Annotated in this window: 47 protein-coding genes (1 of these 47 running past the window's edge); 8 read left to right on the top strand and 39 right to left on the bottom strand. The window is 34.3% G+C overall.

Annotation, left to right across the window (positions count from 1 at the left end; all coding sequences use genetic code 11):
• The 18 genes from FQU23_RS15050 to FQU23_RS14970 form a co-directional block, all read right to left on the bottom strand.
• Positions 1–177: the start of a hypothetical protein gene (locus tag FQU23_RS15050; RefSeq protein ID WP_147674560.1), read on the bottom strand. Its footprint begins 267 nt before the window's first position; 177 of the gene's 444 nt are visible here — the first part of the coding sequence; the start codon lies at positions 175–177; its stop codon lies beyond the left edge, outside the window.
• A 50-nt stretch (positions 178–227) separates the two neighbouring features.
• On the bottom strand, positions 228–440 hold the full coding sequence (locus FQU23_RS15045) for a hypothetical protein (protein ID WP_147674559.1): 213 nt from the start codon (positions 438–440) through the stop codon (positions 228–230).
• Positions 441–661: 221 nt separating this feature from the next.
• On the bottom strand, positions 662–856 hold the full coding sequence (locus tag FQU23_RS15040; RefSeq protein WP_147674558.1) for a hypothetical protein: 195 nt from the start codon (positions 854–856) through the stop codon (positions 662–664).
• Between the two features lie 52 nt (positions 857–908).
• Positions 909–1,079 (bottom strand): Thivi_2564 family membrane protein, encoded by a 171-nt coding sequence (locus FQU23_RS16375; protein ID WP_317165211.1) that lies wholly within the window; start codon positions 1,077–1,079, stop codon positions 909–911.
• 278 nt (positions 1,080–1,357) lie between these two features.
• Positions 1,358–1,792, bottom strand: a complete 435-nt coding sequence (locus FQU23_RS15035) for a response regulator (RefSeq protein ID WP_147674556.1) — start codon at positions 1,790–1,792, stop codon at positions 1,358–1,360.
• A complete protein-coding gene (locus FQU23_RS15030; protein ID WP_147674555.1) occupies positions 1,792–5,145 on the bottom strand; it encodes a PAS domain S-box protein in 3,354 nt (1,117 codons plus the stop codon). Before FQU23_RS15030 ends, FQU23_RS15035 begins: the two co-directional genes overlap by 1 nt.
• Positions 5,146–5,159: 14 nt before the next feature.
• Complete coding sequence (locus FQU23_RS15025; RefSeq protein ID WP_147674610.1) at positions 5,160–5,720, bottom strand: helix-turn-helix domain-containing protein; 561 nt, start codon at positions 5,718–5,720, stop codon at positions 5,160–5,162.
• 323 nt (positions 5,721–6,043) lie between these two features.
• Positions 6,044–6,562: a hypothetical protein gene (locus FQU23_RS15020; RefSeq protein WP_147674554.1), complete on the bottom strand. Its 519-nt coding sequence runs from the start codon at positions 6,560–6,562 to the stop codon at positions 6,044–6,046.
• A 2-nt stretch (positions 6,563–6,564) separates the two neighbouring features.
• On the bottom strand, positions 6,565–7,245 hold the full coding sequence (locus FQU23_RS15015; protein ID WP_147674553.1) for a peptidoglycan DD-metalloendopeptidase family protein: 681 nt from the start codon (positions 7,243–7,245) through the stop codon (positions 6,565–6,567).
• An 89-nt stretch (positions 7,246–7,334) separates the two neighbouring features.
• Positions 7,335–7,592, bottom strand: coding sequence for a hypothetical protein (locus FQU23_RS15010; protein WP_147674552.1), 258 nt, complete (start codon positions 7,590–7,592; stop codon positions 7,335–7,337).
• A 66-nt stretch (positions 7,593–7,658) separates the two neighbouring features.
• Positions 7,659–10,067 carry a thiamine pyrophosphate-dependent enzyme gene (locus FQU23_RS15005; RefSeq protein WP_147674551.1) on the bottom strand — a complete coding sequence of 803 codons (2,409 nt, stop codon included), beginning with the start codon at positions 10,065–10,067 and terminating at the stop codon, positions 7,659–7,661.
• A 186-nt stretch (positions 10,068–10,253) separates the two neighbouring features.
• Positions 10,254–13,001, bottom strand: coding sequence for a M1 family metallopeptidase (locus FQU23_RS15000; protein WP_147674609.1), 2,748 nt, complete (start codon positions 12,999–13,001; stop codon positions 10,254–10,256).
• A gap of 193 nt (positions 13,002–13,194) precedes the next feature.
• A complete protein-coding gene (locus FQU23_RS14995; RefSeq protein WP_147674550.1) occupies positions 13,195–13,923 on the bottom strand; it encodes a TIGR00730 family Rossman fold protein in 729 nt (242 codons plus the stop codon).
• A 533-nt stretch (positions 13,924–14,456) separates the two neighbouring features.
• Positions 14,457–14,831, bottom strand: coding sequence for a DUF4258 domain-containing protein (locus FQU23_RS14990; protein WP_147674549.1), 375 nt, complete (start codon positions 14,829–14,831; stop codon positions 14,457–14,459).
• 35 nt (positions 14,832–14,866) lie between these two features.
• On the bottom strand, positions 14,867–16,066 hold the full coding sequence (locus tag FQU23_RS14985; RefSeq protein ID WP_165425779.1) for an alanine dehydrogenase: 1,200 nt from the start codon (positions 16,064–16,066) through the stop codon (positions 14,867–14,869).
• A 96-nt stretch (positions 16,067–16,162) separates the two neighbouring features.
• Complete coding sequence (locus tag FQU23_RS14980; RefSeq protein WP_147674548.1) at positions 16,163–16,633, bottom strand: GNAT family N-acetyltransferase; 471 nt, start codon at positions 16,631–16,633, stop codon at positions 16,163–16,165.
• A 15-nt stretch (positions 16,634–16,648) separates the two neighbouring features.
• Entirely contained in the window at positions 16,649–17,056 is a 408-nt protein-coding gene (gene tsaE, locus FQU23_RS14975) for a tRNA (adenosine(37)-N6)-threonylcarbamoyltransferase complex ATPase subunit type 1 TsaE (protein ID WP_147674547.1), read from the bottom strand.
• A gap of 47 nt (positions 17,057–17,103) precedes the next feature.
• Positions 17,104–18,657 (bottom strand): bifunctional response regulator/alkaline phosphatase family protein, encoded by a 1,554-nt coding sequence (locus tag FQU23_RS14970; RefSeq protein WP_147674546.1) that lies wholly within the window; start codon positions 18,655–18,657, stop codon positions 17,104–17,106.
• A 514-nt stretch (positions 18,658–19,171) separates the two neighbouring features.
• Here FQU23_RS14970 and FQU23_RS14965 point away from each other — a divergent pair.
• From FQU23_RS14965 to FQU23_RS14955, 4 genes are all read left to right on the top strand, one after another.
• On the top strand, positions 19,172–19,612 hold the full coding sequence (locus tag FQU23_RS14965; protein ID WP_147674545.1) for a hypothetical protein: 441 nt from the start codon (positions 19,172–19,174) through the stop codon (positions 19,610–19,612).
• Between the two features lie 155 nt (positions 19,613–19,767).
• Entirely contained in the window at positions 19,768–19,890 is a 123-nt protein-coding gene (locus FQU23_RS16340) for a hypothetical protein (protein WP_262887289.1), read from the top strand.
• A gap of 5 nt (positions 19,891–19,895) precedes the next feature.
• A complete protein-coding gene (locus FQU23_RS14960) occupies positions 19,896–20,057 on the top strand; it encodes a hypothetical protein (RefSeq protein ID WP_165425778.1) in 162 nt (53 codons plus the stop codon).
• Between the two features lie 111 nt (positions 20,058–20,168).
• A complete protein-coding gene (locus FQU23_RS14955; RefSeq protein ID WP_147674544.1) occupies positions 20,169–20,378 on the top strand; it encodes a hypothetical protein in 210 nt (69 codons plus the stop codon).
• Positions 20,379–20,541: 163 nt separating this feature from the next.
• Here the strand turns inward: FQU23_RS14955 and uvrA are convergent, their stop codons facing one another.
• The 7 genes from uvrA to FQU23_RS14920 all read right to left on the bottom strand — a co-directional run bounded on the left by uvrA (position 20,542) and on the right by FQU23_RS14920 (position 30,828).
• Positions 20,542–23,373, bottom strand: coding sequence for an excinuclease ABC subunit UvrA (uvrA, locus tag FQU23_RS14950; RefSeq protein WP_147674543.1), 2,832 nt, complete (start codon positions 23,371–23,373; stop codon positions 20,542–20,544).
• Between the two features lie 295 nt (positions 23,374–23,668).
• Positions 23,669–24,622, bottom strand: coding sequence for a Fic family protein (locus FQU23_RS14945; protein WP_147674542.1), 954 nt, complete (start codon positions 24,620–24,622; stop codon positions 23,669–23,671).
• A 68-nt stretch (positions 24,623–24,690) separates the two neighbouring features.
• The gene (locus tag FQU23_RS14940) at positions 24,691–26,475 is read right to left on the bottom strand and encodes a chloride channel protein (protein ID WP_147674541.1); all 1,785 of its coding nucleotides are present in this window, start codon (positions 26,473–26,475) and stop codon (positions 24,691–24,693) included.
• Between the two features lie 22 nt (positions 26,476–26,497).
• Positions 26,498–26,647 carry a hypothetical protein gene (locus FQU23_RS16425; RefSeq protein ID WP_147674607.1) on the bottom strand — a complete coding sequence of 50 codons (150 nt, stop codon included), beginning with the start codon at positions 26,645–26,647 and terminating at the stop codon, positions 26,498–26,500.
• Between the two features lie 86 nt (positions 26,648–26,733).
• Entirely contained in the window at positions 26,734–28,422 is a 1,689-nt protein-coding gene (gene ggt / locus FQU23_RS14930; RefSeq protein ID WP_147674540.1) for a gamma-glutamyltransferase, read from the bottom strand.
• 32 nt (positions 28,423–28,454) lie between these two features.
• Positions 28,455–30,140, bottom strand: coding sequence for a gamma-glutamyltransferase (ggt, locus tag FQU23_RS14925; RefSeq protein ID WP_147674539.1), 1,686 nt, complete (start codon positions 30,138–30,140; stop codon positions 28,455–28,457).
• Between the two features lie 103 nt (positions 30,141–30,243).
• The gene (locus FQU23_RS14920; protein ID WP_147674538.1) at positions 30,244–30,828 is read right to left on the bottom strand and encodes an ACP phosphodiesterase; all 585 of its coding nucleotides are present in this window, start codon (positions 30,826–30,828) and stop codon (positions 30,244–30,246) included.
• Between the two features lie 98 nt (positions 30,829–30,926).
• Between FQU23_RS14920 and glmM the strand changes: the two genes are divergently transcribed.
• A complete protein-coding gene (glmM, locus tag FQU23_RS14915; protein WP_147674537.1) occupies positions 30,927–32,330 on the top strand; it encodes a phosphoglucosamine mutase in 1,404 nt (467 codons plus the stop codon).
• 132 nt (positions 32,331–32,462) lie between these two features.
• On the opposite strand, the gene FQU23_RS14910 is transcribed toward glmM, so the two are convergent.
• On the bottom strand, positions 32,463–32,861 hold the full coding sequence (locus FQU23_RS14910) for a DoxX family protein (RefSeq protein ID WP_147674536.1): 399 nt from the start codon (positions 32,859–32,861) through the stop codon (positions 32,463–32,465).
• Positions 32,862–33,408: 547 nt separating this feature from the next.
• Here FQU23_RS14910 and FQU23_RS14905 point away from each other — a divergent pair.
• Positions 33,409–33,963 (top strand): fasciclin domain-containing protein, encoded by a 555-nt coding sequence (locus tag FQU23_RS14905; protein ID WP_147674535.1) that lies wholly within the window; start codon positions 33,409–33,411, stop codon positions 33,961–33,963.
• Between the two features lie 123 nt (positions 33,964–34,086).
• Here the strand turns inward: FQU23_RS14905 and pheT are convergent, their stop codons facing one another.
• The 8 genes from pheT to FQU23_RS14865 form a co-directional block, all read right to left on the bottom strand.
• Positions 34,087–36,507 carry a phenylalanine--tRNA ligase subunit beta gene (gene pheT / locus FQU23_RS14900; protein ID WP_147674534.1) on the bottom strand — a complete coding sequence of 807 codons (2,421 nt, stop codon included), beginning with the start codon at positions 36,505–36,507 and terminating at the stop codon, positions 34,087–34,089.
• 325 nt (positions 36,508–36,832) lie between these two features.
• Complete coding sequence (locus FQU23_RS14895) at positions 36,833–37,726, bottom strand: hypothetical protein (RefSeq protein ID WP_147674533.1); 894 nt, start codon at positions 37,724–37,726, stop codon at positions 36,833–36,835.
• A gap of 417 nt (positions 37,727–38,143) precedes the next feature.
• Positions 38,144–39,454: a TolC family protein gene (locus FQU23_RS14890; RefSeq protein WP_147674606.1), complete on the bottom strand. Its 1,311-nt coding sequence runs from the start codon at positions 39,452–39,454 to the stop codon at positions 38,144–38,146.
• Between the two features lie 4 nt (positions 39,455–39,458).
• Positions 39,459–42,554 carry an efflux RND transporter permease subunit gene (locus FQU23_RS14885; RefSeq protein WP_147674532.1) on the bottom strand — a complete coding sequence of 1,032 codons (3,096 nt, stop codon included), beginning with the start codon at positions 42,552–42,554 and terminating at the stop codon, positions 39,459–39,461.
• Positions 42,555–42,630: 76 nt separating this feature from the next.
• On the bottom strand, positions 42,631–43,689 hold the full coding sequence (locus FQU23_RS14880; RefSeq protein WP_147674531.1) for an efflux RND transporter periplasmic adaptor subunit: 1,059 nt from the start codon (positions 43,687–43,689) through the stop codon (positions 42,631–42,633).
• Positions 43,690–43,994: 305 nt separating this feature from the next.
• Positions 43,995–46,100 carry an ATP-dependent DNA helicase RecG gene (gene recG / locus FQU23_RS14875; RefSeq protein WP_147674530.1) on the bottom strand — a complete coding sequence of 702 codons (2,106 nt, stop codon included), beginning with the start codon at positions 46,098–46,100 and terminating at the stop codon, positions 43,995–43,997.
• A 235-nt stretch (positions 46,101–46,335) separates the two neighbouring features.
• Positions 46,336–48,555 carry a nitric-oxide reductase large subunit gene (locus FQU23_RS14870; protein ID WP_209282354.1) on the bottom strand — a complete coding sequence of 740 codons (2,220 nt, stop codon included), beginning with the start codon at positions 48,553–48,555 and terminating at the stop codon, positions 46,336–46,338.
• 13 nt (positions 48,556–48,568) lie between these two features.
• Entirely contained in the window at positions 48,569–48,904 is a 336-nt protein-coding gene (locus FQU23_RS14865) for a cupin (protein ID WP_147674528.1), read from the bottom strand.
• 343 nt (positions 48,905–49,247) lie between these two features.
• Here FQU23_RS14865 and FQU23_RS14860 point away from each other — a divergent pair, with 343 nt between their 5' ends.
• Positions 49,248–49,853 (top strand): transcriptional regulator, encoded by a 606-nt coding sequence (locus FQU23_RS14860; protein WP_147674527.1) that lies wholly within the window; start codon positions 49,248–49,250, stop codon positions 49,851–49,853.
• A complete protein-coding gene (locus FQU23_RS14855; RefSeq protein ID WP_147674526.1) occupies positions 49,847–50,557 on the top strand; it encodes a DUF3307 domain-containing protein in 711 nt (236 codons plus the stop codon). Before FQU23_RS14860 ends, FQU23_RS14855 begins: the two co-directional genes overlap by 7 nt.
• Positions 50,558–50,948: 391 nt before the next feature.
• On the opposite strand, the gene FQU23_RS14850 is transcribed toward FQU23_RS14855, so the two are convergent.
• The 5 genes from FQU23_RS14850 to FQU23_RS14830 all read right to left on the bottom strand — a co-directional run.
• Complete coding sequence (locus FQU23_RS14850; RefSeq protein ID WP_147674525.1) at positions 50,949–52,886, bottom strand: OmpA family protein; 1,938 nt, start codon at positions 52,884–52,886, stop codon at positions 50,949–50,951.
• Positions 52,887–52,935: 49 nt separating this feature from the next.
• Positions 52,936–53,304 carry a hypothetical protein gene (locus FQU23_RS14845; protein WP_147674524.1) on the bottom strand — a complete coding sequence of 123 codons (369 nt, stop codon included), beginning with the start codon at positions 53,302–53,304 and terminating at the stop codon, positions 52,936–52,938.
• Between the two features lie 27 nt (positions 53,305–53,331).
• Positions 53,332–54,273: a hypothetical protein gene (locus FQU23_RS14840; protein ID WP_147674523.1), complete on the bottom strand. Its 942-nt coding sequence runs from the start codon at positions 54,271–54,273 to the stop codon at positions 53,332–53,334.
• Positions 54,274–54,281: 8 nt separating this feature from the next.
• The gene (locus tag FQU23_RS14835) at positions 54,282–55,190 is read right to left on the bottom strand and encodes a type IX secretion system membrane protein PorP/SprF (protein ID WP_147674522.1); all 909 of its coding nucleotides are present in this window, start codon (positions 55,188–55,190) and stop codon (positions 54,282–54,284) included.
• A gap of 135 nt (positions 55,191–55,325) precedes the next feature.
• The coding region (locus FQU23_RS14830) for a gliding motility-associated C-terminal domain-containing protein (protein ID WP_147674521.1) at positions 55,326–57,671 on the bottom strand (2,346 nt) is incomplete at its 5' end.

The raw sequence follows: 57,671 nt of genomic DNA, 5'->3' as shown, positions 1-57,671 counted from the left end.
TAGATAGTTCTTATTTTCATCCTTGGTTATTTTTACATCTCCACGAGCTGCAGGAACAATTGTCGAAGTTTGAAAAGTCACCTTTTTCGAACAAGAAGTAAAGGACGCTGTTAACACCAATACGAATAGGCCTAAAAACAGATTTCGTGTAATTCTATTTATAGTAATGTTTTTCATTTTTTTTGTTTTTATCTCGTAATTTGAATAGATCAAAATCCTAAAAATAATTATTTCTTATCTTTTACCACAAGAACAACTCCACCTATTAGTAAAACGACACCAACAATGGGCGACCATTTCACGGGATGACTTTCTTGCTTGTTTATCTCTATCGGACCAATGTCAACAACCTTTTCTTTAGTCACGTAATTAAATCCTGTGTAAAAAACCATAATGGCTCCAATAACTATTAATAAGATTCCTATGTTTTTTGCGTTCATAATTTTTTAATGTTAAAGGTTGATAGTTACTATTTATAATCTATTCGATATGTGCTTTACAATAATTTAAAAATCTGGCCTAAAAAAATAAAACCAAATATCAATTTGTATTCTTTAAATTTTAGAGTGTAAATTAAATCCCATTTGAACGAATTGTAATTGATGGGATCTCCTATTGTTTATTGATTTTTCCGTAAAGGGTAGCCAATAGTTAATATGGTTTACGATTCGTCTTTTGTGGTTCTTACTAAACTTATTCCAGAAGTAAAGAAAATAAGTCCTAGTATTCCATATATAATAAGGCTTTTAATATCTTGATTACTACCAGCAGTACCAGAAAATAATACTGCAGTATATATTAACGCTCCTATTCCAAGGGCTGTAAGTAACGCCCCAAAGATTCTTTTAAGATTCATAATTTTATTTTTTAAGATTTATAATTTTTACAGCTTGTTTATTTTGACAGAATTAAGAACTAAATAGATCCAAATAATTAAGTATCCAGATTGCAGTCACAATAACAACTAATGAATTGAATACATTTTTAATTGTGGTATCCATGGGAACATAAGTATTTATCAGCCAAAGTATAGCTCCAGTAACAATTATAACTAGCAATATGCTGATTATTGAGATCATGGTAATTTGTAATAATATTGTAATCAAAGATAAACCTCTTATATGCAGTATGTTTTACACAATTTGAAAGAAAAGTTTCATCATTCACACATTTATTTAAATTAGTATTTACATATAAGTAGGAGTGATGAATGGAATACTCAATACACTAAATTTTTATCAAGTTTCGAAATTTTATTGTGTTCGCATACTTGTATCTATAAAATAGTTAAGCCTGTCATTTGACAGGCTTAACTATTTTATATTGTGTTCTTAAAAGTTTAAGTGCAATGAGATTATTACATTCTAGCCATATACCACTTTAGCTCTTTTTCGATTCTTTCAAAATGGAAGAAAGCAGTAATGTTTTTCTGAAGTCGCAAGAAAGAAGTTTCGCTTTTTACCACATAATCAAAAGCTTTGTGGTGCATACAACTAACAGCTACCTCAATTTTATCTTGAGACGACAACATTACCACTGGAATGTCTGGATCAAACTCTTTAATTTTGTCTAAAGTTTCAATTCCGTTCATTGCATTTTTATCGATTCCATCAAGTTGGTAATCCAGAATGATCACATCTGGTTTTTTGTCTAAATTTGCTATACATAGTTCACCAGTTGCAAATGTTTCTACGATAAAATCAGTATGATGTATAAATTCGATTTCTAAGGACTTTAGAAAAACGGCGTCATCATCCACTAAAAACACTTTTATTTTTGCTTCGTTTTCCATTAGTTTCTGTTTTTTATATTATTAAATTCTATTTCTAATTCTTCACATGCTTGATTGCATACGGCTGTCAATTGCAACACCAAATCATCAATTTCTTCTTTTTGATTCTCTAAGTCACCAGAGTAACCCTGGATTTTTTTTGCCATTTCTTCATATTCTGGACTGATACCCATTATTGAAAAGGAGGGAACCATTTTATGTGCTGAAGCTCGAAGTAATGCCCAATCTTTGTTTAGCAAGCTTTCCGTCATTGCAGTAACTAGTGGCGGAGTTTGCTGTAAATAAGCTGCAATCATTTCCATCATTAGTTTGGGATTAGATTTAGTTCGAGAATCTAAATAACCTAAATCAATATATTTTTGAGTTTTAGGGACTATATTTTTTTTCATCTCTTTTTCCTTTTTTGATGTGTGTTTTCTCACGATGTTTACTATTTTACTATATAGTAAACGCTCGTCGACTGGTTTTGCAATGTAATCATTCATTCCCACTGCCTTACATTTAGCTAAATCTACCGTAGTAACATCAGCTGTTAATGCAATAATTGGAATATCAGAATTCATTGTTTTTCTAATATATTCAGTAGCTTCAAATCCATTCATTTCAGGCATTTGAAGATCCATCAAAATTACGTCATAGGAATTGTTAAGCAGTTTGTCAATTGCTATTTTTCCGTTTTCGGCAATATCACGTTCAAACCCAAAGTCATCTAGTAGTGTTTTCATCAATAATTGATTCAACGCAATATCTTCAACAACCAAAACTTTTATGCTTTTTGTTTCTTTGTCGACTTCGAGCATTTCTGTTTCTAGTTCTGCATCGGCAGTTGTTTTTTGGAATTTCAATCTAAAACTGAAAGTACTTCCTTCTCCTACTGTACTTTTTACTTTAATACTACCACCTTGAGGTTCTACTAATTGTTTGACGATAGCTAGTCCCAGTCCTGTTCCGCCATAAATTCTGGAAGTCCCGCTTGAGGCTTGTTGGAAATTTTCAAATATGGTTGTTAATTTCTCTTCGGGAATTCCAATTCCGGTATCAGCAACTGCAAACTCTATGGTAACATTTTCTTCATCCTGATCGATTAAACGTACATTAACGGTTATTTTTCCTTCGGAGGTAAATTTGACTGCATTACTAACCAAATTTAAAATAATTTGATGTAAACGTATCGGATCGCCTATTATTACGGCAGGAATGTTAGAATCATATTCTTTTACTAATTGTAAATTTTTCTCTTGAATTTTTGTTTCGAATAAGTGAAGCATCGATGCAATAGAGGACTTCATTTTAAAAGGAGTTTTTTCAAAAGACATCTTTCCAGCATCTACTTTTGCTAAATCTAAAATATCATTAATAAGCACAATTAGTGCATCGCCACTCATTTTTATAGCGTTTAGATATTCCTTCTGTTTTGCAGTCAAATCTGTTTTCAATACTACCTTTGTAAAGCCGATGATGGCATTCATTGGGGTACGTATTTCATGACTCATATTTGATAAAAATTGCTGTTTTGCTTTTACAGCATTTTCAGCAATTGAAGCAGCGTTTTCAGCATTTCGTTTTTCTTCTTCAGCAATTCCTGTTGCAAGCTCCGCAAATACTTTAGCTTCTATCAGCTCTGTTTCAATTCTTTTTTGCTCTGTGGTATCTCTAGCTACTATAACAATACCAAGTACATTTCCTTGATCATCCTTATAAACAGATCCGCTGAATAATACATCGGTTAATTTACCTTCTTTGTGACGAAGGGTAAGCGGTGAATCAGCAACAGAACCATTTGCAAATACTTCCTTATATACTTCTCTTGCCATTTGTGGCTCTGTGAAATAGTCAAAAAAGTCAGAACCAATTAGTTGTTCTCTTTCTAAGCCCGTAATTTTTACAGTGGCTTCATTCATATCAGTAATCTTACCTTCGATACTTATTGTAACTAATGGATCAAGACTAGCCTCAATAAGACTAAGGGAATAGTTAGAAAGTAATTTTTGAGCTGTAACATCTCTGGCAACAATCACGATTCCTAGTACATTGCCTTGTGGATCTTTATAAACGGAGCCATTGAATAGTACATCTGTTAGCTTTCCATCTTTATGGCGTATGGTCAAAGGAGAATCTGCAACAGATTCATTTGCAAAAACCTCTTGATATACTTCACGTGCCATTTGAGGCTCAGTGAAATAGTCAAAAAAGTCAGATCCTATTAATTTTTCACGTTCCAAGCCTGTAATTTTTACAGTAGCCTCATTCATATCGGTTATTTTTCCTTCGATACTAATGGTAACTAAGGGATCAAGACTGGCTTCAATAAGGCTAAGGGAATAATTAGAAAGTAGGTTTTGAGCAGTAACATCCCTAGCAACAATAACAATACCAAGCACTTTTCCTTGTTGATCTTTATAAACAGATCCATTAAATAACACATCAGTAAGCTTTCCCTCTTTATGACGAATAGTTAATGGAGAATCAGCAACGGAGCCATTTGCAAACACTTCTTTGTACACCTCACGTGCCATTTGAGGTTCTGTAAAATATTCGAAGAAATCAGAGCCTATCAGTTTTTCGCGTTCGACACCAGTAATTATAACCGTGGCCTCATTCATACCACTAATCTTACCATCAATGTTTATAGTGATCAAGGGATCTAAACTGGCCTCGATAAGACTAAGTGAATAATTTGAAAGTAATTTTTGTGAGGAAGTAAATAATTCTAATTCGTCATTTCTAATTTTTAAATTTTTAACAATAATAAAGACAAGTGTAAAAATTACAAATACTAAAATCAAAAGTAAAAAGAATAGTATTTCGGAATATTGAACACTATTTTCATTTTCAGATTTTTTAAGTTTAAGAGCATTATATTCATCAACTTTAATTTTATAAATGATGTTTTTAATACTATCAGTGATGATTTTACCATCTTTTAGAATGGCAATCTTTTCATTTGGCTCTAATAAATCTACCTTTCTATCGTCAATAATTTTTTGCAATAAAAATAATTTCTTGGCAGTCATTACTTTTAAAGAATCTACCTGTGTACTTTGCTGTGAATTACTTTGCGTTAGTGCTGACAATTGTGACAGGTTGCTATTCATCGCTTTTACTGCCTTATTGTAGGACTCTAAATATAGATTGTTTTCAGAGATTATATACCCTCTTACGCCAGTTTCAATATCAAGAATATCTAAAAGAACATTATCGTTTTTACGCAATACTTCCTGCGCATGAACTGCAGAGTCACTAGTTGACATTACTTTTAGGTTATTATAGTAGAAAATACCTAATACAACGAGTAGGATAATAGCGACTAGGATATAATAGATTTGAAATTTTTTATCTGAAATTAACTTCATGGTGTATGTAAAACTTATTTGCTATTATTTGGGTTTCCAATTTCTTCAAGAGGCATTCGCCTTTTATCTTTCAAATTCTTAAAGTGGGAAGGCGAGAGCCCTGTTACTTTCTTAAATTGACTTGATAAATGCGCTACACTACTATAACCCATTTTCCATGCAATTTCAGTGATATTGTGTTCTCCATATATAATTAATTCCTTCACCCGTTCAGTTTTATGTGAAATAATAAAATGCTCGATTGTAGTTCCTTGTACTTCAGAAAATAAGTTAGACAAATAAGTGTAGTCATGACTTAACTTCTCACTTAAATAAATAGAAAAATTTACTTTGATAACTTCATTCGAATGGTGAACCATTTCAATTATAACATTTTTAATTTTTTCTATGAGCATCGACTTTTTATCGTCCATCAATTCAAACCCTGCACTTAAGAGCCCCGCTTTAAGAAGTTCTCTTTGTGCCATAGAAATATTTTCCATGACATCCACTTCTCCTAAATCGACAACAATAAAATGCAATCCAAGTTTTTTTAGTTCCTCTTTAACTGCTAGTTTGCAGCGATTGCTGACCATGTATTTAATATATAGCTTCAAATTATTTGTTTTTAACTGATTGTGTAAAATTTGCACTTTTTTCTCAGATATGAATTACATAACTTTTAAATTAGTTGTATAATTCACAGATTTTTATTGGAGCTTCTTAAGATAATAAAAACTATTATGGAATAGTCACAGCGATTAAAAAATTATGGACAATTGAAAGATGGTTTGATAGTTTTGAGGTTTTTAATCCAATGAAAATGATACTACTATGATTTATAAAAAAAAATCCAAATCGAAAATGAATTACGTCATTTTCGATTTGGATTAGTATTTTAAAACTAAGCTGGCAAGAGCTATTCTTTGTCAGTATCTGTATCAGGGTTTTTAAATAATTTTCTTTCGAAAACATCAGACCAGTCCATTGATTTAATAGCCGACACTTGATTTTTCTCGTTCATATAAACTCTAAGTTCTTTATTTGCAACAGGCTTTGTATACAGTGCTTTGTAGCGAAAAATGGTTGTTTGCGTCTCATTGTCTTTGTAGATTTCCATCAATTTAAGATCCTTAAAGGGACCGTAGAACTGTCTGAATTTCACACAGGTTTTTGAAAGCTTTTCTAAAGTTATGTTGTTGATAACAGATCTAGTTGCTTCACTTTGATTAAATGGCTTAAACTTAGATGTGTTACAAGTCATTAAAATTCGTTTACCCAAATCGTATGCTTTCGCCTTTTGACTGGCGTCAACTTCAGCTACAGCTAATTTCATGAATTTTACTTCTTCAGGCTTTTCGCCAATCGGTTGGTCAATTTTTTTTGACTTACATCCAACAAGTACAATTAAGCTGAGTACGAGAACTATTCTTTTCATTTCTAAGATGTTATTTTTAATAATAAATTAGGATCTGGGCAATTGTCTAAATAGAAATCCAAATCACTTTTTGTGCAAACTCCAGGATAATCACCCAAATTTGCACCAATATTTTTTATAATTTGAAAATGCAGATGCGGAGAATAATCACCATTCACGGTTGAATTTCCTAATAGACCTATCTCTTGTCCTTTTTTGATTACATTACCAATCGCAATGTTTTCTAGACTGTCTAACGATAAATGTCCATATAAAGTATAAAAGATATGATTTTCTATTTGGTGCTCAAGAATAATAGTGGGACCATAATCCCCAAAACCAGCATTAAAATTAAAACTGTGAATTGTTCCGTCAAGTGCTGCTAAAATTGGAGTTCCAGCTTTTATCCATAAATCTAAACCAATATGCATGTTTCGTTCCTCTGTCTCCAGGTCTTTAAAAATAGTACTTCGTTGATATAGATTTCGTTCCTCATTGTAGCCTCCGTAAGCAACTTTCGAATTATTTATGGTCAGATAATTTTCAATATAATTTTCGAATTCTGCGGCATCAGCTAATGATTCATTAGTTAGATTTTGATTTGAAACAGATAAATTTAAAGGGACATATTGTTTTAAAGTAATAGAATCAGCTATTACTTTGGCATCTTGGATATTATTTAAAACGGTTTCTAAACTTGTCATTTATTCCTGTTTTGAATTTTAATTTAATAAAAAAAGCCAACCGAACTAATTCAGATTGGCTTTATGTTTTTAAGAGCTAAAAAATAGTATTATTTCTTAACTTCAACTTTTGCGTCACCTCCAGAAACGTTTACTTTCGTTTGGTTTTCCCCGCTTTTAGTGCTTACATCAATACCATCAGAACCAATACTTACTGATGTTCCATCAGGATTTTCTTCTACAGCTGGAGCTTCATTTGTAACTTCAATTGTCTGATTTGTGGTAGTGTCAGGGGTTTCTTCTTTTTCCTTGCAAGAAACGATTGCCATAACTGATAAAATGCCTATTAACATTGATATTTTTTTCATTTTTATTGTTTTAAGTTCGTAACTAATTAATTGACAAGGTACTGTTTTTTTACTAAAATACTATTTTTAATATAAACTTGGATATTTTATCGGGTTTACCTCATTCATCATAGCATATACTTTTTCAAAAATATCTTCAGCAGATGGTTTTGAAAAATAATCGCCATCAGTCCCGTAAGACGGTCTGTGCGCTTTTGATGTTAAGGTTTGCGGCTTACTGTCTAAATAATTGTAGCCGTCTTGTTGCTCAACAATTTGCTGTAAAATATAAGCAGAGGCTCCTCCTGGAACATCTTCATCAATTACTAAAAGACGATTTGTTTTAGCTATACTTTTTACAAGGTCATGATTAATATCAAAAGGGAGTAGAGATTGAACATCTATAATTTCACAGTCAATACCTACTTCAAGAAGTTCTTTAGCAGCTTGTTCGACTAATCTTAAGGTAGATCCATAAGAAACTAATGTTATATCATCACCTTCTTTCATGGTTTCAACAACACCAATAGGAGTCTTGAATTCTCCGTAATTTAGTGGTTTTTTCTCTTTTAATCGGTATCCATTTAAACATTCGATAACCAAGGCTGGTTCATCACATTCTAACAGTGAATTATAAAAACCTGCCGCTTTTGTCATGTCTCTTGGAACTAAAACGTGTATTCCTCTAATAGCGTTGATAATCATTCCCATAGGAGATCCTGAATGCCAAATCCCTTCTAAACGATGGCCTCTGGTACGAATGATTAATGGCGCTTTTTGCTTTCCTACTGTTCTGTACTGCAGTGTTGCTAAATCATCACTCATGATTTGGATAGCGTACAATAGATAATCTAGATATTGAATTTCGGCGATAGGTCTTAAACCCCTTAATGCCATTCCGATACCTTGTCCTATAATAGTGGCTTCACGTATTCCAACATCGGCTACACGCAATTCACCGTATTTCTCTTGCATTCCTTCTAGACCTTGGTTTACATCACCAATGGCTCCTGCATCTTCTCCAAAAATTAAAGTTTCAGGATATTTTGTGAAGATAGCGTCAAAGTTATCACGTAGAATCATTCGACCATCTGTATCCTCTTTTGCATTATCATTATATTCAGGAAGAATTTCTTTCACTGAAAAGACATTTAAATCAGAATCAGAGTGCAGGTGGCTGCTAAATTTTTCTTGATTTTTCTTAGTGTAATTAGTTATCCAATTTGAAAGTTCGTTTTTTACATCTTCATTGATTACAAGTCGTAAAGATTTACGAGCTGCAACTAGAATTTCCTTTCTTATAGGATCTTTTACACTACTTAAGTTAGAAGCATATTTTAATATTGTCTCTTTATGAGTGCATAAATCTGCAATTTTTGTCAATAAGGAAACCAATTCTTTTTGTTCTTCAACAACAGGTCCTATAAAAGCACTCCATGCTGCCTTTTTACCTTCAAGTACTTGTTTCTTAGCGTTTGCGTCTATTTCAGCTAATTCTTCAGGAGAGGCAATGTTAATTGCAATCATCCATAATTTCATTTGTCTGATACAGTCAAAATCTCTCTCCCAAGCTAGTCTGTCAGCATCTTTATATCTTTCATGTGATCCAGAAGTAGAGTGTCCTTGAGGCTGAGTAAGTTCATTGACATGTATTAATACGGGAACATGCTGTTCACGTGACAGAGTAGATGCCTTCTCATAAGTAGCAATAAGTTCAGTATAGTCCCAACCTTTTACTCTTAAGATTTCAAATCCTTTTGAAGCATCGTCTCTTTGGTACCCTTTTAAAATTTCAGAAATATTCTCCTTGGTTGTCTGATGTCTCGCATGAACCGAAATACCATATTCATCATCCCAAACACTAATTACCATAGGAACTTGTAATACTCCTGCAGCATTTATTGTTTCGAAAAACAATCCTTCAGAAGTACTTGCGTTTCCAATGGTTCCCCAAGCGATCTCATTTCCTTCAACTGAGAAATTTGCTTTATTGGGTATTCCTTTTACTTGTCTGTATATTTTTGATGCCTGCGCAAGCCCTAATAATCTAGGCATTTGTCCTGCGGTAGGAGAAATGTCAGCGCTAGAATTTTTTTGTTTTGTTAAGTCTTTCCAAGAACCGTCTTCATTTAAACTATGAGTAGCAAAATGACCACCCATTTGTCTGCCGGCAGACATAGGGTCTAGCTCTAAGTTGGTGTTACCATATAATCCGGCAAAAAACTGTTCAATCGTCATTTGCCCAATAGCCATCATAAAAGTTTGGTCACGATAATATCCAGAACGAAAGTCACCGTTTTTGAAAAATTTAGCCATCGCCAATTGAGGCACTTCCTTTCCATCGCCAAAAATTCCGAATTTTGCCTTTCCGGTCAACACCTCTCGACGGCCTAATAAACTACATTCTCTACTTATCATAGCGATTCTGTAATCGTTTAAGACTTCGGTTCTAAAATCCTCGAATGTCAGTGTTGTATTGGTTTTTTCTTTTATCATAATTAAAAGGTATCTCTTAAGGAGACAAATTTACTTAAAAACAATCGATTATCATAATTCATTGAAAGAAATATAATTTGAGGATTATCAATTAAATCACTTTAAATATATTTTTAAATTAGATATTCGTAATTTAATAGGTAAAAAAAGGAGAATAATTCAATGTTATAATATATTTCCTTTCGTTTAAAACCATTTTCGATTAAATAAATTGATTAATATTTTTGGCGATAAAGTAATAACAAATCGAATTTTCTCGTTGTATTTGTCTTGGCTAATTTCCCATCCATTAGAAGAATAGAGTGGAAGGTACACTTCGAAGTAGTCAGGAACTAAATTTAATCGGATTCCACTATCATACACAAATTTCTCGCTTTGGAAATTATTTTTTAAAAAACCGATGTCACCGTAGGCTTCGATCCAATTCCAAACTGTATAACTTCCATTTACAGTAGTGATCCATTGATTGGCATACGGAGTGGAGAGTTTTGACTTAAAACCCCCTTCAGCCACAATTAGTTGCTGACTAAAAAAGCCGCTGTTCTCTGATCGACCATAATAGCCGTAATCAAATAAGTAATCCGTTGGTCGGTCTAATGCAAAACTAAAAAAATCAGAATTAGTATTGTTGTATAGAAAACTACCAGCATAAAGACGCAAGTTTATTTGACGGTTATTTTCGAAAAGTTTTCTGTACTCGACTTCTGCGGCCATTTTTCCAAATTTACTAGCTAGTTGAAGGTCAGATGAAAAACTGAAATGATTTGTAATTTCTGTTCTAGTATTAAAGTACTTCGCATTAAAGACAGAGTAATTGTCGGTGGAATTGTCTACAACTATTTCGCTTTTTTCTCTGTTGACAATTACGTGGCGCAATAAGATTAATTGCTTTTTGTTGTCACGAAAGTCGTTTTCTCGGAGTCTTAACTGAACTGTTGGATTTACTTTTAGATAAGTAGCATCTGGTGCGTAGTGGAAATAGGAACCCGAAAAAGAATAACGTACGTTGTAAAGTGCACTGTTTCTATAGTTTTGATTTACGGCAACAAAACCGGAGCCAGAAAATGTATTGGTATTTGTTGAATAGGCTGGATTGACGTCAAAAACGAATGGTTTTTCTAATATTGTTCTGTTGTGAAGACGCAAGCCAGGGGTAAGGCCATCATACAAATTGTATCCTAAAGTAGGGACATATAAAACTTGATTGTAATACGGATCTTCCAAATCCTTCATAAAGACAAATTTTAGGGGACGGTTGTTAGGGAAGAAAGGTTTTAGTGATTTCCAGTTGTTTCTTAAATTGTATTCAGGAACTTCATTCTTGTAATTTAAAACAATCTTATCAGCATTATTTCTTTCGAAAGAAAACATACTATCAGTTATCTGGGGATCCAACCATTTTTTGAATACAATTTCACCTTTATTAATTCCGTAAACAGGCACGGGAACAATTACTCCGGTTCTATTTTTAAGGCTGAAAGTAATACTGTCTTTGGTTTTTACTACGTCCCCAAATTTAAAATCAATGATTTCACGAGAATCAATAATTGTATTAAAAAACCAATTGATACTCTTGTGGGTATTTCTTTTTAAAATGGTTTCAAAATCATCTCTAGACACTTGTTTCTTCTTGTTTTCAACATAGAATTGACGGATACTATTAGTAACAACTTCGTCACCAAGAAACTTGTCCAGATACCTGAAGCTTAATCCAGCGCGGTATTTACTGGCGATTTGTTCGTTGAATTTTATGAGAGAATTTTTCGGGTCTCCTAGTGGTTGATCAAGATTTTTACGAGCCATTAACATGTAGAAATAGCTATATTGCTGGTTAAAATCTAGATTCGTGAGATTGTAGCTTTTCAGTAGTAGAAAGGTAGAGGCACTACCCAGCATCTTGGTGTTTGGGTAATTCTCGTCAATATACTTCATCATTGCATATACCTGAATTCCATCATAAATCCAACTGTCTTTCCTGCTGTCTAGTCTTAAACTGTTTTGTAAATAGGCATTTAAGTATGTTTTTAAAAACTTGATCTCAAAGGTAAATTCATCTGAAAATGGACTGATAAACGAAGGCAGCTGATTTAATCCGTAAAAAGGATTTCGTTCATAATCAGTTTGAGAAACAGCAATTTTATCAAACGGATATTTCCCTATTAAATCCTCTACATAATTAACAATACAATCAATGGCATACGCTTGTTGCTTGATACCTACTTTATTCTCCTTTAAATTTGTTATAACTTCAATTCCACTGGTTTTATAGCTGTAAAAACTGGATTTGGGTTCGATAAAAAGACTGAAATTTGTTCTGTTTTTACCAGTTAGTTTATAAATGGAATGACTATCTTTTTCAATTGTTTCCTTCTTATTTAAGTCAGTTGTTACTTCAAAGCCTTTTGGAACTTTTAAATCAATATCAATATCTGACATGGCATTTGCAATATCATCTAAATTGGCATTGCTATATTTTGCAAAAGCATGATTTTCATAACGGGCAGGAGTAAGGTACCATGTTTTTAGATTCATTCCGCCTGTTGCATTATAGCCAAATTTAGTAAAGGCATCACTTGGAATTTTTGCAGTATAAGTAAGTTGAAGTTTTATTTTCTGATTAGGAGCTAGTTTTTCTCTTAGCGTTACCCTAATAATATCTGGATTTTCAGCCGTTCTTCTCCATAAAAGGAATGATTTATCGGCATCTATAATCGTTAAATTTTTAGTGCTTCCGCGCTCGTCTTCTTTAGCCAAGTGGAAACCGCGATAAAACTCGTCCGAAAATCGTCTCGCTAAAGGTGTATTCACATCAGCATAAGCATTGTTCCAGTCGTTTAGTACAACTGAAGTTAGCGTGTCATTAGACTCATTAAAAAAGATAAGTTCCTGCTGGATATTCAAGGTTTTTTCAGTACTGTTTACCTCAACATGCATTTGGGTATGGTGCTGGGCGTATTGTTTTATTGATGTCAATAAAACTAAAATACAAAAGGCGATTTTATAAAATACTCTCAACTGTAAATTTAACTCGTTACTATTTCACAATATACACTTAATAGATTTATTTTGGTAAAAAAGGTGGTTTTTTTTACAAAAAAAAAGCTGCTCGTAAGAACAGCTTTCAATGTTAAAAATTTGGTTTCAAATTGTATTTTTTATAGAAATTATCGAGAACATCAACTACTTCGTCCGCTGTGTCGACAATTTTTATCAAATTCAAGTCGTCTGGACTCACTGTCTGTTCTCGTTCGATTAAAACTTTTTTGACCCAATCAATTAATCCCGACCAAAATTCAGTTCCTACCAATATTATAGGGAATTTGGCGATTTTCTTCGTCTGAATCAAAGTCATGGCTTCAAACAACTCATCTAAAGTCCCGAATCCTCCTGGCATAACAACAAATCCTTGAGAATATTTAACAAACATTACTTTTCGAACAAAGAAGTAATCAAAATTTAGGTTTTTATCACCGTCGATGTACGGGTTAAAATGTTGTTCGAATGGCAGTACAATGTTCAGTCCCACCGAAGTTCCTCCGCCTAGATGTGCACCTTTATTTCCAGCTTCCATGATACCAGGCCCTCCTCCAGTTATCACACCGTAACCGGCTTTACTGATATTGAAAGCTATTTTTTCGGCAAGTAAATAATAAGGATCCTCGGGCTTTGTTCGCGCTGATCCAAAAATGGACACACATGGACCTATACGTCCCATGGCTTCGTAACCATTTACAAACTCGGCCATAATTTTAAAAATCGCCCAGCTGTCATTAGTCCTGATCTCATTCCAGTTCTTTTGCTTTAAACGGTCTTGGATTATTTTATCCTCATCATTGTCAAAATCTTCTAATCTCATATTGGTAATGTATTATTTACTATTATTTTCTGGAGCTTTCTCCAGCTATTCGCTTGTATCTTTTTATTTTTTTAAAGATAAAAAATAAAAAGTATACCGCTGCTATCTGGGCTAGGAATCCGTGATACTAATGTAACTCTTTTTCCAAATATGGTACCGAAAAGTGTTTTTATTTTAATTAATTTCTCGAAGTTGCCGCCTGTGTTGAATTTAGCAACTAAGAATAGAAATATATGGTGTCTGTTGCTTTAGGATCTAAAAACTTTCAAACCGCAAATTCGGAAATTTATAAATAATTAAAATTTGCGGTCAATAACTGCAATCGAACGGTGTAGGCTTTGAATCTATAATGATTTATTGAGTGCTGCTTCTTGATGTAATTCTGGACCGCGTGAGGGATTGAAGCAGGCTACCAAAGTAGCGCGTAAAGCCTGACAGCATATCTAAAAAGGGCTCATTACCGCAAAGTAATGAGCCCTTTTTAAAGATGGTGGCACGCCCAAATAATGGAACTGCCTTATGTTTTTAATTGTTTACTTCTTGATAATTTCTTCTAGAATAGCTCTGTCCTCGCGGTTGCTTATTTTTAAAATAATATCCTGACCTTTAGTAGTTTTACCTTCGATTACATAAAGCTTTGCTTTTCTAAATTCAGTGTTACTATTATCGAAATCAACATCTCCAAATTCGAGTGTATTTTTGATATCGATGGTGTCGATCCATTTTTCGGCTAGTACCTGAGATGCTTTTTCAGAATAGTGAAAAGGCTTAGTTCTCAAATCATTTAAAACTCTGGCATTTGGAAAATAATTACAGCGGGTATCTTTTCCACTAAATATCATGGATACAAAAAATAGACCTATAACTAATCCCACTAAATAGTAGGCAAAACGATGGAAAAATTTCATGAATTATTTTTTGTGCAAAGGTAGCGGAAGTTTACTTAAAACACAATTAAATTGATGTCGTTATTAGGTAAATCAAACCAGTCTCCCATGACTTTATTAGTCAGGATACCGTGGTAAAAATAAACGCCGTGTTTTAATCCGCTATCGCAACGAATGGCGCTTTCAATACCACCATCGGCAGCAATTTGCATTAAAAAAGGGGAGATAATATTACTTATAGAAAGGGAAGCCGATTTTGGGTAACGCGAAGGAATATTAGGAACGCAATAATGCACTACATTGCTTCTTATGAACGTTGGTTTCTCATGTGAAGTAACCTCTGAGGTTTCAAAGCAACCTCCGGTATCAATGCTGACATCAACGATTACTGCGCCGCTTTTCATGTGTTCTACCATAGTTTCTGTAACAACCACCGGACAGCGCTCTACGCCGCTCATCGCGCCTATGGCGACATCACAACGTCTTAGTGCCTTTAATAACGATTTAGACTGTATAGTGGAAGTGAAAATACGTTGGTTGAGATTATTTTGTAATCTACGGAGTTTTGTAATGGAATTATCAAATACTTTTACACTAGCTCCTAATCCAAGGGCAGTTTTAGCAGCAAATTCTCCTACTGTTCCAGCGCCTAAAATAACTACATCGGTAGGAGGAACTCCGGTGATGTTGCCAAACAGCAATCCTTTTCCGAATTCGTTAGTAATCATTAGTTCTGCAGCAATTAGAATCGAGGCAGTTCCTGCTATTTCACTAGACGATCGTACTGCGGGATAGCTATCGTCTTCATCTTTTATATATTCGAATGCTAAGGCGGTTATCTTTTTTTTGCTCAAGGCTTCAAAATAACTTTTCTTCATCGTTTTTAGTTGAATCGATGAGATAAGAATTGTTTGATTGTTCATCATGGCAACCTCGGCAAGAGTAGGCGGGCCCACTTTCAAAATCATTGGACAACCAAAAACTTTGGCGGTATCTTTTGTTATTTCGGCACCAGCAGCACTATATTCTTTATCAGAATAACTGGAGCTTTCACCAGCTCCTGATTCAATCATTACGCGATGTCCGTTGAAAGTTAATGAGTTAACTGCATCTGGAGTTAAGCAGATACGGCGTTCTTGATAGCTGGTTTCTTTTGGAATACCAATAAAAAGATCGCTTTTTCTTCGGCTTAGCTCGAGTTTTTCTTCCTGCGGTAACAACTGTTGTTTAGTGAAAGGAGTTATTGCTATTGACATTGATAAAGTGATTATTAGAGGTAAAATTACGTAAAAAGTTTAAAAAAACAGGCTTAAAACGGGTTTAAATATTCGAATAAGAATGAATAAGATTACTTAAATTAATTTTTCCATTTTAATATCGGCTCTTTCATAAATACCAGCTTCTAAAGGTATTTCCTTAAAACCGAATTTTTCATACAAAGTGATAGCGGGAACTAGTTTTCTATTCGAATAGATAATTATCTTTTTAAGGTTGTTTTCTTTGGCAGTTTTAACGCAGTGCTCCATTAGCTTTTTACCTATTCCTAGACCTTGAACACCATCAGTAACGGCCATTTTGCTCAATTCAAATTCCGTATCGTTCATTTTTAGCAATGAAACGGTACCTACAATTTTATCATTGTATTTAGCATAAAATATCATTCCGCCTTTGTCAATGATTTCTTCTTGCGGATTAGAAAGTACTCGCTCGTCTTTAGGTTCGACTTTAAAATGTCTACTAAGCCATTCTAAGTTTAAGGTTTTTATAGGTTCCTTCAAGTCCGAAGAAAAAGGAATGATTACAACTGTATTCTCGGTATTCATATTTTGTGTGTTTCTTTAGCTTAATTTCAATAGGCGTTTGCCGCCAGCTAGTTCCTGGATGGTGACAACAGAGTGGGAATCTGGGATAAGGTTTGGGATGTTTTCGGCCCATTCGATAAAACACCAGTTTCCAGAATATAAGTATTCATCGACTCCCATGTCCAGTGCTTCCACTTCGTTTTTTAATCTGTAAAAATCAAAATGATAAACTATCTGATTGTTAGTAGTATGATACTCATTAACTAAAGAAAAGGTTGGGCTACTAGTTGCTTCTGTAACCCCAAGTTCTTTGGCTAGTTGTTTGATAAAAGTGGTTTTTCCAGCACCCATTTCTCCGTGAAAAAGGATCACTTTATTAGGCTTTTCAGCAACAATAGCGTGTGCTGTTTTTTCGATTTCATCTAATGAAAAAGTAATTTCCATTTTAAAAATTTGTTTAAATATTAAGGTCTACAGTTTTTCTGAATTGACTATTTCGGATTAAAAATCATAAACGGTATAATCATTTCTTCCAATGAAATTCCACCATGTTGATAGGTGTTTCTGTAATAACTCACATAATGATTGAAGTTATTTACATAGGCCAGAAACAGATCGTTTTTTGCAAAAATATAAGAACTACTCATATTAATGGTAGGTAAACCTATTTTTTTTGGATCTTTTACCGCATATACATCTTTGTATTCATAGGTCAGGCTACGCCCAGTTTTGTAACGTAAATTGAGGCTGGTGTTTTTATCACCCACGACTTTCGATGGGTTTTTTACATTTATAGTTCCGTGATCTGTGGTTATGATCAGTTTGAAACCTAGTTTTTGTGCCTGTTGTATGATTTCTAGTAGAGGAGAATTCTTGAACCAACTCAATGTCAGCGAGCGATAGGCCTTATCGTCGGAAGCGAGTTCTTTTACCACGTCCATCTCTGTTTTGGCGTGGGATAACATATCTACAAAATTATAAACTACAGTAACCAAATCGTTGTCTCGTAGTCCTTTGAAATTTTCCACCAGTTTTTTTCCACCAGCCAAGTTGGTTATTTTGAAATAATCCTCTTTGATGTTTAATCCCAGTCGTTTTAACTGTGCTGATAAAAACTCAGCCTCATACAGGTTTTTTCCGCCTTCCTCAGGATCATTTTTCCAGTATTGCGGAAACTTTGTCTCCATTTCCAGTGGTGTCAAACCAGAGAAAATAGCGTTTCTAGCATATTGGGTTGCGGTGGGAAGAATAGAGAAATAAGGTACTTCTTTTTCCAGTTTATAATAATTAGCTACTTCACTTTCAAAAGTTTTCCATTGGTCGTAGCGCAAATTGTCAATTACCACAAACAAAATGGGTTTGTCTTTTTTAACAATTTCAGGAACGACTAATTCTCTAAATAAAGTATGCGATTGAATGGGTTTGTCAGCCTTTGGTAGAAACCAATCTTCATAATTGCGTTCGATGAATTTTCCAAACTGCGAGTTGGCTTCCGCTTTTTGGGACTCTAAAATCTCAATCATCCCATGATCGTTGATATTCTCGAGATTAAGCTCCCAAAAAATCAATTTCTTATACAATTCGACCCAGTCTTCATAAGAATTCACCATCGCCATTTCCATAGAAATTTTACGGAATTCTTTCTGATAGTCCAATGTGGTTTTTTGTGAAATTAAGCGCGAGTGATCCAGATTCTTCTTCAAACTCAATAAAATCTGATTTGGGTTCACTGGTTTAATCAGGTAATCGGCAATTTTAGAGCCTATTGCTTCCTCCATGATGTACTCTTCCTCACTTTTAGTAATCATAATCATAGGAACAGCCGACTTTTTCTCCTTCATTTCAGACAGTGTTTCAAGACCGCTCATGCCGGGCATGTTTTCATCTAGAAAAACGATGTCAAAATTTTCATTATCGAAAATATCAATCGCATCACGTCCGTTATTACAAGTAGTAACACTGTAATTTTTCTTTTCTAGGAATAGTATGTGTGGTTTTAAATAATCGATTTCATCGTCTACCCAAAGTATTTTTATCTTATCCATATATTTACAAATAGTATTTGTCTTGTTATTTTGCTGTGATCACTAAGAAATAGGAATATCACAAAGTGATTGCGCTAACGAGCAATAACCGCAGTTTCATTCTGCCAATTTACAGATTTTTGAAGCTTTAACTTGCTAATATTATGATAATTTTTCTTGATAAATTCGGCAGCCAAAGGCGGGGAGATAATAGGGCGCCAAATATAGATAGTAAAACGCTGTCTACTGGAAAACCACCACTGTTAACCGCTCATTTGATACTAATGGGAATGGCATTCCATTGCGGTAAGTGCGTTCCAATTCTTTAATCACAACGATCATACTTCCCGATATATTATCTGGAATATTCAATCTTTATTATTTTAAATTGAATAATAAAGGATTTGAGTTTTAAGTTGCAGGAAATTCCACACATAAACCAAACTAAAAAAAATAAGAAAAAACTTAGTAATGAGGTAGAAGATGTGTAAAAGATGTATATATTTGAGGTTATATACTAGTTAGTGGCAATATTATGAAAAATCATACAATCATTAGCGTTTTATTCTTTTCGATTTTTACAGTTAGTTGTAATGAATCAAATTCTGAATTGAAGAAAATTAACGTGGAACTTCAAAAACTTCAAAAAGAAAATTCAATACTAAAAGATTCTATTTCTAAAATTAAAAAAGAAGATTGGAATTATAAAATGTTAGTTGGAGTTCCTGAAGGAAAACTAAAAGTTGGTGAAAAGAACAAAATATTTTTTTTCCTATATGATTCCAAACAATTACAAGATTTCGATGTTTACAAAATTGAAAATAAAAAAGAAATAAAAATACGAACCGAAAAGTTCGGTAAATTCAGTTACGAATACATACCTAAATCAGAATTGGAAAATAAAGTTAGTTTGAAAATTAAAATTCCGAATAATGATGTTGAAATTATGAACGAAACAACAATTCCTTTGAAATAAATACTGCTGCTAACAGCTAAGAGTTTCGTTGCGTGCGTAGCACGAACAATGAAACTCCGGTTGAACGGAACCGCTTCCACTTCCGCAACCCTATGTACTTATCGTAAAAAAATTAGAGAGAATATCAAGAGGATTTAAAAGACAAGTATTGCTTGATGGAACTTGTAGGACTAACTGTAGAGCCTTTATTTGAAAAAGACAATAATATTTCAATATCGATAACTATTGGTGATGGAGATAATTGCGAAGGAATTATGTATGAGAAAATTAAAAAATAAAGAATATGAATAGAGTTAGAATTATTGGGTTAGTTCTGTTGATAATTGGAATTATATTACACCTTTCTTTCGAGAATGACGGAATCGATTTTTTAACTGGAGCTTTTGTTGGCGGTGGAGTAACTTTGTTATTTACTGGACAATTTAAATTGAAAAAGACTAACTAAATAGAAATTAACCCCAAAAAAAAAACATCCCTTCTTTCTGCAGCTTTCGGAGGCCAAGTTGACGGCGTAAATTACAAACAATAGAAAGAAAAAACACCTAATTATTCCACTATGAAAATCTCTAAGACAGTATATTTAATATTAGCGATAATCTTTTTATTCTCTTTTATTCAATCCTTATTTGACACCAAAATCACTCCTAAAATCTTCTTTTGGGAAGTGAATATTTGGGCTTATCGCTTCTTTAGGTTGGCGGTAGCTGTAGTATTTATGAAATCCTATTTGGATATGAAAAAAGAGGAGAAGAAAACGGAGAATTAATTTTATATGAAGTTTAGTGAAGAAATTATCTAAATCAATCTAGATGTTTAACACTTAATAAAATCCTTATTCCAATTGCTATCGGAATAAGGAATAAAATTTTATGGATTAGTTTTCAACTAAATAATTTGTGAAAATCTGTGAATGCTGTGTATAGAAAATATTATTCTAATTCCTTTTTCAAAAACTTAGCGGTATAGCTTTTTTTATTATCTGCTATTTCTTCGGGAGTTCCTTTGGCAACAACTTTTCCGCCGCCTTTTCCGCCTTCTGGGCCAATATCAATAATATAGTCGGCTAGTTTTATTACATCCATATTATGTTCGATAATCAGGATCGTATTTCCCTTGTCAACTAATTTGTTAATAACGGTCATCAATACTCTAATATCTTCAAAGTGCAAGCCAGTAGTAGGTTCGTCTAATATGTAAAAGGTGTTTCCGGTATCTTTTTTGGATAATTCTCCAGCTAATTTAATACGTTGCGCTTCCCCACCCGAAAGTGTGGTGCTTTGCTGACCAAGAGTGATATATCCTAAACCTACATCTTGAATGGTTTTTACTTTTCGATAAATCTTCGGAATCATTTCAAAAAATGGAACGGCTTCATCCACGGTCATATTCAGCACATCAGAAATGGATTTTCCTTTAAAGCGAATTTCTAGGGTTTCTCTGTTGAAACGTTTTCCTTGACAGGTTTCGCATTCTACATAAACGTCTGGCAAAAAGTTCATTTCGATGGTACGCACCCCAGAACCTTGACAGGTTTCGCAGCGTCCACCCTTTACATTAAAGCTGAAACGTCCCGCTTTATAGCCTCTAATCATGCTTTCTGAAGTCATGGTGAACAATTTCCTGATCTCCGTAAATACTTCGGTATAAGTCGCCGGATTAGAACGAGGCGTTCTCCCTATCGGGCTTTGGTCAATATTTATTACTTTATCAATAAGCTCTAAGCCTTCGATTTTTTTGTAAGGTTGTGGTTTTTTGACACCATTAAAATAATAGGCATTCAAAATAGGGTAGAGGGTTTCATTGATCAAGGTCGATTTACCGCTACCGGAAACTCCCGTCACACAAATCATTTTCCCTAAAGGTAGCTCGATAGAAACATTTTTTAAGTTGTTTCCTGTGGCTCCAGTCAGTTTCATGAACTTTCCGTTTCCTTCCCGTCTTTTTTTCGGTACTTCGATTTTCATCTCGCCGTTCAAATATTGTGCGGTAATCGTATTTGATTTCAAGGTTTCTGCCGGAGTTCCTATACTGATTATTTCGCCTCCAAATTTCCCCGCTTTTGGTCCAATGTCAATCACATAATCAGCGCGTTCAATCATGTCTTTATCATGTTCGACCACAATAACCGAGTTCCCAATGTCTCGCAATTGTTCGAGAGAATGGATTAATTTATCATTGTCTCTTTGGTGTAAACCAATACTAGGCTCATCCAAAATATACAAGACACCCACTAATTGAGAACCTATTTGTGTTGCCAGTCGGATGCGTTGAGCTTCACCGCCAGAAAGTGATTTTGAACTTCGGCTTAAAGCCAAATACTCCAAACCTACATTCATTAAAAAGTTCAGTCTATCCTTAATCTCTTTGATTACTTCAGAGGCGATACGTTGTTGTTTATCAGATAGTCTGCTGTTTAAATCATGAAACCAGGCTGTAAGATCAGAAATATCCATCGCACACAATTCGGTGATATTTTGCTCATCGATTTTAAAGAATTGTGCTTCCTTTTTCAAACGAGAACCATCACAAACGGGACATGGAATTTCATCCATGAATTCCTTAGCCCATCGTTTAATGGTAGTAGAACCGCTTTCGTCGTGTTGGTTTTTTATAAAATGGGAGATACCTTCAAAGTCTATTTTGTAATCTCGGGCAACGCCTAAATCTTTAGAGTTAATCGTGAATTTTTCTTTACCGCCATTCAAAATCATTTCCATTGCTTCCTCCGGAATTTGTTCGATAGCATCGGTAATTTTGAAACCATATTTCTCGCCAATGATTTCCAATTGCTTAAATATCCAAGACGATTTGTACTCGCCCAAAGGCGCAAAACCACCCGCTTTTATAGATAATTTAGGATTTGGAATAATCTTCTTTGTGTTGATTTCGTTTACTGTTCCCAGTCCTTTACAATGATCGCAGGCTCCTTTTGGAGAGTTAAAAGAAAATAAATTCGGCTCTGGATTTTGATAGGATATTCCGGTTGTAGGACACATCAAATTTCTACTAAAGTAGCGTACTTCCTGAGAATCCTGATCTAGCACCATCAAAACATTTTCTCCATGATGCATCGCGGTATTGATGCTTTCGTTTAATCGTTTTTCGTTATCAGGAGTATTTTCGATGACCATACGATCCACAACAATCTCGATGTCGTGGGTTTTGTAACGGTCTAACTTCATTCCTGGAGTAATATCGAGAACATCGCTATTCACGCGAACTTTTAAGAAGCCCTGCTTAGCTATTTGTTGGAACAACTCTCCGTAATGTCCTTTTCGAGCTCTAATAACCGGAGCAAGAATATTGATTCGTTTTCCAATAAAATCTTCGATAATTAGGTCTTTAATTTGCTCATCAGAGTAGCTGACCATTTTCTCTCCAGTATTGTAACTGTAGGCATCGGCTGCACGTGCGTAAAGCAAACGTAGGAAATCATATATTTCAGTAATAGTTCCCACAGTTGACCGCGGACTTTTACTGGTCGTTTTTTGTTCAATGGCAATAACAGGTGAAAGTCCATCAATTTTATCGACATCTGGACGTTCTAAGCCTCCAAGGAACTGCCTGGCGTAAGCAGAGAATGTTTCTACATAGCGACGCTGTCCTTCGGCATAAATAGTATCAAATGCGAGGGATGATTTTCCAGAGCCTGAAAGACCAGTAATTACTACTAGTTTTTCGCGGGGAATTGAAACATCTATATTTTTTAGATTGTGAACGCGAGCGCCTTGAACCTCAATGGTATTGTCTTTATCTAACATAAGTTTTGCAAATTCCGAATAGTCGGAAGCAAAGTTACCATTTTGATTTATTCTTTCGATACAACAATGTAGAAGTTTATGTTAAAATCAATACTTTACAATTGAATTAGAAGCATTATTTGGAGCAGAAACACCACTGTTTTAAATAGCGTGCTTTCCCGCTTTCCGTTTCAATCTTCTAAGGCAAAAAAACAGTTGCCTTAGAAGGATTTTTACTTCAATCGGGGCTATTTAGGTCGTTTTGTTCTTGCAATAATGAATGGGTATTGGGCATAAAAAAACGCTAATGATGCAATTAGCGTTTTCTTTTTCTTGTACTGATATAGTTGTCTACGGCTTCTCTTGTGGTAAGCCAATTGCGTCCTTCTTTATATGCATCTATTTTACCTTGTCTAGCCAGTAGACTGATGTATTCTTGACCATATGGCATATCAGGTTCCTGAACCAAATTAGAAATAGAAATGTATTCTGAATCATTTCCTGGAAGCGCATTCAAGTATATGTTAAGCGTTCGCTCAACGGCTTGACACATCAATAAGGTGAGTTTTTGATAATTACCGCCATTGGCTTGATTGAGTGCTTCATAGTATTTCTTACGGTCATTTTTTAAGATAATCGCAGGCGGAAAACCACAACGCATCAACAATAAATTCATAGCCAAGCGAACCGTTCTTCCATTTCCATCAAAAAAAGGATGAATCCAAACGAGTTTATGATGAAAAACAGCCGCTAGTTCAATGTCATTAAGTCCTAACGGGTTTGTATTGATAAAATCAATCAATTCATCGAGCAAATCCGAAACTTTATTGGCATTTGGTGGAACAAAATTTGCACCAGATATACGCACGCCGCCATTGCGCAAGCGACCTGCAAAATCATCTTCAATGGACCGTAAAACCAATCCATGCAAAGACAAAATATCTATACTTCGCAACACATAATCATCATTTACAATGGAGAATAGATAATCTATCGCTTTATCGTGATTATGGGTTTCAAAATGTTCTCGTAATGATTTTCCCTTGATGGTTATTCCTTCTTGAAGCACCATTTGGGTTTCTCTTAAACTCATAGTGTTTCCTTCAATACTATTAGAATTATAGGTCCATTCTATAGACAGACTTTCCTTGATTTTATTCAATGCGATGGCTGGCAATGGTCTGCTGGTTTGCAGGACTTGCTTTTTTTCATACAATCGATCAAAGGTTGATTGAAATTCTTCTCGATAATTTGTATCTATCTTCCACATAACCACAAAGATACTACAATTATCGGATAATATTAAAAAACAACCTATCCGATATTAAGATTTATGCATTATTCTATCGTCATCGATTTCAATTTGGTACGATAGGCTTCTAGCGCTACGGATTTAGAAATAAAACCAAAGTATTTATCATCTTTCACCACAGGTAAAAAGGCTATTTTAGATCGTTCAAATTTGTTCATCACCGTCTCCATAGTATTGAATGGATAGATGATTTCAGTAGGAACGGTCATGATATTTTTGACCAAGGTATATTTTACTCGGTAGGTATTAAAAATTATTTCCCGAATATTATTGAAATGAACTACGCCTAATAAGTGCTTGTCTGTATCGACAACCGCAAAAATGACCTGGTTCGAATGCGAAATTAAATCTACCAATTTCTCTAAATTTTCATCTGGTGTAACCGTTAAATAATCCGTTTGGATAATCGAGCTAGTGTCTAAGGTAACTAGGATGTTAGTGTCTTTGTTACTGGTAAAAGCATGTCCTTTTTTAGCCAGTTCTTTGACATCCATGGAATGTCTTTCAAATCGTTTTGAAATAGCAAAACTAATAGATGCCACAATCATCAAGGGAAGCATTAAACTATAACCGCCAGTGATCTCCGCGATAAGGAAAATGGCGGTTAGTGGAGCGTGGAATAATCCGCTCAAAATACCGGCCATACCTACTATAGTGAAATTACTAACGGGTAAGTGGGTTAATCCAGTAAGATTTATTGCTTTCGAAAATACAAACCCTAGATAGGATCCTATAAATAAAGACGGCGCAAAGTTACCTCCGTTTCCACCAGCACCTAATGTAATTCCAGTCGCAAAAACTTTTACCATCATCGTTAAACCAACAAATGCCAATAACACCCAGCTGTTGTCTTTAAAACTACTAAAGAGTGTGTTTTCTAACATAACACCGGGATTGTCCTCTGATAAGATTTTAATACTTTCATATCCCTCACCAAAGAGTGTAGGAAAGATAAAAATTAAAACGGCTAGAATAGAGGCTCCGACCATTGCTTTTCTGTACGGCCCTAGTTTCATTTTGGCAAAATAATGTTCGGTTCTTTGAAAATATCGGGTGTAGTAGACAGACATGAAACCTGTTAACACTCCGAGTAGGATATAAAAAGGAATTTTATAATAATCGAAAACTTGTTGTTGTCTAAAATTTAATAAAATAGATTCATCCAAAATAATTTCTGAAACCAAAGCACCCGTGGCGGCAGCGATCATAATTGGCGTAAAAGCAGCGATGCTTACATCTACCAGTAAGAATTCTACAGCAAATAGAACACCAGCAATGGGAGCGTTAAATGCCGCAGCTATTCCGGCTGCAACACCACAACCTATAAGTAGCGTTCTGTCTTTGTAACTCAGTTTGTAACGTTGTGCATAATTTGAACCAAAAGCGGCACCAGCAATAACAATTGGGCTCTCTAAACCTGCCGATCCTCCAAGTCCAACAGTAAGCGAACTTGTTACAATCTGGGCATACATCTGTTTTTTGGGAACTATACTGGCTTTCTTGGCAACGGAAAATAATATTTGGGAAGTCCCTTTTTCGATAGAACCGCCTAACAATCGTTTTACCACAAATACAGTTAAAAGTAAACCCGCAATAGGTAAGACACTGTTTATGAAACTTAGTTTTAATATTCCATTAATGTATGTCGCAAATACGTAAACCTGGTGGGCAAATGTTTTAAGTACAATCACCGCAAATGCTGAAGAAATACCTACTAATACACTTGATAGGAAAATGAATTGCTTTTCGGTTAGCATCGATTGCGACCAGCCAATAATATTTTCTAATTTAGTGAGGTACTTTTTGAACATTAATTTTTTTTTTTTGAAAATGCTAAATTACTATTATTTTAATGATCCCATAAATTTTCACTGCTTCTTTTCTGCCTAAAAGCTTTAGATTTGGCGTAGCTTCAAATTCTTTTACTTTACTAAGTTTTGTTTTTATGTATTCCCGTAATGCCCATCTAATTGCCTTTTGAATAAAGAATTCAGTTGATAATTTTTACTGTATCACCGTTGCGGTTTTCTTAAAATAAAGGTTTTAAATCAGTCATGAATCCCATTTTTCTAAAATCCAACAGCAGAATCATCTCCTCTAAAGTCGGCTCCACCTTCTAGTTTATTGTTTGGAAGTACCAAAATAGCATCTACTTTTCCTATTACTGGAGTTGTTTTCTCATTTATCAGATAGCCTTTTGATTTTAATGTGTCGAAGGTTTGTGTGCTAAAAGTATTAGGCTCGAATGTGATCAAATCCGGTAGCCATTGATGGTGAAATCGGGGCACATTTACAGCTTCTTGCATACTTAAATTGTATTCATAAACATTTAAGATCGTTTGCAAAACGGAAGTGATAATGGTAGAACCTCCAGGAGAACCAACAGTCATAAATAGTTTACCGTTTTTTTCTACAATCGTTGGTGTCATAGAACTCAACATTCTTTTTTGCGGGGCAATACTGTTTGCTTCGTTTCCTACAAGTCCAAACATATTAGGTACTCCCGGTTTTGCGCTGAAATCATCCATTTCATTATTTAAGAAAAAGCCCAATTCATCACAGTAATATTTCGACCCAAAACCTGCGTTTAAGGTGGTTGTAGCGGCAATAGCATTCCCAAATTGATCTACAATAGAGTAGTGGGTGGTTTCCATGCTTTCATTATAATTCACGTTTCCTTCCTTGATATCTGATGATAAAGTAGCTTTGTCAAAACTAAAATCAGACATTCTTTGCTTTAGATAATTGTCGTCCATTAATGCCTTTAATGGTATTTTGACAAAATCAGGATCTCCCAGAAAGTAGCTTCGGTCAGCATAGGCTCTTCGTTCTGCTTCCACAATTACTTGTATCGATTGTGACGAATTATGTCCCATTTTGGCCAAATCATAAGGAGCGATCATATTAAATATTTGCGCCAGACATATTCCGCCACTGCTAGGAGGTGCCATCGAAATGATGTTTAAATCTTTGTATTTAAAACTAAGCGGCGTTCTCCATTTGGCTTCATATTGAGCTAAATCTTCCATCGTGATAATCGCTCCTTTTTCTTGAAGATAATTCACTAGTGTTTTAGCGGTTTCGCCCTTGTAAAATTCGTCGCGGCCATTTTGGGCAATCCTTCTTAATGTTGCTGCTAGTGCTGGATATTTTATGGTATCTTTTTCTTTGTACACTTTCGATAAAGCCGAATTCGGACCATTAACTGCATTAAGCTCCTTACGGAAGCTGTTCAAGCGCTCTTCCTGTTTTTGGGTAACTATAACGCCTCGTTCTGCCAATTCAATGACTGGTTTTAGAATTTCAGCTATTGATAAAGAACCTAATTTTTTATGTACTTCAAAAACTCCCGCTATGGTTCCAGGTATTCCTATGGCTAATGGAGATTTAGTACTTTTTCCAGGAATAACGTTTCCATTTGCATCTAGGAACATATCTTTTGTGGCTGCTAATGGTGCTTTCTCACGATAGTCTAAAGTTCCTTTTTCGCCATTTGCTTTTCTATAGACCATAAATCCGCCACCGCCAATGTTTCCAGCGTAAGGGTAGGCTACGGCCAATGCCAATTCGGTTCCGACCATGGCATCAAATGCATTTCCGCCTTTTTTCATGATTTCGACTCCAATTTTTGAAGCCTCTTCACGTGCCGAAACAACCATTGCCTTATTTGCTAATAGGCCTGTAGGTTTGACAATACTATTTTGTGATTTACAGCTAAAAATAATAACGGTACACGACAGTAAAACGATTTTTTTCATCTTTCTTTCAATTTATAAAGGAATAATTTATTCTAGAAACCTACCGCTTTATTGTCATTTCTATTATCAGCACCACCTTCCAGTTTACCATTTGGAATGACTAAGATAGCATCAACCTGCCCGATTATCTCTTTGTTAGCTTCGTTTATTTTGTAATCTTTTTCTTTTAGTTCTTTTATAGTTTCTTTCGAAAAAGAATTAGGTTCAAAAGTGATTTCATCAGGAAGCCATTGATGATGAAAACGAGGCGCATTTACAGCTTCCTGCATGCTCATCCCAAACTCGTAAACATTCAAAATTGTTTGTAAAACAGAAGTGATGATCGTAGAACCTCCGGGAGTTCCCACTACCATAAATAATTTTCCGTTCTTCTCTACAATAGTAGGGGTCATAGAACTTAGCATTCTTTTGCCTGGACCGATACTATTTGCTTCAGTTCCGGTAAGTCCATATAAGTTAGGAACTCCCGGTTTAGCACTAAAATCGTCCATTTGGTTATTTAAAAAGAAACCTAATTCGTCACAGTAAATTTTAGAACCGTAATTATCATTTAAGGTCGTAGTTGCAGAAACGGCATTCCCTTCGGCATCAACAATAGAGTAGTGCGTGGTTTCCTTACTTTCGTAACCTGCAATTGTTCCTTTTCTTATTTCTGATGATTTTGAAGCTTTATCGAATGAGAAACTACTCATTCTATTTTTAATATAAGTAGAGTCTAATAGCTCTTTTATGGGAAGTTTCAAATAATCAGGATCACCTAAGAACGCATTTCTATCGGCATAGGCTCTTCTTTCGGCTTCAGTGATTACTTGAATTGCTTTAACGCTGTTATGGCCCATCTCGCTAAGGTTAAAAGGCTCAATCATTTTCATGATTTGGTTTAAACAAATCCCACCACTACTAGGCGGAGCCATTGAACTTACTTTTAAATCTTTATAAGTAAAAGTAATTGGCGCTCTCCATTTAGCCTCGTATTGATTTAAATCTTCGAGTGTCATATTACCATCTTTCGTCTTTAGAAAAGCAACTAATTTTTTTGCCGTTTCTCCTTTGTAAAACTCATCTCGTCCGTTAATAGCAATTCGTTTTAAAGTGGCTGCCAATGCAGGATATTTAATCGTGTCACCCACATTGTAAACTTGAGAAAATAAGCTTTTAGGGCCATTCGTTTTTATAAAAGTTTCTCTAAAACTTGCTAAGCTTTGTGCTTGAAATTCAGTCACAACAACACCGTTTTCGGCTAATGCAATTACAGGAGCAAGTATTTCAGTAATGGGCAACGAACCGTATTTTTTATGCACTTCAAATATTCCGGCCAAAGTACCTGGAATTCCTGATGCTACTGCCGAGGCGGTACTTTTACCTTCAATTACATTTCCAGTGGCATCAAGATACATATTTTTAGATGCTGCGAGCGGTGCTTTTTCTCTATAATCAATTGTTCCAGTTTCTCCATTTGCTTTTCTGAAAACCATGAATCCGCCACCACCGATATTTCCTGCCTGCGGATAAGCAACTGCTAATGCGAGTTCTGTAGCGACCATGGCGTCAAAAGCATTTCCGCCTTTTTTCATTATGGCAACACCAATTGCTGAAGCCTCTTCTCGTGCCGAAACGACCATGACTTTATCAGTTAGCAAACCTGTTGGCGCAACTATTTTTTCATTTGATTTACAGCTGAGAAGTGCCAGAGAAAGGAGAAGTATTATTTTTTTCAATATTGTATGTTGTTTTGGTTTATTAGTTGTTGCAATTTTATTTAAACATTTAAGTCATATAAGAAATAGGTTTGATCTTAGTATTTTTCGAAAGAAATAAAAATCATTTCTCTATTAATTTTTGTTGCGCATGTGCTCTCAATTCCTCAAAGAACACTGTGAATTCCTGCTCAAATTCAGTATAGAACTCTGTGAGTTCCTCTGTCGCAAAACGCATTTTGGATTGATTCATTGTTCGCTTATCCATTTGTGTCAATATATGTTCGATACCTTCAACAGTTTGGTAAATAAGTAACCAATTTTCTTCAAACATATAAGGCATCATACCAATTGTTTTTTCGGTCAAAATGGGGATATTGTCTGATAAAGATTGATAAAAGTCTGTAACATAGTTTTCTAAATTTTCATTCGAGTAATTAACCCAGTTTTTTGCCAGGAAATGATCATAGAAAACATCAATAATCACACCCGCATAATGGTGGTATCTGGCATGTAGTTTTTTAGTGCTTTGTCTAAAAATGGGATGGGCGTCAGTAAAGGTGTCAATTGCGCGATGTAGTACAATTCCCTTCTGAACATCAGGAGGGTAATTTAAATAATTTTTACCGCGAATCCCATCGGCCATAAAATTGCCAATTTTTATTAAATCATTGTCGCCAGAGAGATAGATGTGTGCTAAGAAGTTCATTCGCCTAAATTATGAATTCTAAACGACTTATTTAAAATCTCAATTATTATATTTGTGAGAAATTAAAAGGAACTAACTAAATAATAAAAATTAGAAGAATGACTCTAATAAAATCAATATCAGGAATACGTGGTACAATAGGAGGGAAAGTAGGAGATAACTTGACACCAGTTGATGCTGTCAAATTTGCATCGGCTTATGGAACATGGTTAAAAAACTATGAAGATTCTTCAATTGTTAGAACTGGAAAATTAAAAGTTGTAGTAGGGCGTGATGCTCGTATATCTGGACCTATGATTCATAATCTAGTGGTGAATACTCTAATTGGTTTAGGTATTGACGTTATTGATTTAGGTTTGTCAACAACACCAACAGTTGAAGTTGCTGTTCCTTTGGAGAAAGCAGATGGTGGAATTATCCTTACGGCTTCACACAATCCGAAGCAATGGAACGCTTTAAAGTTATTAAATGAAAAAGGGGAATTTCTTAATAGTATCGAAGGAGAGAAGATCCTTGTTATCGCTGAAGAAGAAGCATTCGATTTCTCGGATGTGGATAGTTTAGGCGAAATCACAGAAAATGATGCCTACATGGACATTCATATTGACGAGGTTTTAAACTTAGCTTTAGTAGATGTGGATGCAGTAAAAGCGGCCAAATTCAAAATAGTTGTGGACGGTGTAAACTCTTCGGGAGGGATTATCATTCCGAAATTATTAGAATTAATGGGTGTTGAAGTAGTGAAATTATACTGTGACCCAACAGGTCATTTCCCACACAATCCAGAGCCATTAAAAGAGCATTTAACTGATATTTCAGAATTAGTGGTTAAGGAAAAAGCTGATTTAGGAGTTGTTGTTGACCCAGATGTTGACCGTTTAGCCTTTGTTTGCGAGGATGGAGAAATGTTTGGTGAAGAATATACATTGGTGGCTTGTGCAGACTATGTTTTGAGCAAAACACCTGGAAATGCTGTTTCTAACATGTCCTCTTCTCGTGCATTAAGAGATATTGCTAACAAACACAGCGGAAGTTATGAAGCTAGTGCTGTAGGTGAAGTGAATGTGGTACATTTAATGAAAAAGAACAATGCAATTATAGGAGGTGAAGGAAATGGAGGAATCATTTATCCAGAGTCACATTATGGTCGTGACAGCTTGGTAGGAGTTGCTTTATTTCTGACACATTTGGCCAATAAAAAAATGTCAGTTTCGGCTTTACGTGCTACCTATCCTCAATACTATATGAGTAAAAACAAAATTGAGTTGACGCCGCAAATTGACGTTGATGCGATTCTGGTTGCTATGACTGAGATATACAAAAACGAAGACATTAGCACGATTGACGGGGTAAAAATTGATTTTGAAAATGACTGGGTTCATTTAAGAAAATCGAATACAGAACCTATTATTCGAATTTATACTGAAGCACCTACGCAAGAGCAAGCTGATACGTTGGCATTGCGTATAATTGATGAAATAAAAGAAATAGCTGGAATTTAATTTAGCTGTATTTAATAGACAAAAACCCCTTTCAAGAAAAACTTTGAAAGGGGTTTTGTTTTGCTATTCATGTATTAAAGAGCACAATATATGATGCAAGTAAAATTTGTTTTACAAATGATTATCAGGTATTTAATCCCATTGATTGGATGAAGACGCCGCTATTTTTCCGCCGCCAGTAAAGAATAATGTCAATGCAGCAAAAGTAAATAAGCCCAACAATTCTATTTTCCAACCGCCATTATCATTTAATGAAAATAGGTCTGCTGAATGAACTAAAACGAAAGCTGTTAATGTACCGATAATAAAAACAATAGCCGTTAATCGGGTTCGGTATCCAATAATTAATAGTATTGGCGCAACAATTTCAGTGATGTACACTCCATAAGCAAGAAAAGAAGGAATTCCTTTTCCAGCTAACATACCTTCTATAAAAGAAACGTCTCCTAATTTAGCGATTCCGTGAAGTAACATCATTGCCCCAATTGCAATACGAAGGATTAACAATCCCAAATCATTATTTTTACTCATAATTTTTGTTTTAATTTTTGGATGATTATGTAATTATAGTAAAGCGTAGATCCTATTTTACTATTCAAATATATTCTATTTATTAAAGTAGATGTAATTTTTTACTTATAAATTTAGTTAGAATGATTTTTAAGGAAGCAGAATTATTCTCAAAGTTTATTTATTAGATTTTTGCATTTTAAAACTATATACTTTAGGTCTATCTCGCATTAAATTCTAAAAACTTCAGCCCACAAATTCGCAAATTTAAAAACACTTATATCTTGAATAATTTTCGAATTTGTGGTCGATATCTGTTTCCCAACCTTGCCGATTTTCAGTCTGTCAAACCAAATCTATGAAACTTCACTCGATAGTGGTTTAGTTAATAGTCACGATTTAAAATCCTGTATAAAATAAATAAAATAACATTCAATTATTATATAAATAACTAATAATCAGTAATTAGTGTTTTAGATAATGATTTTTATGAAACTAATTATAATAATTTAAAACTATTTGTTCTTAATCTCCGTAAATGCTTTTATATAACTTAATAAATAGAATTATGAAAACTAAAAAATTTTTATCAGTAGCCTTTTTGGCATTAGTATTTGGAGCTACTTCTTTCGCTCAAAAATCAGTAATGGTAGGTGGAGCAGCAATGTATCCTTCGAAAAACATTATTGAGAATGCAGTAAACTCAAAAGACCATACTACATTAGTAGCGGCAGTTAAAGCAGCTGGCTTAGTAGAAACATTGCAAGGGAAAGGTCCTTTTACAGTTTTTGCACCTACAAATGCAGCTTTTGCTAAATTACCAATGGGAACTGTTGAAACCTTATTGAAACCAGAAAATTTAAAAATGCTACAAACAATACTTACTTATCATGTTGTAGCTGGAAAGATGAATGCTTCAGATATTACTAAAGCAATTAAAGCTGGAAACGGAAAAGCAAAATTGAAAACAGTAAGTGGTGGTACATTAACTGCATGGATGAAAGGGAAAAAATTATACACTACTGATGAAAACGGAACAATGTCGCAAGTTACAATTGCCGATGTGAATCAATCAAACGGTGTAATTCACGTTGTAGATACTGTAGTATTGCCAAAATCATAGTATTAAATAAGAGGTTGTTTTTTTTTATTAAAAAGTCTTGTGTTTCACTGGACTTTTTTTTGCATAAAAAAGCCCAATTCTAAACTTTAGAATTGGGCTTAATTTATGTATAATAGGAATTATTTATCTAAGAGTGGCTCCTAGTTCTGTTTCAAAATTCTTTTGAAGTTTCCCCATAATTTTATCAATTTGAGCATCGGTCAAAGTTTTTGCATTATCCTGTATGATAAAACTTAATGCGTATGATTTCTTCCCTTCGGGTAAATTACTTCCTTCATAAACATCAAATAAATTGATTTCTTTCAAAAGGCTTTTTTCGCTTTGTTTTGCAATCGCATAGATACTATCATAAGACACATTTTGATCAATCAACAAAGCCAAATCTCTTCTTACTTCTGGGTATTTTGGAATTTCAGTGAATTTAATTTTATTGGAGATCATTTTAATAATGACAGCCCAATTAAAATCAGCATAAAAAACTTCTTGTTTGATTCCAAAGTGTTTAAGGATTGATTTTTTTACAATTCCAAATTCAACCAAGGCATTATGACCAATAGCAATTGCAATTCCTTCTGAAAAAATATCTGATCTTACAGGAGTACTTTGTGTTTTTTGAATTCCAAACCTAGCCAAAACCGCATCTACATAACCTTTGAACAAAAAGAAATCGGAAGGTTTTTGTGCATTAGTCCAGCTTTCCTTAGACTTGTTTCCTGTAAGAAACAATGTCATGTGTTTGTGCTCTTCAAAACCCGTTAAATATTTATGATAGCTTTTCCCAAATTCGAATAATTTCAAGTCACTATTTCGACGATTGATATTATAAGATATTGCTTCAAGTCCTGAAAATAATAAAGATTGTCTCAAGGTTGCTAAATCATTACTTAATGGGTTTAGCATTGTCACATTGTGTTCTTCTTTTAATGTTTCAGAAAGTTCAATATAAGAAGCCGTTGTCAATGAATTTGCCATTATTTCATTAAATCCTTGCGAATTCAATTGTGCGGCAATTATATTTTGTAATTTATAATCTTCATTTCTAGGAGAATTTGATACTGTTGCATTTAGTTTTTTAGAAAAAATGATGTTGTTGTACCCGTAAACTCTTAAGATTTCTTCGATTACGTCAATTTCTCGTTGTACATCAACACGATAAGCTGGTATTGTTAGGCCTAGTCCTGTTTCTGAAAAACTATTTACTTTAATGTCTAAAGAAACTAAGATTTGTTTGATCGTATCTTTTGGAATTTCTTGCCCAATAATTTTGGCAACATTACCGAAATTTAAGAATACGGCAAAATCTTCCATTTTCTTTTGGTAAACATCAATTATATCAGATGTAATATCACCACCAGCCACTTCTTGAATTAAAAGAGCAGCACGTTTTAAAGCATATGCCGTAATGGTAGGATCAATTCCTCTTTCAAAGCGGAAAGAAGCATCGGTATTTAGCTGGTGTCTTTTTGCTGTTTTTCGTATGCTTACGGGATTAAAATAAGCACTTTCTAAGAAAATAGAAGTAGTATGATCTGAAACAGCTGAGTTTTTACCACCAAAAACACCGGCAATACACAAAGGTCCTTTTTCATCGCATATCATTAGATCTTCTTCATGAAGTGTTCTTTCAACATCGTCTAATGTTGTGAACTTAGTTCCTGAAGCTAATGTTTTTACGATTATTTTTCCGTTAATTTTTGTAGCGTCAAAAGCATGTAATGGCTGCCCTAATTCATGCATTACATAATTAGTAACGTCGACTACATTGTTTTTAGGTGTAATTCCTATTGCTTTCAATCTATGCTGTAACCAGCTAGGAGATGGTTTTACAGCAATTCCTGATATTGTAACACCGCAATAACGCGGTGCTAGCGTCGTCTCTTCTACATTTATATCAATTCTAAGCGTTCTCATGTCAACTCTAAAATTGCTGACAGAAGGCGTGATTAGTTCTACGTTTACTCCGCTTTGTATTAAACCCGCTCTTAAATCACGCGCTGTTCCTAGATGACTCATCGCATCGGCACGATTAGGTGTAAGTCCGATTTCGAAAACTTCATCATTTTCTATTTTAAATACATCAGCTGCTTTGGTTCCAGCTGCAATTGCATTGTCTAATATCATGATACCGTCATGACCAGTCCCAAGACCCAATTCATCTTCGGCACAGATCATTCCGTGACTTTCCTGACCACGGATTTTTCCTTTTTTTATGGTAAAAGCAACTCCTGCTGTGTCATATAAAACGGTTCCTATTGTTGCTACAGGGACTTTTTGTCCTGCATCTACATTAGTCGCACCACATACAATTTGTACTGGAACACCATTTCCTAAATCTACAGTCGTTATCTTTAGTCTGTCAGCATCAGGATGCGGGATACAAGTAAGTACATGCCCTACAACTATACCTTCTAAGCCTCCTTTAATAGATTGGTATTTTTCAACAATTTCTACTTCCAGACCTAGATCTGTTAATAATGCTGCTGTTTCTTCTGATTTCCAGTCAATTTTTATGAATTGTTTTAACCAATTATAGGATATTTTCATCTGTCAATTTTAATACGATTACTTCGTCTGTTGGACCTTCGGTCTCGGCTGCAAATATAAGGATTGCAGTTTGTAGAAAGAAACTAATTATTTGTTTTTTCTAACTGATTTTCTGTTTTTCTTTTTTAAGTTGGAATATGGGATTAATTTGACGCGCTATAAATAAGAAAACACCAAAACGCTCTAGAAAACTGTACGGCGCACTAAAAAATAAATTCGTTTGGTATAAGATGGTTATTTTTATTAACTAGACCTTAACTTAACGAAATAAAAGAGGCTGCCTTTCTACGGACAGCCTTTTTATTTTTAAATATAATATTACTTATTAGCGACATTCCAATCCTAAAATTTCATATTTTGAAATTCCTGTTCCACTAGCAGACCAGTTCCCAGTAATAACTCCGCCTGAATTAGTCGAATTCCATTTAATATTGATTGTAACTTTCTCGCACGCAGCAACACTTCCTTCAATTGTAATTACTCTGTTAGAACTTCCTCCAGGAGTTTTTTGAGTAGCGGTTAAAGTACCACCTGTTACTGTAACGGTTGCGTCACCTCCTGTAAAATTAGTTAAACCACCTTGGATTTTTAAATTCGAAATAGCTTCTTTAGAAGTAAATGTATACTCAGCTTCTCGGGAACTACCACAAGAAAGTGCTTTGCCTGAAAATCCAGTTTCACAACCGCTAGTACACATTCCTACGAGCTCGTATTTAATATCAAATACTCCTTGTGGGCCTTGTCCCGCAACTTGTAAGTGAATATTTTTAGTGTCACATGGTTTCCAACCGCTTTCAAGTGGTATAGAATACTCTCCCCATGTGTTTGCAGCAGCACCTATTCCTACCGAAACTCCATTGATTACTAGGTCAGAATACTTTTCTGTGCTAAGAACCAATAATTTGAATTCCGTTCTAGTATTAAAATATTTGATATAAATTGTTTTTGAAAATTTGTCATCATTATTACCTCCCCAAGAAACAATTTTCGAATCTGCTTTTTCGAAATAGGTATTACTTTCCGCAGCAATACAACTCTGATTACAATTGACATAAGTAGATAATGAGTAGCCTGAATCTGGTATAGTTGCAATTGCAGAAGCTAAAGTTTTAGAATTTGTTACCACCTTGGCTGTTGTACTTGTTTCTAATTCAATAGTTTCATTGCTACAGCTCATTAAGAGAAGTCCCATTGCTAATGTTAAGATAATTTTTTTCATAATAGATTAAATTTGGAGTTGTTAAAAAATAAAAGCATTTAGTACTATTTTAAAATTAAATTAAAATGTTTTTTTTATTTAATTTAAACAAATATTAAAATATAATTAGTCAGAAAAATAATATAGTCGTTGAAAGTTTATTTTTAACGATAAAGTGTATGTTTTTTGTCAATATTTTCATTGTTTTAGATTAATATTTAGAATTTAACTACAGATATCAATGTAATTTAACATTTAAAACGAGTATTAATGAAGTTTTGATTATAAAAAAAACTCAGTTTATATCATTTGACGTGATATAAACTGAGTTGTAATATTATGAAATTTAAAGTTGTAAAACATTTTTGTTCATCCTATAAACCAAACAAAATCAATTCGAAAACAAATGGATATATTGTTGAGTATAAAATGTTGAATTTATAAAGTGATAGTTCCTGCCAATTCTCTTAAAGTAATTTCTGATAGTTTTGCTTGAAATTGTGCGTTGCTATATCGTACTGTGGCATTCACATAATTCAACTGTGCGGTTCTAAACTCTAGCGTAGTTATAGTACCAATTCGGAATTTATCTAAGGTAATGTCTAAATTTTGTTTGGCAATAGCCTCATTCTTTTCTTCTAGCTGGATCAATTCTAAATTTGTTAAATATGTTTGATACGCTGTCGCTAACTGTGTATTAAGCGCTAGATTTTGTTGCTCAATTAGAATACTAGAATTGTCAATCTGCAAATTTGCAATTTTTTCATTTCGTTTTTGAGCGAAACCATCAAATAAATTTAAAGCAGCAGTAAAGCCGTAATTAAAACCTCTAGCTGCCGACTGTGTTGTAAAACCAAGACTTGACTCGTTATCAGAAAAGTTATAACCTGTATTAAGCCTTACAGTAGGGTATCGACCTGATTTTATTTTTTTGAGTTCTAATTCTGCTACTTTTTTACTTATAATTAGAGCAGCAACTTGTGGATTTTGTTGTTCTGCCAAAGATTTCAATTCAGTAAAATCTAATTGCTGTTCCATGATAAAGTTATCAGCTACTTTAAAATCGAGAGTAATATCTCTGGCTAGAATTTGATTCAGTAAAATTTTAGCATTGATATATCTTTCTTTTTGTCTCAATAGGCTTACTTTATCAGTATTAATATCTACTTGCGCATTTAATACTTCTAGTTTTGATGCTTTCCCGATGGTAAATCTATTTTGTGCTAAGCTTACTCTTTGATTCGAAATAACAAGGGTGCTATCGAGCGCAATCAATTGCTGTTGCTGTTGTACCAAATCAAAGTAAGCCACTTGTACATCGCTAATTTTTGTAATAATCGTAAGCTTCAATTGATTCTCACCAAGTTTTTGTAACTCTTGTAGTTGATCTCTCATCGCAAACATTCTCAAGCCGTCAAAAATAGTCCAACCTAAACTCACTCCATAAGTTAGGCTGTTGTTTTTGGCATTATCTAGACTGGTTACTGTACCATCTGCACGTGTTTGTGAAAGATTTTGAATACTGTTATTATTGGTAATGGAAGCTGTTGCACTAGGTAACATTCCCGTATTACCAGGCGTGACATTACTTTCGTCAATCTTTAATTTGTTTTTGGCAATCTTAATCTCGTAATTGTTTTCTAAAGCTATTTGTACTGCATCTTTAAGTGTTAATAGTTCTTGTGCATTTCCGTTTAGAATACACAAAAAGAAGACTAACATACTTTGAAATAGTGTTTTAGTTGTCATAGTATTATTTACTTTCATTTTCATATTCTTCGATGTGATCAAATTCAGGATAGTGTTTTTTAGCTTTAGACCACATAAAATAAAGTGCTGGTATAACAAATAATGTTAAAACTAAAGAGAAAATAGTTCCTCCAACAATTACGACACCCATACCAATTCTACTTATAGAAGCAGCTCCAAGCGAAAGTGCAATAGGCAATGCACCAAGTGAGATTGCTAAACTGGTCATCAATATAGGCCTTAAACGTGCCTCTGAAGCTTCAAGAATGGCTTCTAGTTTCGGTTTGCCCTGTTCTCGCAGCTGGTTGGCAAATTCTACAATCAAAATACCGTTTTTGGTAACTAACCCAATTAGCATCACGGTACCAATTTGGCTAAAGATATTCCAAGTTTGATCAAACAACCATAATGAAAATAATGCACCGGCAACAGCCATAGGAACGGTTAAAATAATGATAAATGGATCGATAAAACTCTCAAACTGTGCTGCTAGAATTAAAAATATTAATAATAAGGCCAGTCCAAATGCAAAAGTAGTATTAGAACTACTTTCTACAAAGTCTCTTGATTCTCCGCCCAAATCAGTTGTGAATGTATCGTCAAGGATTTTGGCTCTAATTTTTTCCATAGCGTCAATTCCGTCATTGATACTTTTTCCTGGAGCAAGACCTGCAGAAACGGTAGCAGACATGAATCGGTTGTTGTGGTACAACTGCGGTGGCTTGCTTTGTTCCTCAATACTTACAATATTGTCCATCTGAATTAGTTCTCCTTTGTTGTTCTTAACATACATAGAAGTCAAGTCCAATGGTTTTGAACGATCTGCTTGATCAAATTGTCCAATTACTTGGTATTGTTTTCCTGACTTCATAAAATAACCAAAACGTTGTCCGCTTAATGACAGTTGCAAGGTTTGTGCAATGTCAATAACAGATATTCCTAAGCTTTCTGCTTTTTCACGATCAATAGTTACGTTAAGCTCTGGCTTGTTGAACTTTAAGTTTACATCTGACATTGAAAAAGTAGGGTCTTTATCTACCTCTTCCATAAACAACGGAATTTTCTCCTCTAATTTACTAAAACTTTGAGTTTGAATTATGTATTGTATAGGTAAACCACCACGTCTGTTTACAGCAATAGTTGGTTGCTGGGTCACAGATGTTTTAGCATCTGGATATTGTTTGGTCCATTTAGTAAGTTTCTCTGCAATTTCTGCTTGAGATGACTCGCGTTCACTGGATTCTTTTAATGACAACCTGACAAAACCACTATTTACAGACGATGATCCAAAACCTGGAGAGGTGATCACTAAGCTTACTTTTTTTTCTGGAATAGAATCATCAATTAGTCGCGAAATTTCCTGCATGAAACGATCAGTGTATTCATAACTAGATCCTTCTGGAGCTGTCATTCTTAGGGTCAAAGAGCTTCGGTCATCGTATGGTGCCGTTTCTTTTTGGATCAAATTATAAAAGACAAAAATCAATCCAAAACAAGCGAATAGGATAGGGAAGCTCCACCATTTTTTATCCATAAAACGCGCTAATGCATCGGCATAAGTGCTGTTTAGCTTTTGGAAATAAGGTTCAGTTAAATTATAGAATTTAGATTTTTTTTGCTCGCCGCCTTTCATCAAATAGGCATTTAACATAGGTGTTAATGTCAAGGACACAAAAGCCGATATCAAAACGGCAGCACCTATGACGACGCCAAATTCTCTAAATAAACGTCCCACAAATCCTTCGAGGAAAATAACTGGTAGAAATACTGCTGCTAGTGTGACAGAGATCGAAATTACGGCAAAAAATATCTCATTAGAGCCTTTGATCGCTGCTTCCATTGGCGACATGCCTTCTTCTACTTTTTTATAAATGTTTTCGGTTACAACGATTCCGTCATCGACTACTAAACCGGTAGCAAGAACAATTGCTAAAAGCGTTAAAACGTTGATGGAGAAACCAAACAACCACATGATAAAAAAGGTTGCAATTAAAGAAACTGGAATGTCAATTAATGGCCTGAAAGCAATCGCCCAGTCTCTAAAGAATAAATAGATAATTAAAATTACCAAAAATATAGATATTCCAAGTGTTTCAGCTACTTCAAGTACTGATTTTTTTACGAAAATAGTATTGTCGAGCGCAATATTTAACTTGATATCACTGGGAAGGTCTTTTTTTAAATCTTCGTATTGCTCATAAAAAGCTTTTGAAATGTCTAAATAATTTGCACCTGGACGAGGAACAATTGCCAGACCAACAAGTGGAAGTCCGGACTGACTTAATTTAGTTTCAATATTTTCTGGACCAAGAACGGCAGAACCAATATCGCTTAAGCGAACAATCTTTTCTCCTTCAGATCGAATGATGATGTTATTAAATTCTTCGGCAGTAGATAAGTTCCCTACTGTTTTTACGGTCAATTCCGTGTTAGCTCCAGTCAGTTTCCCAGAGGGTAACTCTACATTTTGTTTTCCCAATGCAGTTCGTACTTCGGCTACTGTCAGTCCATACGAAGCAAGTTTAACAGGATTAATCCACAAACGCATGGCGTATTTTTTTTGTCCCCAAATTTGAACACCACTCACGCCAGGAATAGTTTCTAGTCTTTGCGAAATCACATTCTCAGCATAATCACTCAGTTCTAGCGGGCTGCGGGTATCACTTTGCACGGTCATGGAAATAATCGCATCACTATCGGCATCAGCCTTAGAAACTACAGGCGGAGCATCAATATCCTGTGGTAGACTTCGGATGGCTTGCGACACTTTATCACGAACATCATTTGCGGCTTCTTCAAGGTTTTTATCCAAGTTAAATTCTACAGTTATCGAACTGCTTCCCTGAGAACTAGAGGAAGTTATATTCCTTATTCCGTCGATGGAATTAATCGCTTTTTCTAAAGGTTCCGTGATTTGGGACTCAATAATATCGGAGTTGGCACCCGTATAATTAGTTCTAATCGAAACCTGCGCAGGATCTATCGAGGGAAATTCACGAACGCCAAGATAGGAATATCCTATAATACCAAATAGTACAATTGCTAAATTCATAACAATAGTCAATACTGGCCTTTTTATACTTAATGTAGATAAACTCATTTTTTATGGGATTAATAAAATATTGTTATTGGGTTAGGAGTATGCTAATAATGACTCCTTTCTAAATAACTTTAAATTACTTGATGATTACTTTAACGGGAGTTTCATTTTTCAAAGACATAACACCAGTTGTGATTAATGTATCTCCTGCTTTTAGTCCAGATAAAATCAAGAGTGAAGCATCTGTTCTTGTAGTCGTTTCGACCATGACTTCTTTGGCTTTGCCAAAATCAGAAATAAATACTTTTTTTCCGTTTTGAACCGGAATTATAGCTTGTGTTGGTACTACAATGGCGTCTTTGATAACAGCTAGCGGTAATTCAACATCTGCAAAAGTACCCGGTAATAATTTTCCATCTTTATTCTCGGCAATGGCACGAACTTTTAAGGTTCTAGTCGATATCTCTACTGAAGGTTCAATTGCATAGACTGTAGCAGTATATTTTTCAGTAGATCCCGCTACTTTAAAACTCAAAGTAGTTTTGTTTTTTAGTTCATTTACATATTTTTCGGGAATCGAAAAAGTGATTTTTAACTTCCCAATATTAACTAAATTAGCCACTAATACCGCAGGGGTGATGTAGGTTCCCACAGAAATAGAACGCAACCCAATTCTTCCTGAAAACGGAGCCCTTACAGCTGTTTTGGCAATTTGCGCCTTTATTAACTGGCTTTGTGCTTTCATCGAAGCATATTCTGCTCTAGCAACATCATATTCTTCTTGGCTGATAGCTTCTTTTGCCAGTAAAAGTTTGGCTCGTCTTTCATTTTCTGATGCTAGACTTTCCTTAGTATTTGCCTGACTCAATTGGGCTCTTAATTCTCTGTCGTTTACTTTAAAAAGTAATTGTCCTTTACTAACATTACTTCCTTCTTGAAAGTTGATGCTTTCTACAATACCGGAAACTTCAGAACGAATTTCTACCTGCTCATTAGCTTCAATAGAACCAGAAAGGGATAAATTATTTTCAAAAGTTTGAGGCTGAACCACAATTCCAGCTAAACGCATCGCTGCTGGTTTTCCTGATTTGCTGTTGTTTGCTTTTGAATCTCCTTTATTTTCTATTATTCGGTAGCTTATAAAGGCACCAAAACCAACAATGAGTAAGCCGTAAACGATGTATTTTATTTTCATGTTTATTTTTATGAAGTAGGATTAGTTTTCAATATTTTTTGTTAAATGACAAATTTAGGTTTTACAATTGGAATAAATAATAGGTTTGTTTTTATTTAACAGTTGTACATACAACTATTTCGAAAATAGCACATAAAAACTCCTAAGCGTTCATTTACTAACGATTAGGGGACTCTATCAAATAATAAAACTGAAAATTTTAGCAAATAAGTTTTCCAGAGACTGGAAGTCTCTGACATAAGACCGTAAAAAAGGGCAAAGGTTTAATTGAATTTGAAAAAAAGTCTAATTTTATAAAAAAGGAATCAACTGATGTAGTTCCAGATGTTTTTCTTTTTAGTCAACTCGATATAAACACTTCTTAAAGTAGCGTGTTCTGGTTTTTGTAAAGGTGCATCCACGGTTAGGATTTTTATCGCTTTCTCTCTGGCTAAGGCTAAAATATCTCTGTCCCGAACAATATCGGCAATTTGAAGGTTTAGTACACCACTTTGTTGGGTTCCCATCAGGTTTCCTGGACCGCGAAGTTTTAAATCAACTTCGGCAATTTCAAATCCATCATTAGTACTCACCATGGTTTCCATCCTAGTTTTGCTGTCAGAACTTAATTTGTGACTCGTCATCAGGATGCAGTAACTCTGATCAGCACCACGACCAACACGACCGCGCAGTTGGTGGAGTTGCGAGAGTCCGAAGCGCTCAGCACTTTCGATAATCATTACTGAGGCATTAGGAACATTTACCCCAACTTCGATAACGGTTGTAGCAACCATTATATTTGTTTTCCCATCCGAAAAACGTTTCATTTCAGCGTCTTTATCGGCTGGTTTCATCTTTCCGTGTAAAATAGAAATGGAATAATCTGGCAAAGGGAAATCTCGGGAAATACTCTCATAACCGTCCATCAAATCTTTGAAATCCATTTTTTCTGATTCTTGTATCAGCGGATAGACAATATATATTTGGCGTCCTAAACCGATTTCATCTCGAATAAATTTCCAAACTTTCAGACGGTTGCTGTCAAAACGATGTACAGTTTGAATGGGTTTTCGGCCCGGAGGCAGTTCGTCAATAACCGAAATGTCGAGATCACCGTACAAACTCATTGCCAGCGTTCGCGGAATAGGAGTTGCGGTCATTACTAAAATGTGTGGTGGAATTTCATTTTTCTTCCACAATTTAGAGCGTTGCTCGACTCCAAAACGGTGTTGCTCATCAATTATAGCTAAACCTAAATTTTGAAATTTCACTTTGTCTTCCAATAAAGCATGTGTTCCAATGAGGATTTGTAAGCTACCGTTTTCTAACTCTTCATAAATAATTTTTCGGGCTGAAGTTTTAGTTGAACCAGTCAGTATTTTTATATTTATATTCAATTTGTTAGCTAATTCTGAAAGCCCGATAAAATGCTGATTCGCCAAGATTTCTGTGGGAGCCATCAAGCAAGCTTGAAAGCCATTATCAAGTGCTAGTAACATGCTCATAAAAGCCACAATCGTTTTCCCCGATCCTACATCACCTTGTAATAATCGGTTCATCTGGGCGTTAGTTCCCATATCTGTTCTGATTTCTTTAATCACTCTTTTTTGAGCTCCAGTGAGCTGAAAAGGCAGGTGATTTTGGTAGAAATCATTAAAAAGTTCGCCCACCTTAGTAAACGGATGTCCCTTTATTTTGTGTTTTTGAACTAGATTTTTAGTGATTAATTGCAATTGGATAAAGAACAATTCTTCAAATTTTAATCGGAATTGGGCTTTCGCCAAAGCTTCTGCGCTTTTAGGAAAATGAATGTTGAATAAGGCTGCTTTTTTAGGAATTAATTGTAAATCCTGCAATAGATAATCCGGAAGTGTTTCTGTAAATAAGGTTTGGGTTTCTAGAAACAGCTGCTGCATTAATTTATTGATTACCCGATTTGAAATTCCGCGATTGTTTAGCGTTTCTGTCGAAGGATAAACAGCTTGCATTGCCGAACGCAAACTTTGTTCGTGCTCGCTCATCGCTTCGATTTCAGGATGCGCCATATTGTATGCACCATTAAAGGAAGTACATTTTCCAAAAATTACACTAATTTCGTTTAGTTTCAACGATTCCCGAACCCATTTTTGTCCCTGAAACCATACCAATTCCATTTGTCCTGTATCATCCACAAAAGTGGCAACGAGACGTTTCTTGCCCTTACCAAATTCGACAGTTTTGATATTGATGATTTTACCAATGATTTGTACCTCGGCAACATTGTTTTGCAGCTCGTTGATTTTGTAATAACGCGTTCGGTCAATGTAGCGGTTGGGGTATAAATTGATTAAATCTTTGTACTTATGAATCCCTAGTTCCTTTCGTAGCAATTCGCCACGGTTAGGGCCAACGCCTTTTAGGTATTCGATAGGAGTAAGTAGGAGATTGCTCATTTGGATTTTTTAGAAAACAGAATCAAGAGAATAGAATATAGACCTCAGAACTCTTTACATTTTCTTCGAATTGCTTTATTCTTTTAAAAAGACGAAGATAGTTTTTAATTGGGAATTTAGGAAATGAGTGGTTTTATAAATTTGCAGAATGCCTAAATTTTGCTTAAAAAAAAGCCTGTAAAAAGATTTCCACATCTTCTTACAGGCTTTTTTTATGAATCAATGTTTATAACAACTAAATATTTTTTCTCTTTAAATTATAAATAGTTTCACTTACTGTAAACCAACAGAAGTAAAAAATACCCACTGAAAAAATAATATCTCCAATCATTCTCATCCATTTTAATGTTTGAATTGTAGGTGAATATAACAATTCAGACTCTCTTGCAAACGAATATCCTTTTGTGATAGAAGTATATGCTTGAATAATTCCTATTGGTAATAAACTCAACACTACCATTGCGATAAGACCAATATTTAATGCCCAGAATGCTTTTTTCAATTTACTTTCTTCCCAAACTCTATCAGAATAAAAACGCAAACAAATTAAGATGAATCCCATTCCCAACATTCCATATACTCCAAATAGTGCAGTATGGGCATGAACTGCAGTTGTGTTTAATCCTTGAATATAGTACAAAGCAATAGGCGGATTAATTATAAATCCGAATACTCCAGCTCCTAAGAAATTCCAAAAAGCGACTGCGATAAAGAAGAAAATAGGCCATTTGTATTTTTGCATCCAAGGAGTGCTTTTTAAATGACTCCAGTTTTCTCTAATTTCAAAACCCATTAAAGTAAGAGGCACCACTTCTAATGCACTGAACGTAGCACCAAGAGCAATTGCTTTTACCGGTGTTCCCGAAAAATACAAATGATGTAAAGTTCCCAAAATTCCACCAGCCAAAAAGATAGTAGCCGATGCTACCGAAACTCTACCAGCCGTTTTAGCAGAAATAATTTTTAATTGAGAGAAAATATAAGCGATAACAACCGTGGCAAAAACTTCAAAGAAACCTTCAACCCAAAGGTGAACCAGCCACCATCTCCAGTAATTAATTACAGGTAAACTACTGTTTTCTCCATACATTAAACCAGAGAAAAAGAACATTCCGATTGCCATAACCGAAATCAGTAATATGATTAACAATGATTTAGAATTATCATTTTTACGAATAGCAAACAAAATGTGTTGACTAACCATAAATACCCATAAAACAAGACCTACGCCCAATAATATCTGCCAGAAACGGCCTAAATCCATGTATTCATATCCTTGGTGTCCAAAGAAAAAATTAGTCGTTAAATCTAAAAATTGGTGTACTCCCAACCACTCACCAAACATAGAACCCAAAACGATAACTAATAAGGCTATAAAAAGGAAATTAATTCCTAAAATATGGTGTTTGATTTCTTTACCCGAAATCATTGGCGCTAAGAATAATCCGGTAGCCAACCAAGTTGCAGCAATCCAGAAAACCGCCAATTGGGTATGCCATGTTCGTGTAATAGAATAAGGTAAATATTGTGACAATTCGAAACCAAAGAAAGATTGTCCTTCAACGGTATAATGCACCGTTAATATCCCTAAAATAACTTGTAATGCGATTAAGAAACAAATGATTAGGAAATATTTTAATACTGCTTTTTGCGAAGGCAATAATTGCATATTCTCTAAAGGATCTGATTCAGGCTTGGTTAATAAATCTCCTTTTTCATGATTAAGAAGATAGTAATAAGTCAATATTCCAATAAATAATAACAACAAAACGATAGATAAACCGGACCAAATAATAGAACTATCCGTAATATTATTGTCAATTAAAGGTTCGTGTGGCCAGTTTGAGGTATACGTATAATCTTCATGCGGTCTGTTCGTACTTGCCGCCCAAGAAGTCCAGAATAAAAAGGCATTCAATTGTGATAATTTCTTAGTATCTGTTAGAGCGCCTCTTTGAATAGCGTACTCTTCTTTACCTTCTGAAAAAATTTTTGTGTAATGCTTTATGTTTTCATTAATCGCTTTTAAACGTTCTGGCGAAATACTAATTGTTTTAGTTGTTTCGTCAAATGTATTGGTTCTAATATCTTGAATCAAACGCGCTTTTAGAGCTGCTTTCTTTTCAACATCCAATTCAGAATAGGGCATGTTGTATTCTTTTGCCCAAGTGTCTAGCATGAAAACGGCTTCTTTGTGTATCCAGTCTGCAGTCCAATCGGGTGCTACATAACTCCCATGTCCCCAAATGGAACCAACTTCCATTCCGCCAATGGATTCCCATACGTTTTGACCAATTTGTATGTCTTCTTTTGTGTAAACTATTTCTCCGGTTCCTTTTATGATTACTTTTTCTGGAATTGGAGGTTGCGTTTGATACACTTCTACACCAACACCAATGAGGACTATAAATGAGATTACCACCACACTTATAAATGCTAACCAAGTTTTTTTCATTTTGTTTTTTATATTATTTTATAGAATTTATGCGTTCAATAGTATCATTCTTGTGGATTGTAAGACGGATTATGGAATCAGAAATACCTTTTAAATCATGAGGAACTGAGGCGTCTAACGAGATTATATCTCCTCGATTAAGAGTTTGGTTTTCTCCGTTGACTCCAAATTGTATGGCGCCATCAAAAACTTCAATAACTATCGGAAATGGTGCTTGGTGCTCCTTCATCACTTGATCTTTTTTTAGTAAAATCCGTACCTCGCTAGAGTTAGAAGTTTTTAATAATACGCTTACTGCAACCTTAGTTTCATTAAATTCTAGGTTTTCAAATAGAGATGCTTTTTGCATGAGTTTGGGTGTTTAATTTATGTGAAACAAAAGTTTCGCTTTTTTGTTAAAATAAAATTCTGATAATTATAAAGTTCAAGTAATATTATTTTTACTTGATCTAAATAAAGTATAGCGCAAAAGTAGTAAAAAAAATAATAACGGACAATTATGTCCGTTATTATTTTTTTATTTAGGCTGATCATAATGATTTATAATTTGTCCCCACGATATAGTAAATTAAACGATAATTTACTATATCGTCTAATAAGGCGATTGTATATATTATCGCTTTATTTAACGATAATTTAATATATCGTTATATTAAGCGATATATTTAGTATCTTGCTTAAAATTTCAAGATATGAAGGCAGTAATCACCGGTGATATAATAAACTCTAGAAAAGTAGCTTCGGCATTATGGATGGGGGATTTAAAAGGTATTTTAAGCACCTACGGAAATGAACCCAAGGATTGGGAAATATATAGAGGTGACAGTTTTCAGTTGCTTGTCGATCCTATTGATGCAGTCGAAATCGCCTTATTAATCAAGGCCACCATCAAACAACACAAAAAACTAGATGTGCGTATTGCAATAGGAATAGGCACCGTCGATTATACTGCTGACAAGGTAACAGAATCTAACGGAATTGCTTTTCTAAACTCAGGGGAATGCTTTGAAAGATTAAAAAAGCAGACTTTTGGAATACAATCGCCTTGGTCTGAATTTAATAAGAATTTTACGATTATCTTTCAATTAATTGTTTTGTTTGCTGATAATTGGACCACGACCTCTGCCGAAATCATAAAAAAAGCGTTAGAAAACCCAGGTGTTAATCAAAAGGAATTGGCTCTTGCTTTAAATAGAAAAAGCCAAAGTTCGATAAGTGCATCCCTTAAGAGGGCAGGATATGAGGAGCTAAAAAATGTGATTGAATATTATAAACAAGAAATTAAAAAACAATGGTAGAATTATCTTTCATGCTTGTTTTAACTCACTTAGTAGGTGACTTTTTCTTGCAGCCCACATCTTGGGTAAAGGATAAAAAGAAAAATAAAATAAAATCAAAATACCTATATCTTCATCTGTTAGTGCATTTTGTACTTTTATTGTTGATCACAAAATTTAATAAAGAATACCTCTTTGCATTGTTTGTTATTGTTGGAAGTCATTTTACTATTGATTGTGCGAAATTATATTTACAGAAAAAGAAAACGCTAAAAACATGGTTTTTTATCGACCAAATATTACACTTGTCAGTGATTGCAGCCGTGGTGCGTAATTATTATCCGTATGAAATCGACTTTGAAATACTCTATTCAACCCAAAGCCTTGCGTTATTTACAGCCTTAATCACGGTAACTTATGTGAGCGCAATAGTTTTAAAATTATTACTGTCTAAATGGAGTGATCAAATCGCTAAAAATAATAGCGATGACACAAATAATGCTGGAAAATATATTGGGATTCTGGAACGCTTGTTTATTTTCTTTTTTGTTGTAATTAATTTTTGGGAGGGAATCGGTTTTTTATTGGCAGCCAAATCTATTTTCAGATTTGGAGACCTTAAAGAGTCTAAGGATGTCAAACTTACTGAATATATCTTGATAGGGACTTTATTGAGTTTTGGGCTGGGTATTTTGTGTGCGATGGCCTTTAAATATTTTATCTAACATGGGCAGAAAGAAACATTTATTTATACTATTATTTCGATTTAGCCTACTTCAGTCTTTTTTATTTACGTGTAAGTTTAAAAACAATAAAGTAAGTTAAATACTATTTTATTTTAAACATTATGTATTTTGTCGATTATTTTTGTTGTTTTAACGGAATTGTATTTATATTCGAAAAGAATTAGATAATTGTTAAAACCATATTTAAAGAATTTTGCCCCACAATCTACTTTAAACTTAAACTACTAAATTATGAGCGCAAATTTACATTATGTACCTAATTTAGTAGTTTTCTATTAATCTTAAATTCTTAAAGGACACATTAACTAAAATTATTAAGTTTGTTTGGTTTGAAACAACCAGGGTATTAAATGATACCTTGGTTGTTTTTTTACAAGTCCGTAATTATAAATTCACTACGTCTGTTTAGTTGATGTTCTTCTTCGGTACATTCTATACCATCAGCGCATTTGTTGATGAGTTTGTATTCCCCATATCCTTTAGCGGTTAATCGATCTTTAGCTACACCATTTTTTATAAGCCAATTGATAGTCGATTTTGCTCTTCTGTCTGATAAAGCCTCATTGTATTTTGAGGATCCTCTACTGTCTGTATGCGAACGTATATCTAGTTTCATCGCTGGATACTCAATTAATACATCTAATATTTTTTCTAAATCGATTGCTGCTTCATAACGGATATCGGATTTATCGAAATCAAAATAAATATTTGTAATCCCGAAACATTTTCCTAAATCATCGCCTACAACCACTTTACAACGGGCTTTTTCTAACTCAATATTAAGTTCTGTTTTTCCGTTTTCATCTAAGGTAGTTGCTTTTACTTCCTTGGTGGTATAATCCATTTTTTCAGCTCGTACATATAGTTTCATGTCACATTCCACTATTAAAGAATAGTTTCCGTCTTTGTCTGATTGTGTTGTTCCTAGTTCATTAAACATGTTATCAAAAACGGTTATTTTAGTATCTGATAAAACTTCATGAGTTTCGATGTCTGTTATTTTTCCAAACAGTTCTTGTTCGCAAGTTAGCCTTCTTGTTTCGAGGAAACGGTAGATATCATCTAGTCCTTGACCTCCGTCTTTGTTCGAACTAAAAAAACCAAGTCTTGATTTAGAATCAATCATATAGGCAAAATCATCTAGCGGAGAGTTAATATCAGCTCCTACGTTTTGTACTTTATTAAAGTTGCCTTCGGAATTTATTTTAGACACAAATACATCAAGACCTCCTAGACCAGGATGTCCATTAGAAGAAAAATAAAGTTCATTATCAGCACTGATATAAGGAAATGTTTCTCTCCCCGCCGTATTTATCAAATTTCCTAAATTAACGGGATTGCCTAAACTACCATCTTCATTTATCGCTACTTTAAATATATCAGATAAACCAACTGTGCCTGGCATATCTGAAGCAAAATATAACGTTTTTTCATCTGGACTTAGGGCTGGGTGAGCGGTACTATAATTGTCACTATTGATAGAAAGTTCAGTAATATTTATCCATTTATTATTTTCAAAAGTGGCTTTATATATTTTTATAAGTGTGATATCGTTACCATCAAAACCTTTTTTATCCTTATTAAAATTATTACGGGTAAAATACATCGTTTTTCCATCTTTGGTAAAGGCGGCAGTAGATTCATGAAACCTAGTATTTACTAACTTATCAAATTTAGCCGTTTTACCTAGTACCATTTCATCTCCTAATTCAGCAGTATATAAATCAGTGAAATATTGATTATTCCAAGAGTGTTTTCTTTGTTGTATACTGCCGGTATCTTTTGCTGAAGCATATACTAATTTATTTAAGTAAATAGCTGTTCCATAATCAGAATAAGGGGTACTTAGAGAAGTTGGTTCAATGTCATATCTGCCAGAGTTTGCTTTTATCTCCGACAAATAATCTCTATTTTCCATAAACAGTTTTCCTCTATCATCATTTTGTGCAAAAGCATTAAATTTTATCATAATTTCATCTGCTTTTTTATTTTCGCCGATTGATCTTAATGTTTGAGCATATCTATAGTAATATTCTGGTTCGATTTCTGTCTCCATAGTAAATAACTCAGTATACCATTTAGCTGCATCTTCAAGTTTTGCATTAAAGTAATATGCGTTTCCCAATTTTTTAAACATATCGGCAGACTTATAGCCTTTGTTAGCAAGCTTTTCGTATGTTTTTATAGCATCCACATAAGCATAGTTATCGTATTTTTTTTCTGCTTTCGCCACTCTAGCTTCTTGTGAATACATGTTGATTGATAAAACGCTTATTATAGCTAGGTAAAAAAGTATTTTATTTTTCATAATAATTGTTTTTATAATGAATCAATTAATTTTCGTTTTTTATATTCCTTTATTTCGATTTTTCTATAAATATTTTCATCATTTCATCAGCCTTTTTTGGATTATTAACTGATTTTAAAGATTGTGCATAGCGATAATAGTATACCGTTTCAAAATCAGAAGTCATTGAAAATAATTGATCATACCATTTGGCTGCTTCTATAAAATTGGAATTAAAAAAAGAAGCGTTAGCTAGTTTTTTTAACATATCTATGGATTTATATCCTTTATCAGAAACTCTTTCATAAGTTTTTAAAACATCAACATTTACGTAACTGTCCTGATTTTTATCTGCAATATATTCTGATCCAAGCTGAGAGTAGATGTTGTGCGAAATAAAACAGAAAATGAATATTAATAGAAGTGGACTCTTTTTCATAATTTCTAATTTATTAATTGACGAATGTTATCTTTGTTTTTCCTTAAAGAGCTGCATCATTCGTTCTGCTTTTTCATTTTCATGAATAACAGATAATGATTTAGAATATCTATAGTAATACTCAGGTTCTAAAATAGTTTTCAGTTCAAATAACTCGCCTAGCCATTTTGCCGCCTTTTCATACTCACCATCATAAAAAAAAGCATTCCCGATTTTCTTTAGCATCTCTTCGGATCGATATCCTTTTTCAGCAATTCGTTCATATGTTTTTAAATAATATACATAAGCAACAGCACTGGGTTTATTTACTGTAATTGAGGTATTAATAGTACTTTTAACCGGATTGTTGATTTGTAATTCTTCTAATTTATTTTTAGCTAATACTGTTGAATTTTTTGCTGCGCTTGAATTTAATGCTTCCTGATAATTTTGTTCTTTATTTATTATAGGTTCAGGTATATTTGGAACTACGTTTTTTGATAGTAATGCGGGTGCAGAATTTTTAATTGATACTTCGTTTTTTTTAAAATTTGGGGGTTTTGGAAGTACCGCACCTTTATCAATTTTTAAATCTTGTGATGCTATTTTTGTTTTTTTTATAACAATCGGTTTTGAAATTGCATTAATGGAGTCTAATTTTAATTTTTTCAAATATTCAGGAGTTACATAAACATTTACATATGTAGGAGTAACGACCCTAGTATTATTTGGCCCTAAATCATATTTGTTTACCATACTTAGTTTAGAAACTTTATACGTTGTTGTATAACCTCCAAATCTCATATTTACTTTCTCTTCGACATAATATGATTTCACTATTCGAGTCTTTATAGGTATTTCAGATGAAGTAACTTTTTGATTTTTAAACTTAATTGCACTATCTATAGTAGCCAAGGTTGTACTTTGACTATACATATTAATGTAAATCAAACTAACTAAAGTTATTACTATTTGAATTAGCGGTTTCATAGAATTTTTTAGAAAAATCTTTGAGTAGTTATTTTATCATTGTTTTTGAATAATTCATATCGTAAAAATATTTCGTGTGATCCCGAATTGTAGTTATCTAAGCGTGTAGTTTCTAAATCATAACCGTAGCCAATATATATAGCATCAGAAATTTGGAATCCAACCATAGCACTAACAGCGGCACTCCATCGATAGGATAGACCTATCGTTAATTTTTCATTGAACATCAAAGCTCCTGAGAGATCTACTTGGAGTGGTGCTCCTTCTACTAATTTAGTAAGTAAAGCAGGTTTAAATTTTAGAGAACTATTTAAGTCCAGAATATACCCCGCGATTAAATAATAATTAATTTTTTCTTTAAAAATCGCAACTTCATTATCATCATACCTGTTGGTTTCGATAAAATTAGGGACGGACAATCCCACATAAGCCTTCTGTGAATGCAGATAAACACCTACACCAATATTAGGAGAGAATTTATTGTTGTAGTCACGTAGGGCAGGGTCGTCATCCACAGGGTTTAATTTGGCTACGTCTAAATCAAATAAGTTTGCAGTGGCTTTTATACCAAATGATAAAGAGACATGATCAGAAGTTGGTATTGTGTATGAAAAATCTCCTGAGATCATGTTCTCTTGGACAGGTCCTATTTTATCATTTATTATGGTTAATCCCAGTCCAACGCGGCTATTTTTTAAAGGTGTGTTTACTGATAACGCATTGGTGACTGGCGCACCATTTAACCCAACCCATTGAGCCCGATGAAGCGCAAAAATACTTAAAGCACCTCTGGATCCTGCATAAGCAGGGTTAATATTAATCGTATTGTACATATATTGTGTGAACTGAGCATCTTGCTGGGCAAGACTCACAATTGTAGTAAACAGTAAAACGATTGTATATATAATTGTTTTCATAGTAGATATTTATTAGATAAATTATCTTTCGAACGAGTTATTTTTTAGTTCGGCAGGTCAGATTAAAAAATATATGTTTTTTCTCCATTTAATAGTAATAACGTTTAAATCAGTAATACTAATGTTATTAATACTTTATCTCGTTAGGTATAAATACCCATCTTTTTGATTAACTCGGGTATTTCCTAGGTCATCAACTGAAGTATATTTTAGGATGTAGAAATAAACTCCAGATGGTAGACCTGATGACTGACTTACTGTTGTTCTACCACTTGAATACCCATTGAAGTTATTGCTTATGTTACTGTAGTTTTTGGTTTCAAAAACAAGTACTCCCCAACGGTTGTATATTTCAACTGTATTATCAGGATAGCAATCTGTATCATCAATATTGTCAATAACAAAAGATTCATTAATTCCATCTCCATTAGGAGAGAAGGCGTTATGGACTAAGATACTTCCACAGCCAAATACTTCTGATTTATCAACTACTTCAGTGTCGGTAGCATTTACCGGCACATCTTTCGGTGTCAATCCAGTTGCTGTTGCAATATTTGTAACAGAACCCACAACTAGGTCGTTTTTAGTTACCGTATAACTTACATTAAAGATTTGGAAAGCCCCAGGAATTAAACTCTCAATAGTCACATTCAATCCAGTTAAAGGGTCTTTTATTTCAATTTTATGTAAAATTAAGTTACCACTGTTACTTACTTGAATTGTGTAGTTTATTACATCTCCTACAAAAGTATAGTTACTATCAGGACTAGCAATTTTATCTACTGTAAGACTTGGCGTTTGTGTTAAAGGAGTTATTGTACAATCTGTACAACTTGGCTCAACTGGACAGCTAGAGCACGGGGTTGGGTCTGTAGAGGTAGCGCTTACAGGATCTCCGGATGGTGGGGTTCCAGTAGTTGTTGCCAAGTTATAAACGTAACCTTTATCAATATCTGCTTGGGTTACGGTGTAGGTAGCCGTAAATGCAGTTCCATTGCTCATACCAGCAGTTAATGTAATAGGACCACCAATAACCGTTACTCGATTATCAGTTACAATTATATTCGCAAGGGTCAAATTTCCAGTGTTAGTTACTACAAAACTGTAATTAATGTGATCTCCTACATTTGTAATTCCATCTTTATTTGTATCAACATAAATTCCATCTTTAGTAACAGTAATTTTAGCATCGGTACAAATAGTAATCACATCTGGGATATTGTTATTTGATTGTGCCGTTACACTTGAGGCGTCAGGAGTAGCTGCATTAACAGAAGCTTGGTTGGTGATTTTACCATTGTCAATATCGGTCTGATTTACAGCGTATGTTGCAGTATACACCCAAGTTTCCGTAACTTCTAGAATGTTGTTGTTATTGGTATCTCCACTTATCAGTGCGATAGCAGATAAGCCAATATGATTATCAACTACATTCACATTATTTAAACTCACATTACCGGAATTTTTCACCGTAAAGGTATAGGTTACTATATTTCCAACAATAAGTGTTGCACATACGTTTTCTCCTATTGTAATGTCATTTGTTTTCGTAATGCTAATGTTTGCATCGGTACAAATAATAATCACATCTGGGATATTGTTATTTGATTGTGCCGTTACACTTGAGGCGTCAGGAGTAGCTGCAGTAACAGAAGCTTGGTTGGTGATTTTACCATTGTCAATATCGGTCTGATTTACAGCGTATGTTGCAGTATACAACCAGGTTTCCGTAACTTCTAGAATGCTATTGTTATTGGTATCTCCACTTATAAGTGCGATAGCAGATAAGCCAATATGATTATCAACTACATTCACATTATTCAAACTCACATTACCAGAATTTCTCACCGTAAAGGTATAGGTCACTACATCTCCAACAACAAGTGTTGCACATCCGTTTTCTCCTATAGTAATGTCATTTGTTTTCGCAATGCTAATACTTGCATCGGTACAGATAGTAATCACATCTGGGATATTGTTATTTGATTGTGCCGTTACACTTGAGGCGTCAGGAGTAGCTGCATTAACAGAAGCTTGGTTGGTGATTTTACCATTGTCAATATCGGTCTGATTTACAGCGTATGTTGCAGTATACACCCAAGTTTCCGTAACTTCTAGAATGTTGTTGTTATTGATATCTCCACTTATCAGTGCGATAGCAGATAAGCCAATATGATTATCAACTACATTCACATTATTTAAACTCACATTACCAGAATTTCTCACCGTAAAGGTATAGGTCACTACATCTCCAACAACAAGTGTTGCACATCCGTTTTCTCCTATAGTAATGTCATTTGTTTTCGCAATGTTAATGTTGGCATCGGTACAAATAGTAATCACATTAGTGATATTGTTATTTGATTGTGCCGTTACACTTGAGGCGTCAGGAGTAGCTGCATTAACTGAAGCTTGGTTAGTTATTTTACCATTGTCAATATCGGTCTGATTTACAGCGTATGTTGCAGTATACACCCAAGT

The organism is Flavobacterium sp. XN-5 (genome assembly GCF_008033395.2).
Classification (GTDB): Bacteria; Bacteroidota; Bacteroidia; order Flavobacteriales; family Flavobacteriaceae; genus Flavobacterium; species Flavobacterium hiemivividum.
The sequence above is the reverse complement of the archived record's forward strand: the minus strand, read 5'-3'. Positions and strand labels throughout refer to the sequence as shown.

What these genes read in the sequence shown, in the direction of transcription:
- FQU23_RS15045 (WP_147674559.1), bottom strand. Translation starts at nt 440, where the DNA reads ATGAACGCAAAAAACATAGGAATCTTATTAATAGTTATTGGAGCCATT.
- FQU23_RS15040 (WP_147674558.1), bottom strand. Translation starts at nt 856, where the DNA reads ATGAATCTTAAAAGAATCTTTGGGGCGTTACTTACAGCCCTTGGAATA.
- FQU23_RS16375 (WP_317165211.1), bottom strand. Translation starts at nt 1,079, where the DNA reads ATGATCTCAATAATCAGCATATTGCTAGTTATAATTGTTACTGGAGCT.
- FQU23_RS15035 (WP_147674556.1), bottom strand. Translation starts at nt 1,792, where the DNA reads ATGGAAAACGAAGCAAAAATAAAAGTGTTTTTAGTGGATGATGACGCC.
- FQU23_RS15030 (WP_147674555.1), bottom strand. Translation starts at nt 5,145, where the DNA reads ATGAAGTTAATTTCAGATAAAAAATTTCAAATCTATTATATCCTAGTC.
- FQU23_RS15025 (WP_147674610.1), bottom strand. Translation starts at nt 5,720, where the DNA reads ATGGTCAGCAATCGCTGCAAACTAGCAGTTAAAGAGGAACTAAAAAAA.
- FQU23_RS15020 (WP_147674554.1), bottom strand. Translation starts at nt 6,562, where the DNA reads ATGAAAAGAATAGTTCTCGTACTCAGCTTAATTGTACTTGTTGGATGT.
- FQU23_RS15015 (WP_147674553.1), bottom strand. Translation starts at nt 7,245, where the DNA reads ATGACAAGTTTAGAAACCGTTTTAAATAATATCCAAGATGCCAAAGTA.
- FQU23_RS15010 (WP_147674552.1), bottom strand. Translation starts at nt 7,592, where the DNA reads ATGAAAAAAATATCAATGTTAATAGGCATTTTATCAGTTATGGCAATC.
- FQU23_RS15005 (WP_147674551.1), bottom strand. Translation starts at nt 10,067, where the DNA reads ATGATAAAAGAAAAAACCAATACAACACTGACATTCGAGGATTTTAGA.
- FQU23_RS15000 (WP_147674609.1), bottom strand. Translation starts at nt 13,001, where the DNA reads ATGCATGTTGAGGTAAACAGTACTGAAAAAACCTTGAATATCCAGCAG.
- FQU23_RS14995 (WP_147674550.1), bottom strand. Translation starts at nt 13,923, where the DNA reads ATGAGATTAGAAGATTTTGACAATGATGAGGATAAAATAATCCAAGAC.
- FQU23_RS14990 (WP_147674549.1), bottom strand. Translation starts at nt 14,831, where the DNA reads ATGAAATTTTTCCATCGTTTTGCCTACTATTTAGTGGGATTAGTTATA.
- FQU23_RS14985 (WP_165425779.1), bottom strand. Translation starts at nt 16,066, where the DNA reads ATGTCAATAGCAATAACTCCTTTCACTAAACAACAGTTGTTACCGCAG.
- FQU23_RS14980 (WP_147674548.1), bottom strand. Translation starts at nt 16,633, where the DNA reads ATGAATACCGAGAATACAGTTGTAATCATTCCTTTTTCTTCGGACTTG.
- tsaE (WP_147674547.1), bottom strand. Translation starts at nt 17,056, where the DNA reads ATGGAAATTACTTTTTCATTAGATGAAATCGAAAAAACAGCACACGCT.
- FQU23_RS14970 (WP_147674546.1), bottom strand. Translation starts at nt 18,657, where the DNA reads ATGGATAAGATAAAAATACTTTGGGTAGACGATGAAATCGATTATTTA.
- FQU23_RS14965 (WP_147674545.1), top strand. Translation starts at nt 19,172, where the DNA reads ATGAAAAATCATACAATCATTAGCGTTTTATTCTTTTCGATTTTTACA.
- FQU23_RS16340 (WP_262887289.1), top strand. Translation starts at nt 19,768, where the DNA reads ATGGAACTTGTAGGACTAACTGTAGAGCCTTTATTTGAAAAAGACAAT.
- FQU23_RS14960 (WP_165425778.1), top strand. Translation starts at nt 19,896, where the DNA reads ATGAATAGAGTTAGAATTATTGGGTTAGTTCTGTTGATAATTGGAATT.
- FQU23_RS14955 (WP_147674544.1), top strand. Translation starts at nt 20,169, where the DNA reads ATGAAAATCTCTAAGACAGTATATTTAATATTAGCGATAATCTTTTTA.
- uvrA (WP_147674543.1), bottom strand. Translation starts at nt 23,373, where the DNA reads ATGTTAGATAAAGACAATACCATTGAGGTTCAAGGCGCTCGCGTTCAC.
- FQU23_RS14945 (WP_147674542.1), bottom strand. Translation starts at nt 24,622, where the DNA reads ATGTGGAAGATAGATACAAATTATCGAGAAGAATTTCAATCAACCTTT.
- FQU23_RS14940 (WP_147674541.1), bottom strand. Translation starts at nt 26,475, where the DNA reads ATGTTCAAAAAGTACCTCACTAAATTAGAAAATATTATTGGCTGGTCG.
- ggt (WP_147674540.1), bottom strand. Translation starts at nt 28,422, where the DNA reads ATGAAAAAAATCGTTTTACTGTCGTGTACCGTTATTATTTTTAGCTGT.
- FQU23_RS14920 (WP_147674538.1), bottom strand. Translation starts at nt 30,828, where the DNA reads ATGAACTTCTTAGCACACATCTATCTCTCTGGCGACAATGATTTAATA.
- glmM (WP_147674537.1), top strand. Translation starts at nt 30,927, where the DNA reads ATGACTCTAATAAAATCAATATCAGGAATACGTGGTACAATAGGAGGG.
- FQU23_RS14910 (WP_147674536.1), bottom strand. Translation starts at nt 32,861, where the DNA reads ATGAGTAAAAATAATGATTTGGGATTGTTAATCCTTCGTATTGCAATT.
- FQU23_RS14905 (WP_147674535.1), top strand. Translation starts at nt 33,409, where the DNA reads ATGAAAACTAAAAAATTTTTATCAGTAGCCTTTTTGGCATTAGTATTT.
- pheT (WP_147674534.1), bottom strand. Translation starts at nt 36,507, where the DNA reads ATGAAAATATCCTATAATTGGTTAAAACAATTCATAAAAATTGACTGG.
- FQU23_RS14895 (WP_147674533.1), bottom strand. Translation starts at nt 37,726, where the DNA reads ATGAAAAAAATTATCTTAACATTAGCAATGGGACTTCTCTTAATGAGC.
- FQU23_RS14890 (WP_147674606.1), bottom strand. Translation starts at nt 39,454, where the DNA reads ATGACAACTAAAACACTATTTCAAAGTATGTTAGTCTTCTTTTTGTGT.
- FQU23_RS14885 (WP_147674532.1), bottom strand. Translation starts at nt 42,554, where the DNA reads ATGAGTTTATCTACATTAAGTATAAAAAGGCCAGTATTGACTATTGTT.
- FQU23_RS14880 (WP_147674531.1), bottom strand. Translation starts at nt 43,689, where the DNA reads ATGAAAATAAAATACATCGTTTACGGCTTACTCATTGTTGGTTTTGGT.
- recG (WP_147674530.1), bottom strand. Translation starts at nt 46,100, where the DNA reads ATGAGCAATCTCCTACTTACTCCTATCGAATACCTAAAAGGCGTTGGC.
- FQU23_RS14870 (WP_209282354.1), bottom strand. Translation starts at nt 48,555, where the DNA reads ATGAAAAAAACTTGGTTAGCATTTATAAGTGTGGTGGTAATCTCATTT.
- FQU23_RS14865 (WP_147674528.1), bottom strand. Translation starts at nt 48,904, where the DNA reads ATGCAAAAAGCATCTCTATTTGAAAACCTAGAATTTAATGAAACTAAG.
- FQU23_RS14860 (WP_147674527.1), top strand. Translation starts at nt 49,248, where the DNA reads ATGAAGGCAGTAATCACCGGTGATATAATAAACTCTAGAAAAGTAGCT.
- FQU23_RS14855 (WP_147674526.1), top strand. Translation starts at nt 49,847, where the DNA reads ATGGTAGAATTATCTTTCATGCTTGTTTTAACTCACTTAGTAGGTGAC.
- FQU23_RS14850 (WP_147674525.1), bottom strand. Translation starts at nt 52,886, where the DNA reads ATGAAAAATAAAATACTTTTTTACCTAGCTATAATAAGCGTTTTATCA.
- FQU23_RS14845 (WP_147674524.1), bottom strand. Translation starts at nt 53,304, where the DNA reads ATGAAAAAGAGTCCACTTCTATTAATATTCATTTTCTGTTTTATTTCG.
- FQU23_RS14840 (WP_147674523.1), bottom strand. Translation starts at nt 54,273, where the DNA reads ATGAAACCGCTAATTCAAATAGTAATAACTTTAGTTAGTTTGATTTAC.
- FQU23_RS14835 (WP_147674522.1), bottom strand. Translation starts at nt 55,190, where the DNA reads ATGAAAACAATTATATATACAATCGTTTTACTGTTTACTACAATTGTG.